Here is a 51,230-nt window from a genome sequence, read left to right as displayed (position 1 = left end):
GGTTACTAGGGAAATGAAATTTATGAGAGTGGTTATATAACCTCACCACATCTACCTAAAAAACTGATTGGTAGGAAGGTTAAGGTTGTGATTGAAGAGTTGTGTGAATAGTTTTTTATTTTTTATTTTTTTAAGATTTTGGGGTTTCAGGGTTCTCGGTTGTCAGAATTTATAATTATAAATGATGGTAATCTGATGGTATTTTCGATATAATATATAATATAACGTTTTTTGTTTTTTAATTTATTAAAATTCGAATTCGAATACAGGATATCGGACATCGCCAACATCGATGAGATGGAAGTAGTAAGGGAATAATTTTATAAATTTCACTAGATTTAAAAAGGTAGAAATAAATTTCTAATGTTACTCATCAATCCAATACACTTGGAGTTGTGTTAAAATTATTTTCCCTTCCATCTCAAGTTGTTTTAGGACTTCGTAAAGGAGGTTTAAACTAATCTCACTCTCTTCACATACCCGTTCAAGTGAGGCTAGTAGTGTTATTTTATTTCTCCTTAGGAGGGTTTTTAGGTGTTTTTTCAATTCATTCTTATCCTTGCCTTTCAACGTTTTGAAATACTCTCTCAAATCTTTTACAAACATACTAACCCTCATTGTATTGTTGTGTTTTTTATCATTTCTAAATCCCATTTTTAATTATGTTGTTGTATTTATTTATATTATAATTATGTTAATTTAAACGTTTAACTTCACATTGAACTGATGAGAATGGTGGTTGATATACCATTTTAAACCATGGCTGTTGGTATGGATTTAGTTTTGTATTTTTTAAATAACCATTTAAATCATACTGCCAATTTATAATTATAATTTAATCAACCCATTCAATAGGAATGTTGGGGTTTTGACATGGAAGTGTAAATCAAAGTATAATTAAATTTTTCCAAATTTTATTTCAATGAGTGAGAGGATATTAAAATGCTTTTTGGTTGTTATATATTAATCGGTATTTTTGCTATTTACCAACTTAACTGCTCCCTTATAAACTCCATTTTTGTAGGAGGTGATGGGAGAATGGTTGATAAGGAAAAGTTGAATTTCAAGGATGCATATAAAATTGTAAGGTTGTTCATCGATATTGCAATAACAATGATTGACATGGCTAGAAGGTATGGTGTTAATTGGTCTATTTATGACAGTTTCATCGTCATTAAACGTGGAGAAGACGATGCAAATGTAATTACATTCTTTATCCTTAAACCATATACAGATTTTGTTTTTAGTGAATGTTTTATCGATAGAGTTGAACATTTTACTATAGGCAACTATAAATATAAAAGAATAGGTGAAATTGAGATTCCAATGGAACTTGTAAAGTGTCCACCACCAATGATGGGATGGATAGAAATTGATGGTAATTTCAAAGAATATGTTAGGACAAGAGATGACTTGATATTGAAGGCTATATTAAAAGATAAATTAGATAAATTAAATTAAGTTTTTCACTAGTTTTGTAATTAAACTCTCATCCTCTCTTTGTATTTCAGCTACCTCACTTAATAACTCGCTTCTATACTTTGCCATTCTGACGCGACGTAAAAACCGTGCTAATGCCTCAAGTTCAATGTCGTCAAGCTCCATAAATTTATTTATAAACCTCTCAAACCTCCTTAGACGTCTTTGTAAAATTTTATAGTTTTGTTCCAATTCATTTAATTGTTGTTTTAACTTCTCATTCTCCTCTGATAATATTTTTGTTTTAGCCTCAATCTTTACACGTTTCTCCTCAAGTTCCTTCAATTTTGCCTCTACATCGCCAATGGTGAGGTTGTCAATTGCCTTTTTATATTCCTCCTTAAATCTCCTTATCAGTTCAGGGTTCTCAATTTCCTCAACGTCAATGGGTGCGAAATAAACGCCTTGAATCCCGCCCTTATGTCCCATAAAATACTCTACAATAATGCTTGGAATACCGCTTAGCTCACACCAGGTTTTAAAATATTTACGCAGCCCATGTGGTCTCACTTTATACCATTTACGCCCTTTCTCATTAAGGTTGAGTAATTTGAATAAACTTTGTATCCTAAAGTTTGCATGAAAAGTTGTGATTGGCTCACCTTTTCTGTTTCTTCCTCTTGAGACAATTAAATAACTCTCCTCACTTAACTTCTCATCGCTGTCAGCTCTTTGTTTTAAATAAATTAAAATATATTTTAGACATTCAGGGGTTAGAAGTGTTATGTGACCGCCAACCTTACCTTTAGTTATTTCTGTTGGAACTGTGATGATAGGTATTTCATCAATTAATTGGTATTTGTTTGGTTCTTTGAGGTATTGATAAATGTTTATCAACTTTCTATTGTTTTTCTCACCCTCAACCTCGAGTTTGATGTGTTTTAGTTTTAGTTTTATAAACGTCCCTAATCTCAAACCACTACTAGTCAAGCCTGTTATCAATATTTTATCTGATAGATGAGCAATGTTTAAGACTTTAGCTAACTCCTCTTTTCTAGCTAAACGCTCTTTCTCAACCTTTGTTATTTTTGGTTTTTCAATATGTCTCCAATCAACGTCAATATCATTGACTTCCAACCATCTCTTAATCGCTGCAAGAATGTAGTTTATTGAGGATTTAGCAACATTTCTCTCAAAGAGCAGATGGTTGATATAATCATCTATGACACCGTCAAAATCAAATCTACCATAAATTACATCATCAGGGTTAGTGTAACCTAGCCACTTACAGAAATCCTTAACCCAAAAACAATAGTATTTGATAGTATACTGACTTTGACTTCGGCGATAAAGTTTGTATGCCAGCTTTCTTAATGACACTGAGTTACCAGCAACTTTTGTAAAAAATTTGTTTAACCTTTCATCAATTTTTTGCATCATATCACCAATTATAAATTATATGAACTACAATATAAACTTTAATATTAGATTGTGAACTAAAATTAAACATTAAATATAAGGCCATAACAAAATACTCAATTTAAGGAAATATTGTACTCTTTTACTTGTTCTTGTACACTTAATTCTCGAACCCTTAATTTTTCTTCCTAATTATCGCTTGATCTCCAAAACTCACATTTTTCATTTTTCACCTTTTTCTTAAAATAATTGAAGTAAAACTGACATATATATCGTTAAATACATGACATTCATTAAATTTTCTATTGATAGAATTTAATGTACTAAGTCATTATGAAGCAGACAATAACAATCAAATATCTCTTTAAGTCTAAGGTTAGCTTGATAGAAATGAATAGTGTCAAGGAAGAGAAGAAGAGGATTAGAGAGGAGATTTGGAGAATAATGGAAGAAAAAAATATTGCTAGATTCCCTAGACCAGTTTATGGTAGAATTCCAAATTTTATTGGTGCTAAGGAAGTAGCAAGCAAATTAATGAGATTAGAATTTATTCATAGAGCAAAAGTATTTAAAGTTAACCCAGATTCACCACAGAAACCAGTTAGAGAATTAATTTTAAAGCTTGGAAAAAAATTGATAATGCCAACTCCAAGACTTAAGGGAGGATTTCTACTCATAGATCCATCAAGAATACCTCCAAGCCATATAAGTAGAGCTGCAACAATTAGAGGGGCATTTATTTACGGCTCCCCTATAAGTCTTAAAAATATTCCTAAAGTTGATGTTATAGTTATTGGCTCAGTGGCTGTCGCTAAGGATGGTAGTAGAATTGGAAAAGGTGGAGGATATAGCGAATTAGAATATGGAATACTCAGAGAAATAGAAGCAATAAGTGAAGGAACACCAGTAATAACTACTATACATGAAGTCCAATTAGTTGATAAGTTACCCCAAGAAGATCATGATGTTCCAGTAGATTATATCATAACAAATAAGAGAATAATTAAAATAGAATTTAGAAGAAAAAAGCCAAATGGCATAATATGGAGCAAAATTACTGAAGAAATGCTAAGCAAAATGCCGATATTAAGAAAGCTAAAGGAAATGAAAGCTAATTCAAGTTGATTACTTAAATTTAATTTCACCTGTATATTCAGTTGGCAAGTAACCATCATATTTCGAAATAATATCCCTAGAAGATTTAAGTAAATTAATAAAGAAGTTAACTTCAGGTTTATCAAGCTTACCTATGGGAACTATATAGTCAAACTCCTCCCAAGCCACATGAATAGTTTTAAGTTTATAGAGCTGAGCAATATATTTAAGAGATAGACATAAATCAGCTTTGCCAGTAGCCACTGTTCTAATAACATCAAAATGTGTTCTAAACTCAGTTTCAAATCCCTTAACCCTAAATGGTTCAACACCCCTCTCACACAATAAATATTCTAGAAAAACTCTAGTTCCAGAACCCCTATTTCTATTAGCAATAACTAATCCCCCACTTATTAATCCATTAAGAATTTCATCAAAACTATCTAAATCTAATCCAGGCCTCAAAACGAAAACTAATTCTCTTTGATACCCACCAATTAAAATAACTTCATTTTTCAGCATAAATCTCTCAATAAACGGGATATTATAGATTTTCTTCTCAGAATCAAAGAGATGGACTCCAGCAATATCAACCTCCCCTAAAACAATACTCGCCAATCCACCAATAGACCCAGTCCAATAAACTTTAATATCCTCTAAACCCTTCGACCTAGCTAAACCAATTAAATGCTCTAATAACGGGTCATGACTACCCATAATAACTAGCCTTGGTAAAGGCCTCTCAACAATAGGAACTACACCCAACAATTCAGCACATGGCCTAACACGTTCAATAGCATCAGAATAATATTGCAATAGCCTCTTAGCATAACTAGTTAACCTAGTACCTCCACCACCTCTACCACCACGCCTAGCCTCAATCAGCTTAACTCCAAGCATAGACTCAATCTTAAAAATTCTATCCCAAACTCGCGAATATGATAAACCTAAACTTCTACATGCAGTTAAAAGACTACCTCTCTCATCAACCAATCTCAATATTTGAGCAAGTTTAGAATCCAAAACAACATGTCCACGATAAGTAAGAAAAACTTCAACTCCTACCTTCAATTTCAATTTATCATCTAAAGAGAACATCAACTTGAACCTCCACAAATAGAAATCAACTAAATAAAAGTTAAGGTTAACGATTAAACCAGTGAGTTCAAGTCTACTTAGCCAATATTTCTTGAACCTTCTCTCTGATTAAAGATAACTTTTCATATACAAATCGGCCAGGACATTTAGTGGGTGCATAATCTCTATGCCCCCTAATATTTTCGACAGGAATATTATATTTCAAGCACAACCATACAACTAGATTTATTAGGGCTCTGAACTGTTTTTCAGTTACATTAACTTCCTCATAATTTCCTAGAAGTGAGATACCTATATTACCATAATTGTGACCTCTAACATGTGCGCCAACAGCCCATATAGGTCTACCTTCATAAATATTCCCGTACTTATCAATTATGAAATGATAACCAATATCACACCAACCTCGACTATACATGTGAAATCTCTGAATTTTCTTTATTTCATTTATGGCATCACTATAATTATTTGAAGTAGCTGTATGATGTATGGTTATAAAGTTAATGAAAGAGTTACTCTCATACTTACATCTAGGAGAAAGAGCATTCCATTCCTCACGCGAAATAATTGTTGGTTTAGTAATTTTCATTCTATAAATAGATGATATACTCGTGAATACAAGTATCGATATGAGCATAGAAATAATTATAACAGTTGATAATTGAATCCTCATCTAACAAATTATATTACTATCATAAATAAATTTACTATGGTGACACTATGGTAATCGTTGAATTAAGTGTTATACCAATTGGAGTTGGGATAAGCCTAAGCAAATATATCGCCGAAGCAGTAAAGAAACTAAAGGAATTAAATGTAAAATATCAAATAACACCTATGTGCACAATATTTGAAGCCTTAAATATAAATGAGGCATTTAAAATAATATCTCAGGTTCATGAAGCAGTATTTACTGCTGGAGCAAGAAGAGTAATAATCTCCATAAAAATTGATGACAGAAGAGATATCAAAAGAAGAATGAAAGATAAAGTGAAATCGGTAGTAGAAAAACTACAAGAGTAAAAGGATATGAAGATAAAAGTTGACCTTCACATACATTCAACATACTCTGAAGATAGTCAATTAACAATAGATGAAATTGTCAGATTTTACTTTGAAAATGGATTTAATGCAATAGCCATAACGGATCATGAAACTTTTCAAGGGGCAATTAGAGCGAGAAAACTAGTGGAAAGTCTTGGGATTGATTTAACAGTAATTCTTGGCATGGAAATAGAAACAAATGAAGGAGAGATAATAATCTTAACAGATCAAGAAATAGAGGAGATACCAAGAGTTGCTAAGAAACTAATTAGAAAAGTAAGAGAAGTGGGAGGATTAACATATGCACCACATCCATTCGATCCGAATAGAAAGAGTCTAGGAGAAAAAATATACGAACTACATGAAATCGATGCAATTGAAGTCATAAATGCCAATACAAATAAGAAATATAATTCTTTAGCATATGAAGCCATGAAGCTACTAGGTAAACCAGGATTAGCCAATAGTGACGCTCATACAATAGATGACTTAGGAACTGTATATACAATAATCGAAGTTAAAGAAAAAAACATAAAAAGTATTTTAGACTCAATAAGAAAAGGGAAAATTACTAGGAGAATTGTGAAAAAATAATTTAAATGATAATAAAGAGAAATTTACCGATAATTATTTGAGGTGATATTTAGATGAAATTTTATCCTCTAGATCTCGGTCGAGTCATATACATGCCAAATAGAAAAATATATCTCATAACAACAGTCCTACCTGAAGTCCCAAAGTCAATATCAAAAGTCGTTGAAACTCTAGGTAGGTATAATGTCGAGACAATCACTATAATGGGAAATGTCTTTATGGGTAAAGAGCTAGGACACCTAAGCTTCATTGCAGATTTAACTGAAAGTGAAATATCAATTGAAAAATTAATTGTAGAGCTACAAAATCTACCAGAAGTTCTAATCGTCGAATATGCTGAACCAGAAGAAGGATTAATTATAGATAAATATCACTTCCCAATAGTTCATGGAACTGGAAGAGCAGTAATTTTTGACATAGAAGTACTCTCATCAATGTTTGAAGAATTAAAGAAGCAATGGGGTTCAGCAGGAGAAGCATTCATCTTCTATTTAGGATATATGGGAGGTAAAAAATATGCCAAACAAGTTATTGACAAATATAAGGGATTAACCAAAAAGCAAATGGGATTAATATTTAGGGGTATAGGTCAAGCCTATGGATGGGCAATATTCGAAATAAGAGAAGAGGATGATAAGATCATCATAAAGGCAGAAGACCTTTTTGAATGTGCATCCATACAAGTAATAAAGAATAAGCCCAATAGCCAATTCTTTAGGGGATATTTAAGTGGAGTAACAAGTACATTATTTGGGAAAGAAATGATAGCGAAAGAAGTCAAATGTCTAGCTAAGGGAGACGATTACTGCGAATTCGTAATTGAGGAAAGAGAAAAAACAAAAATGAATATATCTAAGGTGTAGTGGAAAGAGGGAAGAGCAACGTCTAGCATAACTCAACAAATAATAGAGTGGGTTAGAAGTCTAGGTGGATATGGTATCTTCCTTGGGGTTATTCTAGAATCATTTATTGCACCAATACCATCGGCATTAATACCCATGGCTGCAGGATTCATCCTAATACCAGCAACCACACCATTCACTGAAGCTATAATAAAATGTTTTTATATAATAGGGTTGATAGGTGCAATAGCAGCAACTCTCGGATCCTTATTTGGATATGGAGTAGGATATCTTGGAGGAAAACCATTAATCGATAAATGGGGGAAAATACTGGGAGTAACATGGAATGAAGTTGAAAAGATAAATCGAATATTAATAGTAGAAAGTAAAGGTAAACTACTATTCTTCACTTCACGTCTAATACCAATAGTGCCATTATCACCTATATCAATAGGAGCAGGGCTAATTAGAATGGATATAAAGAAGTACTTATTGATAACATTTCTCGGAACTATACCAAGATATTTTATATTAGGGTTAATTGGATGGACACTGGGCAAAGCATATGAAAAAGTAAGTAGAAGTATAGAAATAGCAGAAACAGTCATATTCACTATAATCATAATTATTTCTTTGATTTACATAATATACAAACTAAGAAAAAGGAGACATAAAAATCGAAAGAATAATTAACTCCTTGAAAGAACAACTAGTTGTCTCTCAGCATCCACCTCAACAATCATGGCATTTTCAATCTCCAATGCTGATCCATCATCGCAAAGAATTGAAACAGTACTATTCCCATATTTAATGTTAATGGCTTCCCTATGTATTAGATTTAGTTTCCCATTCTCATTAAGATAAACCCTAAGCTTGAATTCACACATAATTTAACCCCACTGCACAAATTATCATTCAAAAATATAACTATTTCTAAAATCACTTAATTTATAACAACAAATGATTTTACACTCCCCCAAACTATAATATTCTGGTGAGAACGTGAAAATAAAAATTGAAGAGATGAGTTGGGTTGAAATAAAGGAAGCATTAGAGACTGGAAAAGAAACAGTTATAGTACCCATAGGTTCAATAGAACAACATGGTCCACATTTACCAGAAGGAACAGATACGTTCGCTGGAGACTTAATAGCAGAGAAAATAGCTTTAAAGCTTGGTAATGCACTTGTCGCACCAACCATTAGACCAGGTTGCTCTCAACATCACATGGACTTTCCAGGAACAATTACACTTACACCAGAAACATTAATGCAAGTTATAAGGGAAGTTTGCAACTCTCTTGCACATCATGGATTTAAGAATATAGTTTTACTTCCAACTCATGGTGGAAACTTTGCACCCACTGCTGCAATTGCACCTGAAATTGCAAGAGAATTAAGGAATGTTAATATTATCGCATTAACTGATCTTAGGGAGTTAATTATGAAGATGAATGAAGTAATGGCTGAATATGGAGTTAGCTTTGAAGAGGCAGGAGCACATGCAGGTGCAAGTGAAACATCCCTCATGTTAGCTTACAAGGAAAATCTAGTAAGAATGGATTTAGCTAGAAAAGGGTACACTGGAAAATATAGTACATCTCAACTATTTAGAAGGGGTTTGAAAGCATTTAGTGATATAGGAGTACTAGGCGATCCTAAGAAAGCCTCCAAAGAAGCAGGTTTGAAAATAATTGAAAAACTTGCAGAGTATTATGCAAATAAAATTAAAGGAGAAATTGAGGGATAAGTGCAGAGCTCTACTTAGTCACAACAATATACTCACAATTCACCTTTTTCATTGCTTCATCTATTAATCCAATCAATTCCTTTAACTCCTCAAAGCTTGGTTTTCTCTCCCATTCAAAGTAAAAGTCGAACTCCCCTAAAGACCATCCACTTTCACTAATAAGCTCTTCCTTAAAATCTATTGCTCTAAGCTCAGTTACTTCTTCAATTGGCCTAAACGGTGGAGTTAAAGGACGATAAAGACTCAAATAATGAAAATACTTTATTCCAGGATGTCTCTTTGCAAACTCCCTTGCAACTTCTTCAAGAGCTTCCAACGCTTCCTTTATCGGAGGGCCAAAAAGCTTAACATAGGTTTTCATATAAAACCCCATACATACTACTATTAAATACAATATATAGTCCTTTAGTTTAAATGATAATGGTGAGAAAATGAAGCTCCCCTTAGAAGGAATTAGAGTCTTAGACCTATCAAGAGTTTTAGCAGGACCATTCTGTACAATGATATTAGGAGATTTAGGAGCTGAAATAATTAAAGTAGAAAGACCAGGGATAGGTGACGATACTAGAAGCTGGGGTCCACCATTCATAGATGGTGAAAGTGCATACTTCCTATCAATTAATAGAAATAAAAAAAGCATTACAATCAATCTAAAACATCCAAAAGGAAGAGAAATAATTTACAAACTCGCAGCTATAAGTGATGTTTTAATTGAAAACTTTAGACCAGGAGTAGCAGACAGACTTGGAGTAGGATACAAAGATATAAGCAAAGTAAATCCCAAAATAATATACTGCTCAATAAGTGGCTTCGGTCAAGATGGACCATATCGAGACAAACCAGCCTATGACCTATTAATTCAAGCCATGGGAGGATTCATGGGAATAACAGGCGAGAAAGATAGACCTCCAGTCCGAATAGGAGTAGCACTCATGGATATTGGAGCAGCTATGTACGCAGCAATTGCAATACTTGCAGCATTAAGAATAAGAGAGAAAACAGGTGAAGGTCAAAGGATAGATATTTCATTACTAGACACTTCAGTTTCATGGCTTTCCTATATGGCAATGAATTATTTCGCTACAGGTAAAAATCCAGTAAGAATGGGATCAGCACATCCAAGCATAGTACCCTATCAATGCTTTATGGATAAAGATGGAAAATACTTTGCAGTTGCAGTAGGAAATGATAATCACTGGAGAAATCTATGTATAGCATTAAAGAAAAAGGAGTGGATAGAAGATCCAAAATATGCTACAAATTCCAAAAGAGTTGAAAATAGAGAAGAATTAATAGAAAATCTAAGTGAAATATTCAGAAAGAAAAGCCGAGATGAATGGCTTAAAATTCTAGAAGAAAATAAGGTTCCATGTGCTCCAGTAAATGAAATAAGTGAAGTATTATCAAATCCACAAGTTTTACATAGAAGAATGGTAACTGAAATCAACCATCCAACAATTGGAAAATTAAAGCAACTTGGAATACCAATGAAGCTATCGAAAACACCTGGCCAGATAAGGATGCCACCGCCATTACTCGGTCAACATACCTATGAAATCTTAAGAAAAATCCTTGGTTACAGTGAAGTAGAAATTGAAGAAATGAAAAGGGAAAAAATTATTTAAAATAAAGCATTACTTTGCCCTAATCTTTATCAGCACCACTACAATTACCACAATAATCACTACAACTACAAGAACATAGTGTATTGGGAGCAGTTGTGGTTGTGGAGGAGGTTGAGGAGGCTGTGGTGGTGGAGATGGAGGCTTTTCTGGTTGACGAATAGTAACACTAAATGTCTTATCTAACACATTACCTGCAAAGTCGAATGCCTTTAATCTTAAAGTGACATTATAAGTCTCTTCTGGAACTTTTATCTCATACTGATAGAAAAGGGAATCATAAACTGTTTTTATAACGTCCTTATTAACCTCAAGAACAGGGATCAAGTGTACTTGTCGCCATTCCTCCTCTCCATCGAATCTATACATTAAAGTTAAGTTCTTAGCGCCCCACTCTAAATCACGCACTAATATGTTTAACATTAAAGTTGAATTGTTAATCAACTCATAGTTAAATTCTAATTGTGGCGGAGAGATATCTTCATAAGATGCTAAAGTAACATAATAATCTTCTTTTGGAAGAATTGTAACTCTAAATCTAAAAACATAAAATTGGCCAACATTTAAAACTTCATATTTTAATGGAGATTTAGGATAAAATGAATATTGCTCTAATGGTCTATCAGATTTAACAACAAACTCTATCAGAGGGGTAATTGGAGAGGAGAGATTATTCACAATATAAATTGATGCAGCATTAGATGAACCATCATTATGAGGAGAGTAATAGTAAAATATTTTTCCAAGAGGATAAGAAGATGGATGTACAGTTGGACTTACATTTCCATTAGTAAATAGTTTTACATTGCCATTCTCATCAATTTTTATCAATCTAAAGGACCAATAGTCCCCTTCCCTTAACCCTCCACCAGCAGGAAGATTTACTTCAAAGTGATGGAAACCATTATAAACCACATAATGTTCAGTATGAATATGACCTGACATTATTAAAGTCACATTATACTCCTCAATTAATTGAAGTAGCTTCTCAGCGTTATCAAGATGATCTCTCCAACTTGAATACAAATACCTGCTAAACTTATCTATTTCCATCCATGAACCATTTATAATCGACGGGCCCCAAGAGAATAGTGGATGATGAAAAGCCAAAATCTTTACACCATCTGTAATTTTACTTAGAATTGATTCAGCCCAATTTAATTGACCAAAATTGATATAACCTTCATATGCTGTATCTAAGGCTATCAGATGGAAGGGACCTAGTCTCTCATAGTAATATAATGGTCCACCATAGACTCGATAATTAGATGCATTATCACCAGCATGATCATGATTTCCAGGAACAATATAAACAGGGAATCTAGCTATCCCCCTAAAAAGTATACTTTGAACCTGCCTCCATGCAGACGCTATAGTGTCAACGTCAACAAGATCACCAGTAACTATTAGAAGGGAAGGCCTAATCAAATTTAACTCATAAATAACCCTAGCTAAAACATCTGCACCATAAGGGAGATGAACATCAGATATATGTGCAATAAATAGTTCACGAGGCAAAGAATTTGAAACATTTACACATTTATACTGTATATATTCAACTTCACCCTCAACATCTGAAACAAAAGCTACTTTTAAATCATATAAATTTGTAGGTATATTTTCTGGGACCTTTACAGTTATGCTCCATAGCTTTTTATCACGATTATACGAAGAATTAATAACCTCAATCTCATAACTACCATACCTTGAAACAAGGAAAACTTTCCAGTCACGTGCTGATTCATCAGCTAAAATAGTTATATTCAATTTTGAACCAAGTACTCCAAGCTTCGGCTTAGAAGGTAAAGGATCGTAGATGACTTCTCTAACAGGTTTTATAGTTTCTTCATAAATTGGAACCTTTATCGCATGGGTTGAAACAATAAAGTTTAACGATATTATCATAACAAGGCAAATTAAAAGCGTAACTCTATCACGCAGATTCAAATTTCTCACCAAATAACTTTCAGTATATTACATATTTAATATTTTAAGCTGAACTGATATCACGATGGAACAATAATAGTGTACTCATATGGGATAGATATGAGTAAAGTATCACCTACCTTCAATTTAACCTCAGGATCAACATAAACTAGAATTTCATGTCCACCAACATTTAATTTAACCTCAATACGAGAACCAATAAAAACTAGCTTCTCAACTATACCTTTAAAAATATTCTTTGACTCACCAGAGGCATTAATCTCGAAATATTCAGGCCGTAAAACACATGATACTTTATCGCCTTCACTCAACCTAACTCTATTATTCGATGATAAACCATAAAGCTCAATGGAATCACATTTAACTAACACTTTATCATCAAAAATCTTAGCTACAACACCTCGAAGAACTGTGCTTTTACCCATAAATGTTGCGATAAAAAGATTTGCAGGCTTCATATAAACCTCAGTTGGTGAACCTACTTGGTATATTTTACCAAAGTTCATTATTGCAATTCTATCTGAAAGAACCATAGCCTCCTCTTGATCATGAGTAACATAAATAGTTGTTATATCTAAATTCTTCTGTAGAAGCCTTAATTCCTCCCTCATTTCAACTCGAAGTTTAGCATCAAGATTACTTAAAGGCTCATCAAGAAGTAAAACCTTAGGCTGAATAACTAAAGCTCTAGCCAGTGCAACTCTTTGTTGCTGACCTCCAGAAAGTTGATGAGGATATCTATTTTCTAAGCCTTCAAGCTTAACTAACTCTAAAACATCCTTAACTCTACGTCTAATTTCATCCTTTGAAAGCTTCCTAATCTTCAATCCATATGCAATATTGTCAAAAACCGTCATATGCGGCCATAAAGCATAATCCTGGAAAACCATACCAGTATTACGTTTATAGGGTGGAAGTAAAGTTACATCCTCATCATCAAAGAATACTCTGCCCCTATCAGGACGTTCAAAACCAGCAATAATCCTTAATGTAGTTGTCTTGCCACAACCACTAGGACCCAAAATTGTAAAGAACTCACCATCATTTATAGTGAGATGAATATCATCAGCAGCCACAACAGATCCAAAACGCTTAGTGATTCCAACCAATTTAACCATAACCATTTAATCCATCTCCTTACAAACCAAAAATAGCCACCCTCTGCCTAAGTATATTATTTGAAAAAGTAATGGCAATTAACTGAACTGAAATCAATAATAAACATAATGCAGCAGCAACACTAACAGTACCAACAGCTGCACTACCATAAATTACTTGGCTAATATAAAATGTTATAGGCCCCCTACCCTGCCTTAAAGCACCTAAAGTCACACTCGTACTAACCTCAGACATAGCATAAACAAAAGTCAGTAACCCCCCACCAATTAAATTAACCGCAATTAATGGCAAGACAATTCGTATGAAAGTGTAAAACTTGTTCGCCCCTAAATTTAATGAAGCCTCTTCAAGTGAAATGTGAACTTGCTGTAAACCAGCATAAATACTTCTAGCAGCAAATGGCATCCTCCTAATAGCATATGCTAAAATAATGAGTGGAGCTGGATCAATTAAAGGATCAAGAAATGTACCCCTAAAATTACCAGCAAAAAATAGGAAGAAACCAACAGCTAATACAATTCCAGGGATTGAAATCGGCATGGTTGCAAGCATGTCTAGCAAATCTACAAATGCAAATCGTGTTCTTGAAACTAAATAAGAAGTACTTGAACCAATGACAATGGCTATTAAGACAGCTATACTAGAATAAATTAAACTATTAACAATAGCTCTACTAACAGTAGCAGAAAACAAATCTTGAACATACTCAAATGTAATTAAAGTGGGAAAAGCACCACTAATAGCCCAATCACTTAGAGCTAAAATTATAACTCCAATTTGAGGCATACATGAAAAGAAAACTAAAATGCCTAAAAAACAATACAGAACAAGAACTTTAGGGAAAGAAATGCGCCTTAATCTAGCAGTCCACCTCCCACCCCTACTAACAGTAGCATATGATTTTAATGATACATAGCGTTTGATCAAGAAGAAACCAGTAAAAGATAGCGCCAATAAAATAACAGAAAGAGCTGCAGTTTCAGGTGAAATTGTCCCACCAAAAGCCTCAGTAAATGACTGAAAAATATAGTATGAAATAACCTTCTTTGCAAGAGGATTACCCCCATACCCTACAAATCCAATGGGAGCAGCTAAATCCTCCATACTAAAAATAAAGGTAATAGTAGCCCCAGCCATAACACCTGGAAGAGCAAGAGGGAGAGTTACAGTTCTAAATAAAGTAAAGCCCTTAGCTCCTAAATTTTCAGCTTGCTCCTCTAAGGATGGATTAATATTTACTAAAGAAGAGAAAACATTTAGATAGACAATTGGAAAGAAACTCAATGTCTGAGCAACAATAATTCCTACAAGCCCATTAATATCGATACGATAAGGAAGAATACGGAGAACGTCATAGAAAAGAATATTCAAAAAACCATTTCTAGGATGGAAAAGCTTTCCTAAAACATATGCATTTACAAATGGAGTAGCAAGCATAGGAATGACCAGGATAATTCTAAAGATATTCTTACCTGGAAAATCATATCTAGCCATTATAAAAGCAACAACAATACCAATAACAGTGCAAAACAATGTCACAAATGCAGCTACAATAATAGAATTAAGAATAATACCATAATCCAAACCCCAAATAAACATTACATCACCATAAACTTCAAATAACTTCCCACCACTAGGAGAAAAAGATACAAAATATCGATCATATAGAATAGAAGTAAACCAATAAAGAGAAAAGACTTCATTATAAATGAAAGCTCTAAGAATAATTGTTCCAAGAGGGAGAATTAAAAGAAAAACGAAAAACAATAAACTGATAGAAAACTGGGTTAAAGTAAATAAATCTAAACGTGAAAACATCCCCCTTAGAATATGTGAATATTTACTTGTAAGCTTAAATTCCAAATATATCCCCAAATGAAATGAAGAAATAAACATTAAAAAATGTTAGGGATAAATTGGTCAGCCACTGAGCTTCTCTATAATTGCCTCATACCTAGCAGTTGCAGCATCCCGCCAAATCCTAACCATTTGAAGTTTAAAGTCTGGATCAATTCGCAATTTATCATTAATTTTCTGGGCATACTCTAGAGTGAAGGAAACAGTAGTTTGAGTTAATGGATCAGTAAAGTTCAATTTTAATGGATTTGTCAACTCATCAATCAACTCAATGAATTCTCCACTACTTATCTTACCTGTCTTCTTAGCCTCAACAATAACCCTCCAAGCTTCACGTAGACGATCCTGCGCCTCAACTAAAGTTGAATGGAAATACCACATCAACGAGTTTTCATAGGAAATAGCTAGCTCATCACTAAATTCAATAGTTGTAGCATTGAGTGTTGACTCATATTGTTTCATTAAATCTTCTCTAGCTTGACCTTCAGGAGTATTAAATACCTCGGGATTAATAGGCAATCTGTTGATATTTTGATCAAGCCAAACTTTTTGGCCCTCAGGAGATAATACCCATTCTATAAAGGCTAAGGCTGCTTCAACATGCTTAGATGTTGTTAAAAGAGCTATCGGGTCACCATTAACTATAGTTCCGTCCTCTGGCAAAACATAGGTACATACAGGTGCTTGTAACTGAGCTGTATAACCGTAGAAGTCAATTGTTATACCTACACCAATATCTCCCCTTATTACAGCATCTCTAACAAGTCCCGACTGATCATAAATAGCAGCATTAGCTGCCATTAAGGTTATAATTTTCCAACCTTCAACCCAGCCGTATGCTTGAAGAATTATCTGATACATCCTAGTATTTGAAGTAGATCTAATAGCATCAGCAACACCTACACATGGACTAGGAGTACCTGCACTAAACATTTCATAGGTTTCATTGGCCAAGTCAATCCACTTAGTCGGCCATGGCAAATTGTAGGTCTCAAGGAACTTTTCATTAACAGTAAAACCGAAAGATGAAATTGCAGCTGCGACCCAGACAATATTTCCCTCCTCATCAAATCGCTTCATTGGTGAACCGCTAATCTCATCTGGCAGAGTATTTACTAGCTCCAGGATATCTCCACTTAAAGGTTTAAGCAAGCCCTCGCGCTTTAAAGTGTCAAAAAGAACTGGACCGCCACCCCATGCAACATCAACATCACCAGCAGTTTTGATAGTGTCAATCCATAATGGAGATCCAACTGGAAGCCACCAAATATCAACTATCTTATACTTCTTAGCTATAGGTGACGCCAAGAAAGCCTCTTCAGTCTTTCTAAGAATATCTTCTCCATGTCTAGTTATAACTTTCAAAGTAATTTGCTCTTGTGTAGGAGGTTGCTGTGGAGGCTGTTCAGGCGGTTTTTCTGGAGGTTGTTCTTCAATTGGTGAAGGCATAAGGAAATTGTATGCTAGAAAACCACCAATAGCGATTATAACTAAAATAACGACGAACGGAATAATCTTACTTCGATTAGACAACCATAGCACCTCAGTTATAAGCTCTGTATGATGATGAATTAAGAATAAGATATAAATATTTCCCGTTTCAGACTTCGAAATGGTGTTTTGAAATGAATTTTAGGAGATTGACACTATTCTTAATGGTTCTGGCGAGCATTACCATATTCTCACCATCATTAACACTTGCACAAAAACCAAAAATTGTTGTATTCATGAAAGGATTAATGGGAGTAGATTATCAGCTAGTAAATGCAACAAACGACTTAAACCAATATGAGTGGCATATTGTAACTGAAACATTAACAGCAGAAGACCTAGCTGGAGCAAAGGTATTAATAATAATAATGGTCGATCCAACCATGACAGTTACAGATGATGAATTAACAGTTATAAATAACTGGCTAGATGAAGGACATAAGATGATTTGGGTTTCAGGTGAAGCAGACTATGGAGGAGAAGGTCCACCCAGACAAGAAACAACAAATAAGATACTAGAAGCAATAGGTAGCAAATTAAGGATAGATCTATCAGAAGTAACAGACACTGAATCCAATGGTGGAAAACCATATAGAGTATTAGGAGTCTCAGACAATTGTGATGAAGAAGTTAAATTCCTAGTTGCAGGCGTATATAGAGCACTATTCCATGGTCCAGGTCCAGTAATAGCATATGAAAATGGGGAATACATAAAGCTAAATGAAAGGAAAGTAGAAAATGTATATAGAGTAATGTGGACAACAGAGTACGGCTCAATTGCAGAATTTAATCCACCAACCTCATACATCTACACTCCAGGTGAAGAAGGAAGATTTGTTTTGCTAGCTATAGAATTAGTTCCAGATAAAAAGAACGTCATAGTTCTAAGTGGAGATGCACCCTTTGACCACTATACTGGAATGTATAAACCAGAATTAAAAAGATATGAAAGATATGCACTTGAATATCCACAACAAGGAGCAATATTATTCTCAAACTTAATCCACTATGGAGTTAACATAGACAAACTATTTGAGTTAGTATCTTATCCAAAACAAATTAGCCAACTTCAAAGCGAATTATCAACCGCTCAAGGAAAAATAAGTGAACTTGAAGGACAAGTAGCATCACTACAATCAACAATGCCAATGTACTCAATTGGAGGAGTAATAGTAGGACTGGTAATTGGCTTTGCAATAGCCTACTTCATGAAGAAAAAATAAATTCGTCCTAAACCCCCCATTTATTTTATTGTAAACTAATTAGTTAATGGAAAAAGTTATCTAGATATTTAAAGGTCATTTCTATGTGCACGAAGCAACAATAGCCAACAACATAATTCAAATAGCAATAAAAATAGCTCAAAAAAGCAGTGCAAAAAAAGTTCACCGCATATCAATCATAATTGGAGAACTCCAACTATTAGATATTGATGCACTAAAATTTGCATTTGAAGTTCTATCCGAAAACATTCCTCTCTTAGAAAAAACAAAATTAGAAGTAAAAATCAAACCAGCCAGATTCAAATGTCTAAAATGCGGCGAAGAATGGAGCTTCACTGGTAAAGATGAAATGGAAAAAGAAAACATCAATAGAATACACTTTACACCAGACTTAATAGTTAATTATCTTAAATGTCCCAAATGTGAATTAAATGACTTTAAAATAATAAATGGAAAAGAACTTTACATAAAGGAAATTGAAATTACAAAATAAAAGACTATCTTAAACCTAAAACTTTAGCTAAATTATCAATTCCATAACCAGTCTTAGCACTAGTCGTAATTATAGGAGCTTTAGGATTAATCTTTCTAGCATCAGAAATCATTCTATCAACATTAACCTCCATAACCTTAACCAAATCATACTTGTTAATTACAAGTACATCGCAACTCATAACCGTCATAGGATGCTTAATAAACTTATCCTCACCCTCAGTCACACTAACAATGAGAATGCGCATACTAGAACCCAAATCAAAATAAATTGGGCATATTAAATTCCCAACATTCTCAATAAACAATACTTTGACACCACTAATATCGAGCTTCTCTAAAGCCCTTTTAATATGAATAGCCTCTAAATGACAAGCTCCACCAGTATTAATTTGAATACCCTTAACACCATGTCTTAAAATTCTCTCAGTATCAAGAGTAGAAGCAACATCCCCACCAATATAAGCAATTTCACTTAAATCTCCAGAATAAAGTTCAATCAATCTCTCAATCAAGGCAGTCTTCCCTGAACCGGGACTACCAAGAAACTCAAAAACACGAATCCCCCTAGAAGCAAACAATTCCCTAAGCCGAGAGGCAATTCTCTTATTAGACTCAAGAATAGGCTCATCAACTCTAACCACAACAACATTAGTCATCCAGTTCACCTCATTAGACTACCAAAAAAGAATTAATAACATTTATGAAAACTAAGATTAAGAATAAGCTGTAAATGTGAAATAAAATGCACATTAAAATTACAAGACACTGCCATAAAAGAATATTCGAAAGAGCAGGAATACTTGAAAAAATAGAAAGAGAAAGATTAATAAGAAAAATGGTGAAAGAAGGCGACATAATAGACATTCAAGGAAAAAATGTTCTAATTAAATATAACAAACACTACCTGATCATTAGGTTAACTAGTAAAGGGCCAGTAGCAATAAGCTATACCTTCAAGATTATTCCCAGAGGATTCAACCAAAGATTAACAAGTGAAAGAAAACTTAAAGAACTGGTGAAAAATAAGATAAAAAATTAGTATTTGTAGAAAACATTCATTAACATTAGCATAGAACATATTAATTTAAATAATGATTTTTATAATGTAATAATTTGATGAAGAAAGAAGTTTACTATAGAAGTGAGCATAAGTTAATGATATACATATTTGCTACAATTGGTACTGGATGTATTATAGTAGGACTTTTCCAAACATACTTAGCCATTATAGGAGTAGTTCTTGCCGCCCTGGCTTTAATTCTCTACATACCTTCAAAATTTGGTAAACCCCTAATCCAAGAAGAAATAGTAAAAATAGCTGAATCAAATGGTTCAGAAAAATTCTGGATATAGGAACAGGATATGGCTTACTTGCAATAGAGTTCGCCAAGAAAAATAGGAGTAGATATATTTGTGGAATAGATATTTCAACAAAAGCTCTAAAAAACTCACTTAAAAACGCTGAGATTGTAAAAGTAAAGAATTATGTAACTTTTATCCGTGGAGATGCGAAAAACTTACCATTCCCCAACGAAAAATTTGATATAGTTGCATTAAATCTCCTCATGAGTGTAATACCTAAAGAAAAGCAGAATAAAGTAATTGATGAAATGCTAAGGGTGTTGAGGAAAAAGGGAAAACTTATAATAAACGATGTAAAAATCGAAAAATACGTTAACTTATTAGATAGAAAATATTGAAGGAAATTAGAGTTCATATACCGGGCAGAAAAGCTAACCTGGCTTTCTTCGGAACAATGAAAATATTAATTGGGGAAGAATGAAAAGACCAGCTCTAAGATTAACAGATAAAATAAACTTAAGGAATTAATTAAAGTAAAAGCAATCTCATTAGCGATCATAGATTCCTAAAGTATTTTTGATCATATCTTTTATAAAGATAAATGGTATCAATGTTAAAAACGCACTAAAATATGTTAACATTAAAACTAAAATAAAGATAATCATTTGAAGGATTAATGTTTTTAACTTGAAACCTAATTTCTCACCACCCACTAAAGTATATATCACTCCCAAGATTATGTGAATACATATCATGATATTCAAAAACGTAATATCAACCATAACCACACCCATATAAATATTTGATCGGGAAAATTAAAATTTAAGTAAATGAAAATTAAATCATATAAATTATAAATCGAATGTGAATTACATCAAATTGATATATTGGATTTTAACCATGCAATCAACTGGAACATAGCTTACTAAGTAGACATTTCTACCAGCTCTAAGAATTTGATATCCATGCATCCTTAATTTTTCGGCATCAATAGTTATTATAGCTAGATTCTTACCATGCCTTCTAGCCACTTTTAATGCGTCTTTTAAATTATCTGTTAAATGAACATATAATCTATTCATAGACCTTAAACCCTCACTTAGAATCTTAGGGATATTAGACCTTAAAGTTCCATGATAGAGAATCTTGACATTCTTATCTTCAGGTAAGTTTAATTTAACCCTTAAACTATGACCATAGGTAGCCCGTATACGTTCATCCTTAATTTCAAATCGCTTTTTAGGACATGTTTCAGCTACAGCATAGATGTGGATTGGTGAAAGCCAGCTCCAATCATCCCTAGACAAATATTTCTTTATGCCATTAACTAGAATTTTGATGTTAACAAAGCCTTCTTCATCCAAATCAACTCGAATTAAATTAGGTTTATGACGTAGAATTAATGAGAGAAGCTTACTCAACTTCAATCTTCGATGCCCATCCAAAACTAATCTACAATACTCACCACAATGCAAATTATCCTTAGTAAATTTTCCACAAACCCTGCACTGATAAATGGACTTCAACTCAAATTAACATAACATAAATCCGATATAAACAATTAATCCAAAATAGAATAAAATAATCAAAGGCGCCAGGTTGCATGGACAAGTCAGCATAATAAAAAAGTTACTTGAACATATTAGAAATCAAATAGCTTTAAAGCTATTTTAAATGTCTCCTCAGCCTCTTCCCTTGATGCAACACCCAATGCAACACCCTCCAAGCAACTGCATTGTGAAACAAATTTTAACGCCTCCCTTGGATTTAATCTACCTCCAGCTAAGATCTTCTTACCAATTACAGGTTTACCAGCATTCTTGTAAAGGTTAATAGCCTCTTTAGGCGAAATGTCCATGAATATTCCATCCAAATTTATTGGAGCCAATATTAAGTCAAATTCAAAATCTCTCTCTAAAAACCAAGGAATGGTTTTGCCAGGAGTATGAGTAGCAATTCCAGTTAATGGAGATAGAATCTTAATTTTCTTCAATAAGTATTTAATGACCGACTCATTAAGTGTATCAGAAATTGCTCCATGAAGTAAGATCACTGTTGCATTTAAATTTTTAAGTCTCTGTAAGCTATTATTCACTTCATCTGGTAAGATGCTTCCAACTATAACAATATCATCATATGACTTCATGGCTAATTCAAGTCCAGAGACAACCCAATGATAAGGTAATAGTTGAACCCCTTTAACTCCCATATCAAATACATTAACCATTAAGTCTCTTATTTTCTCAGGCTTATTATAGAACATCAACTGATAAAGAAAAGCTCTTTCACCAAATTGACCAGCACCAATAAACGGAGAAGTTCCAAGAAGCACCCTTGGAATTTTATACCCCCTAACCTTAAAATATGAAGTCAAAATTTCACCCACTTAAAATATGGGGCATTAAAGTATTAAGTTATTTCAAAAAATATGTATAGTTTGAAGGCGGTTAGAATTGAAAGAAGAACAGTTTAGATTCATAAGAAACTATACCGAATTAATTGAAGAATCATCAAGTGAAAATCGTATAGCAAGAATTAAGGCTTTAAGCTTAATTGAGGAAGGATTGAAATCCGTAGACCCCAAAAAAGCTGTTAGAAAACATCTAAAAATTGTTGACAAAAAATTAACAGTGAATAAATATACAATTGAAATCAAAAACAATAGTAGTGTATATGTTATAGGGGCAGGTAAGGCATCTGGGAAGATGGCTGAAGCAGTTGAAAAAATATTATCAGACTACATTGAAGATGGTATTGTAATAATTCCTAGGGGAATAAAGATTAAAACAGAGAAAATTAAGATTATTGAAGGAGATCATCCGATACCATCAGAAATAAACATTAACGCCACAAAAAGGATTATTGAATTAATCGAAGAAGCTGAAGAAAACAGCTTGATAATATCATTAATTTCTGGTGGAGGATCAGCACTCCTAACATTACCAGCTGAAAAAATAACATTAAAGGACCTTTCAGAAATTACTCAGAAACTATTAATGAGTGGAGCAGATATAAAGGAGGTAAATACTGTCAGAAAACATCTCTCAAAAATTAAGGGTGGACAATTAGCTAGAAAAGCTTATCCCAGAAAAGTAATCTCACTAATCATATCAGATGTTGTTGGTGACCCAATAGATGTAATTGCTTCAGGACCCACTGCACCCGACCCAACCACATTTAAAGATGCACTTAATATTTTAAAGAAATACAATATCTGGGAAGACGCACCATCAAGTATTAAAGAAAGAATTATAAATGGAATTCTAGGTTTAATAGAAGAAACTCCAAAACAAAATGACATTATTTTTTCAAAGGTTTCAAATATAGTAATTGCAAGCAACTTAACTGCATTGAAGACCATTAAAAGTAAAGCTAAAAAAACAAGTTTAAATGCAATTATACTTTCATCCCAAATAGAAGGAGAAGCAAGAGAAGTAGGAAAAGTTTTCAGTTCAATCGTAAAGGAAGTAAAGACCTCAGGAAACCCCATTAAACCACCTGCAGCCATTATTTGTGGAGGAGAAACAACAGTTAAAGTATTAGGCAGTGGAATTGGAGGAAGAAATCAAGAATTGGCATTAAGTGCAGCAATTTCAATTACAGGGCTAAAAGGAACAGCTATAGTAGCTGTGGGTAGTGATGGAATTGATGGAATAACTGATGCTGCAGGAGCAATAGTTGACGGTGAAACAATAATCGAAGCTGAAAAGTTAGGCTTAGATGCAAATAAATACCTAACTAATAATGACTCCTATACATTCTTTAAAAAACTTGGAGGAAGCCTCATTTATACTGGAATTACCGGGACAAATGTGAATGACTTTCTTGTAGGAGTGATTGAAAGATAAAGAATATGGAATAGGATATTTAGATCTAGAAAACCCTTATCTCTTTGACTTTATCGTAAACTTCAATGGTTGCGGCTATAGGCTTCAAAACCTTCCCTTCAGGTGTTTCTTTGATTGCATATTCAAGCTTAATCCTACAGGGCATATCCTGTACGCCATGAGAGCTACTCGCTTCAATTATCTTGGCTGCAAACTCTCTCCAATACTCAGTTGAAATTTTAGGATTAGCCTTCTCCCGATTCAAGATAGCATAAAACGCTCTTTTTAATCTGAATAATGCGCCTCTACCTGAGGGAGAGATCCTAGTAACAATCTGTTGAATAGCAATTTTACCCTCAAGAGCAGCTAAAATCTTCTCTATCTGCTCATCTGAAAAACCTTCAACTTTGAGCCTTTTAATGAGTTCCTCTCTAGATTCAGACATAATATATGTCACCAAGATATATTATATTACTAACTTATTTATATTAATACATACTATGTAAAAGTGAAACTAGAAATACGAAAACGATTAGAATCTAGATAATCTTGCTATTTCCTTTTTTCTATCTTCCAACTCCATTTTAGCCTTCTCAACTAAGCTGGGATTTAAAAGCAAGTCTAAAGCAGTCATTGCAAGAATCTTAGAGCCTAAAATTAATGCTCTACGACCAGCCTCTGAACCAGCAGCCCTAGCAAATTCTATTGAATGCCCAGGAGTACCAGTAGGCACCAATGCAACTCTCACTTCGACTGAAGGAATAACTTGACTTACATTTCCAAAATCAGATGAACCTAAACTTTTTCGTCTTTTAACTTCATCAAGAGGCTCCACTTCTTCACCTAGCAAAGTAAAATTCTCCTTAACAAGACTCGTTAAAATGTCATTTGGGATCAAGTTGGCATAAGTATTAGCAGTCTTAGTAAACTTCATTGAAGCCCCAGTTTGTAATGCTGCACCTTCAGCACACTTCCTAATTTTTTCAACAACCTCCATTAAATACTCAATTGAAGCTGCCCTCGCATAAAATCTTCCAGAAGCATAATCAGGGACAATATTAGGTGCTTCACCACCCTTCTCAATTATTCCATGAACCATAGCATCCTTTTTTAAATGTTGTCTAAGTGCATTTATGGAAACGAAAGTTAATATTAACGCTTCAAGAGCATTTATCCCTTTATAAGGAGCTCCAGCAGCATGTGCAGCCTTCCCAAAAAATTCAATTCTAAATGCCTCCCTAGCTAATGAAGAATAACCAACATAGTTTGCATCACTCGGATGCATCATTAAAGCAACATCAGCTTTAGAAATTTCGTTAAGCATTAAAACTTTTCCACCAGCATTCTCCACATAACCTTCCTCAGCAGGTGTACCGAAAACAACGATCTCTCCATCTAAATCATCCATAATCTTACTTAGAGCTATGGCAGCACCAATAGCAGCAGTACCGATAAGATTATGACCACAAGCATGTCCCAATTTTGGGAGAGCATCATACTCTGCTAGAAAAGCAATTTTAGGTGTTCCAGTTCCCCTTCTAAATACAGCCTTAAAGGCAGTCGGTAAATTACAGACACCTAGCTCAACTTGAAAACCATGCTTTTTAAGTTCTTCACTTAAAAGCTTTGAAGCCATGTATTCTTGAAAACCTAACTCAGGATTTCTATAAATAGTATCACTAATCTCAATTAACCTACCTTTCAGTCCATCAATAATATTACAAACAGCTTGCTTCAAATTCAATTACAAACCCTCCAGTCAAATAAGTAGGGGATAAATATTATGAAAATGAAAACTAAAAATCTTATTGCTGAAAACTAGGTTAAAGGAGAGGTTAAAAGATAAAGAAGTGATGGAAGCTCTGCAACACTACTTATAATATAGTCAGCACCGCATGCTCGTAATTCAATTTCGCTTCGAACCCCAGTTTTCACTCCAATAAAAAGAACTCTAATCTTCTTCGCACACTCTACATCAAGAATGCTATCACCAACAACTACAACTTCACTAGGCTCGAGACCTAACATAGAAATTGCTTTTAACAAATGTTCAGAATGTGGCTTAACATTTCTAACATCATCCCTAGTAACAATTGCATCAAAAAATCTCATTAAACTAAAGCGTTCTAAAACCCTTAAGGTAGGTTTTCTTCCACATAAAGTATAGAGAGCTAATTTAAGCCCCAGACCTTTAACATATTCAAGAACAGATAAAGCACCAGGAATTAATGAAAGCCTCTCAGCAGCATTTAGCTCATACCTCTCAATGATCTCATATAAATCGGACAATATTCTTCTACGTACATTACTATCTAATTCCATTCTCTCAGCAATATAATGAAAATTCTTAACTATAGACCATATACTCGTTAATTTATAGAATGAATGTAAAGGAATGTTATTTAAACGAAGAACATTAAGTAAATCACTTCTCAATTTATTACGATCAACTGAATAATAAACCAAAGTACCATCCAAGTCAAAGACTACGCCACGAATAACCATTTTAATCTCCAATTCAAATTATAGAAAAGATTTTAAAACTTATCATGAAAACTAAAATCAAGAATATGATATTTAGCCAACTTAAAAACTGAAACTTACAAATAAAGATGTAACGGAGAGAATATAATATCTTGACTACATATCGGGCCACGATAAACTTCTAAAATGCATTAGCCACTAGATAACAAACTAGATATTCCATAAATTATTATAAGCCATTTAGCCTTATACAAAGATACACTTGAAAGCGATGTAGTGGCTTATGCATGAATAAAGTATGAAGTTAAGTTCATGATAAAGGAGATGAAAATTATTTTCATATTACTATAACAAGTCAACAAAACTGTCAGACAAATTATAAATACTGTTAAATATTGAAAAACTAATGCTCTAACATTTTCATGTACTTCTCAAGATTCTTTAAAGTTTTCTCTAAAGACTTAAGTCTCCTCTTTAAAGCCAAGGTCTTCTTAACAACTTCACCTTCATTACACTTCAATATTTCAATAACTTCCCTCATGATTCGAATTTCATCCATCATATCACTTCCAATATCCTCTCCTCTATATTTTCAAGGTCAATGCGATTTCCAATTCCAGTAGCAACGATATCACTACCTCCACCACGCCCATTAATCATACCACATATGATTTTACATAACTCCCTAGCACTCCTCCCAGTATTCATACCACATGCAACCAAAAGATGAACTCTACTTTCAGCCAAACCTAGTAAAACAATTACAGTGTCATCGGAGGACAACTTCCTAGAAACCTCCTTCAATATTTCGAAGTCACCCATAACCTTTGAAACTAAAACTTTAACACCATCTATAACTATGAATCTACTTGATAAAGCTGACAACAGCCTGTTAATGTACTCTTTCCTCATCTTCTTGACCATCTCAATCATTTCATTAACTCTACCAATTAAAGACTTTAACTCGGAGGAGACATCAGATAGATTAGCTACATTTAAAAGCTCAGCTAGCTCACTTAAAATCTCTCTATACCTTCGTCTAAGCTTCCTTGCAGCTTCACCCGCAACATAATTTAGCCTGACAACTCCATCCTGAATTCTATCCCAATTTACAATAACTATTTCTTCAACCTCAGAAGTATATTTACAATGTGTACCACCACAAGCCTCATGCTCTAAATCGCCAATACTGATAATCCTCAACAATCTGGATGTTGGAGGGCCGCCCTGATAAATTCTAAAACCATACTTCCTTTCAGCTTCACCTCTCAATAGAATTTCAGATTTAACCTCTAAATTCATTTTAATGATTTCATTAGCTAATTTCTGAATCTCCTCAACTTGACTTTCACTTAAATTCTCATAATGAGTAATATCTAAATGTGCCATTTCAACAGTTTTACTCGTACCATGCTGCCAAACATGTGATCCCAATATTCTTCTACTTGCATAATTAATTATATGTGTAGCAGTATGATGCTGCATTAACTGTTTACGCCTATCCCAGTCAATAATACAGTGAACAATTTCCCCTTCAACAACATTCAACTTATCTACTTTATGTAAAATTATATTTCCAATTTTTCTAACATCGATTACTTTACATCGACCTCTAGAAGAAATAATTATTCCACGATCAGCATCCTGACCACCACTCACTGGATAAAAGCCTGTTCTATCAAGAATTAATTCATTTCCAATAATCTTCAAAATCTTTGCATCAAACTCTTTAACACCATCATAGTATAAAATTTCAGTTGAAGGAAAACATCTTAATTTCTTTAATTCAACTTCCTCCTTAAAAGCTTTAACCTTCTTTCTATGCCTTGCTGTTACACGTGAGTAGAAGTCGGGTGGAATTTCAATTTTAATCCCTCTTTTCAAGGCTATTTCTTGAGCTAACTCAGGAGTAACACCATGAGAATCATAAAGCTCAATCAGCTTGTCAGGTGTAATCTTCTTTCCAGTTGAAATTAATGTTGAAACCATTTTAACTGCCTTCTCTCTAGTCCTAATATACCTCTTAACCTCAACTTCAACTATCCTTTTAATGTAATCAAGATTTTCATATAACTCTGGATGAATTCCTCTAAATCTCCTAGCTACGAGGTCAAAGACATAATATATATCAAATTTAAAGTTGTATCTTGAAATTAAGCTTAAAGCCCTCCTTAAAATAGCCCTTAAATTATATCCTCCACCAACATTACTTGGAATGCCACCATCAACAATAGCGAAGGCCAATGCTCTTACATGGTCAATAAGAGCATATATGGCTTGAATCGGCTCAATATTAGCTCTCAAATACTTCAAATCTACATTCAATCTTGAGGAAAGAGTATTCCACATCACTATAAAGTCGCCGATATCCTCAATATTCAAACTAGAACTAATCTTAGAGTACCTTAAAAGTAATTCTTCATCAAAATCTAGATTTGAAATTTCAATTAACTCCCGTATTTCATCACCAAAGACTGCATCATAACTAGTAGCACACCCCTGAGTTATCCAGCAGAATCTCTCTAATCCAGCACCCATATCGATAACCTTTCTATCCATAACTCTAAAGTTCCCAGGAGAACCAAAAAACTCGGTGAAAACAGCATTGCCAAGCTCCAACCCTGCAACATGATATTCAAGTGAATATCCAAAGGCACCAGCTCCAATCCAAACATCCTCAATAAAGTTTATCTCCTCAGGCCTAATACCAATAACTCTAGTTAGAAGATTATAATCCAGCTCAATGCAACGGTCCTTCCAATATCCATGTCTACCATCATAAAGTGAAGCCTGCTCAACATGACTATGACAAGTCCAATGCCTCCCAGTAATTCCAACATTATCAACATCATTAAATCTAAGCGAAGGCTGAAGCATAATTATATTATGCGCAGGAAACTCGAAATCCAACTTAGAATCAACCATACGATAAAAGTTAACTATACCAGCAATGGTGAAATTTAATGGAAACCACCTACAAACAACAGGATACCTATCAATATTGACATGATCATTCTTAGCGAAGAAATCTCTAATTAAATTCCAAGCCTCCTCGTAACTTAACCCCCTAAATCCACGGGGGCTACCAATAAACTCATACTCCCTACATGTAGAATCATTACAGACATCCTGCTCTCCAATAGACCAAAAATACTTTCCACACCGAATACATCTACGACGAGAAAAACCTAAATCAACTAGAAAATCAATCTTCCAATACTTCTCCCAATCCCTTTGAAACTCTCTAATCAATTCATCCTTATTCATACTAATCCCATAAAGAAATATCCATGAATAAAATTAAAGTTTGCCATGAAAATAAACCATAGATCTACTCTGAAGACAATAACTTCTCTTCAACTTCAATCAACCTTCTAAATCTCTCACGCCATTTGTTATAAATCCTATAGAGGGTTAAGAGCGTAAACAGTATGATAACTGCAGAGAATAACGAAACAACAGCTAAAGTAAAATCTATTAAACTTATCTGAAAAAGCTTTAAACCATATCTCTGAAGCTCCCGAAATGAGATGGCAATCACAATAATACATGAAACAATTCCAAATAGTGAGACAAACTTAATGTTTTCAAGCTCATCTAAAAGCTCCATGATAAATTCATGAACCGATTCAATTAAACCTTTATCACCCATACGAATCACCTAAAATTAGAATAAAATAATATAAGCATCTTTCTCACCACTGGTGAAACTATAATATTTTAGGGAGCACATTTTTAAGCTCATCATAAACACTCTTCCCCTTATTTGTAATCATAAATCCACCATCAACCTCCTTAACGAAACCCCTTTCAATAAGAAACATTACATGCTTAAGAAAGTCATCATAAGAAAGACTGGTCCTCCTCCATAAATGTGTACGTAGCATAGGCTCCTGCTTATATCGTAGATGCTCAAGAATTTCAAATCGAATTTGCACTGCATCCTTCTTCCTTCGGACCATAATCGCTCCGCCTTTTCTCGACTAAACTTCACTTCCATCATAACTCACTTCTCAACAAGTAAAATAGTTTATGTACGATGCATACAAAAAAGAGGGAAGCATTAAGGCTTCCAAGCCTTAAATACACCTGTACCTTGAAGTACAACCCACCCAGTACCATAAGCTAAAGCCTCTGAATCGTCACTTAAAGTTCTAATGTGAATCAGTAAGTTTGAACCCTTAACATATATCTTGCCACATCCACTGTAGATTACAGTATTCCCTCTAATCACCTTACTTCCATGACCATCAACCCTAACTGTTAAGTCAAAATCACCATAGTCCTCAATTGTAATAACACCCCTACCTCTAAGAAGAAAGGAACCTGAACCTTGAAGTATAGCTGTTCCTATACCCCTAGCATATAAAAAACCAGTTCCACCAATATTCACTGCCATAGTAGTTGTAATGTATATGCTGAAGATCAATGCAATTACTAAGGCGGATATATAAGCCATCTTCCTCTTAATCATATAAATCACCTCGACTTAAAATATTAAATAAATATTTAAATAAAATAAACGCATCATAAATATAAATTAAAAATATACACCAAAAATGAATACCAATTATAAATTCAAAATAATTCCATTCAACCTTTCAAAACTATTTAAAGCAACCTCATAATTCTTCTTAGGAACATATCCCTCAACAATAACTAAGCCCTCAAAATTACGGCTATAAAGACTTCTGAAAATCTCCTTAAAATCCAAAATACCCTCCCCAACTGGCAAGTGTAAATTGCTTCCAATAGCATCACTAACATGAACATGTTCAATATTTACATCCAACTCATCAATATATTCAACTGGATTCATAACTGTACTTGCATTGGCAATATTCAATGCTAAACCAACCCTAACCCCACATAAATTCTCAATCCCATCAATTAAGCAATTAATTTCATGTGGAGAGCTAAAGGTACAACGCTTATCATTCACCTCCATATTCTCAATGGCAATTCTAGCACCAATATCAAGAGAATAATCAACAATCTCCTCAAATGATTGTAGTGTTAAATTTTCAACCTCCTTTCTAGAAACTCTATTAGAAGAAGCCTTGCCAGGATGAAGAACTACAATCTTAGCATTAATCAACTTTGCCATAAGCAAAGTAGCCTTAGCAAACTGAATAGACAAACGTCTAATATGAGGATTTAAACTAGCTAAATTAACATCCCAATGAGCAGTATGAACAGAAACATTTAAACCCAAATCCTCAAACTTCAACCTTAAATTCTCAATTAAATTTAAATTAACACTCAAAGGATCAATAACTCTAGGCTCAGCCCACAATTCAAAGGCCTTAAAACCAATTTTATGGGCTAAATTTATAGCTCTAACCAAACCATAATCCCAAAGAACTCTATGAGAAACACCGAGAATAAAGCCACTCAAATCAATACAACTCCTACTCAACACAAAACAATTTCAAGAAACCTATAAAAATTGTCATAAAATAAGCTAGCATAACATATAATTAGGTAATTTGGCTTCAACAATAACTTGGTGAAAAATTGGGTGAAATAATACTCTCACCACCACCTAGAATAAAAGTTTTAGAGGCACTTGGATGCATTGCAGACAAGAGAATAAAAATCCTAAAGGAAAATTATGCAGAGGTTACCTCAAGCCTAGGTACAAGAAAATACAATGTATACCTAGACTTAAAGAGGGGTGTAGCCTATAGTAGTGACAATGGAACAACCTATAGAAACTATATTGGATACCCAATAATTTCATTCCTAATGATCAAAAATATCATACCATTCAACAAAATAATAGCAGAAGCATTAAAGGGAATACCATGGAAAACCCTTAATGAAAGATATAAGAAGTATGCATTAGTTGAGAGAGAGATTCTAAAGATGTTAAAGGAGAAGGGAATTAGTCGAAAGGAAGTAAATGAATACATCAAAAAGGTCATGGAAAAACTAAGAGATATGAAAATAATTAAATTAACAAGCCTTCCACTTGAAGCATACTAGACTTTTAAATTATCAAAAATTAAATGGAATAAAAAATTTTTAAAAGAAAAACTTTTTAGGTAAACCCGAAATTAAATAGATGAAAGCCATGAAAATAACTAGAAAAGAAGCAGAATACCTATTAATACTATTCAGGGAAAAGGCATTTCCAAACAAGTATATTAGTAGCATTTCAATGGCTAAAAAACTCGGCATCTCACCATCAACAGTAGTTGAGAAATTCCAAAGGTTATCTGAAAAAGGATATATAAGATATGTGAAGAGGAAGGGTGCAAGGCTAACTGATGAAGGATTGAAAATAGCTAAAAAACTAATTAGAAGACATAGAATCCTAGAAGTCCTAATTGTTAAAATTTCAGGAGTAGATGCAAACACTGCATGTTCAATGATTAAAGGTCTAGAAACAGCAATCAACGATGAACTAACCGAGCTTTTATGCGAATCCCTAGGTAAACCTAAGCAATGCCCCCATGGATATGAAATTCCGGAGGTATAAAAATGAAATGGAAGCTAATACCCATAATAATTATATTGACACTCCTTCCTACAAAAGCATCAATATCAGCTGAAAATGACAAAATAATAATTGCAACATCAATTGAAACCCTATCACTAATAGCAAGGGAAATTGGAGGAGAGAAAATTGAAGTCCACACTATCCTTCCAGAAGAAATGGAGCCACATACATTTCAACTAACACCAAGCATAATCAGCCTCGTTAGAAATTCATCACTATTAATATTAACTGGACACTTCCAATTTGAAAATGAAATTCTACAGTCAATAAATATTCCACATATAAGCATTGAAGATTACAAGAAAAATGAATTGAAACTCCTAACAATACCTGGAAATGGAATAAATCTACATGGATACTGGCTTCACCCCAAAAATGCATTAGCAATTGCAAAGACAATTAAAGAGAAATTACAGATGATTGACCCTCAAAATGGAGATTACTATGAAGAAAAATTCAATGAATTTAAAGATAAGATAAATATAATACTGAAATACATCAATGAAAGCCTAATAGAAAGCTTCGGTTTAAAATGGATTAAAGCAGTTATAGCATTCCCAGCAGCACAATATGTAGTAGATATGCTTCAAATACAAAGTGAAGCATTCCTAAGTAAGGGACATGGAATACTAGTTAGCGCAAATGAATTAGTAGAAATTGAAGAGAAACTTAGAAGCGGAGAATATAAAATAATCATTTCACCAGACATAACAGTTAAAACAAGCTTAGGAGAATACGTAACACAAATATCAAGAGAGACCGGAACACCAATAGCATACATAAAGACAATAAGTGGAAGAAACTTCTCCTCATATACTGAATTAACAATGTATAATATTGGCATAATAATTGGAGCAATAACAAATCAACAAAAATCATCATCAACTCAAACAAGCACATACACTCCATTAGAAGTAGCACTAATAATCATAGCTCTAACCCTAGCAGTAATAGCATCAATAGAGGCATGGCTATTAATGGGGAGAGTCTAGAATGGAAAATCAAATTAAAGTTGAAAATTTAACAGTAAAAATAAAAGGAAACACAATCTTAGAAGAATTAAACTTTAAAGTAGATCTACCAAAATTCACAACTATAATAGGCCCCAACGGGGCTGGAAAAACAACCCTACTAAAAACTCTAATTGGACTAATCAAACCAACAAGTGGGAATATAAGTGTTTTAGGGTTAAATCCAATAGAAGACGCATTAAAACTTAGAAGATATATTGGATATGTACCGCAAAGAGAGAGAATTGAACTCGAAATACCAGTAAAAGTTAAAAGCGTCGTCCTAATGGGAATACTATGCAAAAAGAAGCCTCCAAGAATAGTTACGAGAAAAGATGTTTTACTAGCTAGAGAAGCCCTACTAAAGGTAGGCTTAGAGGAACTATGGGATAAAAAATTCTCAGAACTCTCAGGAGGCCAGCAGCAAAGAATTCTAATTGCAAGAGCACTCGCCACAAAACCAAAACTACTCCTACTAGACGAACCATTAAGTGCAGTAGACGTTAAAAGTCAATGGGAAATACTAGAAACACTCAAGAAACTAGAGAGAAGTGAAAAAATTGGAATAATGCTAGTTACACATGACATAAATCCAATAGTAGAATATACAGATGAGGTAATCCTACTAAACAAGAGAATAATAGCGAAAGGAAGCATAACTGAAGTAATAACTGAGGAAAATCTAAAGAAAGCATATGGTCCAAATGTCAGAGTAATTACATCGGGAAACATATGTTATGCAATTACAGGTGATGTGTATGCTTGACATACTGATTAGAAATCCATTCATATTGAGGGCGATAATTGGAATAATATTAGCATCCTTCTCAGCGGCAACAATGGGATCATTTACAGTAGTTAGAGGAATATCATTTCTAACAGCTGAAATAGCACATGCAGCACTAGGTGGAGCTGCATTAGGAGTGTTTCTGCAAAGCTCAGGGATAACACCATGGATAAATCCATTCCAAATGGCAATACTATTCGCAGTGATAACCGCACTCTTCACAGGATATGCAGGTGAAAAGGGATATACCATAAAGATGGAAACAGCAATAGGCGTTGCATTTGCAATAAGCATGTCAGTAGCAGTAACTTTAATGGGCTTAATTCCATCGGAAAAAATACCTGAAGTTTGGGGCTATTTAATTGGAGACGTACTACTACTGTCAAATGAAGACATATTAATTCTAGCCATAATCACAGCATTAACAGTTATCTTAACAACAATCTTTTACAGAGAATTTTCATACATATCATTTGATGTTGAGGGAGCAGAAGCCCTAGGATTAAATGTAAAGATATATCATTACATGATGCTGATACTAGCATCACTAGCCATTGTAACTACAACTAAAACAGTTGGATCAATACTGGTATATGCATTCATGGTTGCACCAGCAGCAACAGCCCTTGAAATTGCGGATAACCTTTCAAGTATAATGGTAATATCACTTATCCTCTCAATAGTATGTGGACTAATAGGCCTAACAACATCACTGGTAGTAAATGTAGCTCCAAGCGGAATCACTGGAATAATACTATCAATCATATATCTAGCAACATTAATATCGACTAGAATTCTAAAGAAAACAAAGTAAATGGAATTGAAGCTACCTTCTGAACTTAATCTTTCTAAGCGATAACTTAGCTGTAAGTAGCTTCTCAGTTGTAAAGAGCTTAGCAGCAACATATAAGATGAGAAAGGTGAATATGCACATATAAATAATGCCATAAACTATCGTTGAGTAATCCTCTAAAATGGCAGCCTTAGCAGCTAATGTTGGATGAGTATAGGGTATAGCGTAGAGTAAAAGTTGAAGATGAAATGGCAATGAGCGAATATCAGTAAACATTTGAATAAAGGATGGTGCAAATATTAAGAAGAATAAATAGCTAACTAGAGTCTGAGCACTCCTTACATCCTCAGTTAAAGCAGAAATAGTTACAGCTAAAGCTAAAGCAGATATTAATGAGATAAATAAGGACAATCCAAGCAAGGCAAAGCCGAGAGGAGTTAAAGTTAAACCTAAAGCCTCAGAGCCGGGAAGAGAACTAAATTCCGGAAGAGAAGTGAATGATCCAATATAATAGGTATAGCCAAGCATATAAATTGAAGAGCCAATGGCAGCAACAATAACTGAACCTGCAAGCTTACTAGCTAGAATAGTCAACCGATTAACTGGCAGAGTCAATAAGGTCTCTAAAGTCTTCTCCTCCTTCTCAATAGCAACAGAAGTAGCTGCAAGCTGCATGGCAAAGACAAGTAACATCATAATAGTCATGGGCATAGTCATAGATTGAGAATTTATAACACCAATAACTGCTTGGGGAGAAACATCATACACAATACCCTTAATAACAGATTTCTGATCAGCAACAATCGGATTCAAGACAGAATCTGGATCCCTATCAGGGAAAGCCTTCTTAATAGCCTCAACAACCAATTGACTCTTCAAATATTCAACTAAAGCGACAGGAGTAGAGGAGGTACCAGCCTCAGCAAAACTTAAAGACTTAAATATAGTATATAACTCAACCTCAGACTGCCTACCCAAAGTAACATTCAAACTGAAACCATTAGGAATAACCATTAAGACTTGAAGATCCCTCCTCTGAACCTCCAATAAGGCATCATGAATAGACATAGCCCCAAGTAAAGTTATAGATGCATTAGGATTAGACTCAAGCAAGGATATTAAAGTTTGAGCCATAACCCCACCATCCAAATCCAATACAGCAACCTTAGGTTTAAGAACAGCCTCCCTCATAGCAGTAAATGATATATTCATGGCATAACCCATAACACCAAACATTAAAATTGGCATTAAAATCATACCAACAACTATCTTAGGATCCCTCAAAATCTCCTTAATCTCCTTCTCCAATAAAATCTTAAATGAATTAGGCAAGACCAGTCACCCTCGCAAATACCTCTTCAAGATTAGAAGCATTAAACTTAACCTTCAACTCATCAGGTCTACCCTCAACCAAAATTCTACCCTCATGAATAAGGGAAACCCTATCACAGAGATATTCAACCTCAAGCATGTTATGGCTGGATAGGAGAACAGTTACATCAAACTTCTCCACATACTCCCTAATAATCCTCCTAACATGAAAGGCATGAAGAACATCCAAACCAGCAGTAGGCTCATCTAAAATGGCAAGTCTAGGCTTAACCATCAATGCCCTCGAAATTAAAAGTCTACGCTTCATACCCTTACTATAAGTTTTAATCTTATCCCCAAGCCTATCACCAAGCCCAGATATCTTTGAAGCCTCCTCAACCATCCCAAGCAGCTCATCCTTATCATTTGCATAAAAGGAAGCCATAAACTCAAGATACTCCCTACCACTCAAGTTCTTATAGGCTCCAGCCTCCTCAGGAAGATAGCTAATAATCCTCCTAACCTCATCTGCATCATCAACTACATCAAAACCGAAAACCCTAACAACACCAGAGGTAGGCTTCAAAAGGGTTGCAATTATACGAAGAGTGGTGGTCTTGCCGGCACCATTAGGACCAATTAAACCATAAATCTCCCCTGAAAAAACATGAAAAGTCAAACCATCCAAAGCTTTAATCCTACCATAATACTTAACCAAATCATACACCTCAATGGCATAACCATCATCACTCAAACTGCACACCCCCAAGACAATTAAAACTGAGCAATTCATTTAACTTCGATATAAATTCACCAGGATCCCCAGGGCTGAGCATATATCTAGTTCCATCAACAGTAGTTATCAACACAAGATTATTCCTATTAGTAACATACATCCAAACCCTCCCAACTCCTCTAAGTAGAAAAAGGCCTAAGAAACCGTAAATACCACCAGAACCAAGCAACCTCAAATGCCTCCAACTCCACTTAACTCTACATGCACCATTTATTCTATCTCTAGGAATAAGAAAGCTACGCATAAACCTCCTAACAATAATGCCATTCAAAGTTATTTCATAACTTAAAGGTGAAAAGAAGAAAGGTATGATTAAAACAAGTATGGAAATAAAGACTATGGATGATGCCACTAAACAAGCAGAAAAATCTCCATCAAAAACAAATATAAAATACAATATTATAGAGTCAATTGATAAAAGCAAAATCCAAAAAAGCAGAGTTAAAATCTTAGTTAAACCATCATATTTAGCCCTTGACTTGCAGAGAAGCATTACAAAAGCATCATCACCCTTCAAAGCAGTAGAGTTGGGTGGAAATCTACAAAAACTAATCAAAGAAGAAATCATCCTTCAACCTCCAACTTCCTGAAAAATATTTCAGCTAAATCTGATGGCTCCATATCCTCAAGGCCAGATAAATCTATACCTCGCTCCTCCGCCTCATTGAATATAATTCTCCTACAATTCTCCCTTAAGGAACACTTCCTACAATTACCCCTATGTTTAAACCAAATTTGAATGCCATTACTATAGGAGAAGGTTACATATACATCAACATTTAAACCAGGACTATAACCAACAAGAAAACCCTTATCCAAATCTATACGTCTAATCTCTATCCTACTAGCCCTAGCAGTTGAAATTAATGCACGTGAAATTTTAGCCTCAACAGCCTGAAGACCCTTATGAACTGCCTGCCTAGAGATACCCAACCTTGATGCAATTTCACTAACACTTAAGCCACTCCTCTTCATCCTCCACAAGGTAAACTGCCTAGGAGTCAATATGTTTAATGACATCATGTAAACCATTGTAAGTTGACAATATATAAAAATTACTTGTCAAGCCTCTTCAATCAATGGGCGAAAAGTCCACTCATCCAAATCCTCATAGATCTGCCTCAAAATCTTAACTGCCAATTCGTTAGGCAAAAGAGAGAACAACCGAGTAATATGCTTACAAAACTGCTTTACAACGGAAACCCTAGCAAAGTCAGCGCAATCATGCATCAAAATTTTATTCTCAACATCAATAACTATAATGTAATCTCTAACCTTAGCCCTAACCATGGAAGAAGAATACTCTTCAATTGAAAATTCATCGCTAGAAATCTGGAGAGCCCTCTCAAATCTACGCTTATCAACAAATAGTTTAATAAGCTTCATAGGATCATTACTGGAAAGTAGAGTGTATAATTGGAGGCCCTTAACCCTAAGAGCTGGAGGAGGAACTAAAGCCCTACCACTCCTAAAATATTCATCAACTCTCTCCTTAACCTTAACTTGCTCAGGGGTTAATAATCCAAGCATCTCCAAAACAGTTAATGCAGACTCACATGCAAAGCCATGAAAATGATTGTTAAAATAACCATAAACAACCTTAACCCTACTTGAAACATCTCTAATCCTTGGAACCCACTCCTCAAGCTCCCCCCTCTTATACCTATAATAGTACCAGGGTCTACTTCCACGGCCATGCCACCTAGTATATGCAAAATCTGCAGTAACCTCACATAAAGGAGGAAGCAATGGCTCATCAACAATAGTATAAGCAACATTATACTTCCTAAGCAAACTAAAGGTTTCATCCCTAAGCCAAGACTCATGTCGAAACTCAATGGCAAACATATAGTCTCTAGGAAGAACCTCAAACAAATCCTCAAGCAAACCTAAATTAAATTTAAGGGATGGAGGAAGCTGGAAAAGTAATGGTCCAAGCTTACCAGAATCCCTCAATGGAGACATTAAATTTAAAAATAAATTCAAGTCATCCTCAACACCAAGCTTAAGCTTAAGCTCCTTCTTATGAGTTATAATTTTAGGAATCTTAGCAGAAAAAGTAAAACCATCAGGAGCACGCCTATTCCAAATATAAACAAGCCTAGGTGAAGGCAAACTATAAAAGGTTGAGTCAATCTCAACAGTGTTAAAAACCCTACTATAAAACTCAAACTTCCTCTTAGATGAAGGATAAAATACTCCAACCCAATCAGCATAATCCCAACCAGAAGTACCAATCCTAATCTCACCCATCCATCAAACCACCAAATCCCTTTTATCAATGTTTTATATAATAAACATCCACTTAAAAGTAGAGCTAAAGTGGGCTGTGAGCATACATGGGCTTAAACGAATTAATAAAAGAACTAGAGAAGATAATGAAAAATGATAGGATAAACAAAATTATAGATGAAAGAGTAAAAGAATTCATAGAGACAAACAAAGCTGGAAGTGAAAGATGGTTCGAAGAACTTGTCTTCTGCATCCTAACAGCAAATACAAGTGCAATTACAGGATTAAAAGCAACCAAAAAACTGAAAGAGAAAAACCTAATACTAAATGGATCATTAAGAGAAGTTGAAGAAGTATTAAGAAGGGTAGGGCACAGATACGCTAAAAGAAGAGCTGAATACATAATGCTAGCAAGAAAATATAGTTCAAACCTAAAAGAAATACTAACATCAATAGAAGGCATCTACAAGAAAAGAGAATGGCTAGCAAAAAACATTAAGGGTATTGGGATGAAGGAGGCAAGCCACTTCCTAAGAAATGTAGGATACTTCAACCTAGCAATAATAGACAGACATATAATAAAAATACTAAAAGCCTACAATCTAGTAAACCCGACACTAGATAGAAAAACAATAACCAAGAAAAAATACATTAAAATTGAGAATTTAATAAAAAGGATAGCGAGAAAAATAAATTTAAAGCCAGGAATACTAGACCTGTACTTATGGTACATGAGTACAGGAAAAATATTGAAATAAACGTTAGGCTAATAGTTTTAGAGGAAAATTGAAAATTCTAATAGGAACAGGTGGATGGAGCTATTTTAAACTCCCAAGAGAAATGGGAGACAAGTTAAAATGGTATGCAAAGGCATTCAACGTAGTAGAAGTAAACTCAACCTTCTATGAGATACCCCCAATAGAAATAGTTAAAAGCTGGAGGAAAAGAACACTCCCAAACTTTGAATTCACAATAAAATGCCACAAATCAATAACACATGAAAACAAACTAGAATTAAACAGTCAAACAAAACAAATACTAGATAAAATGATTGAAATATGCAAAACACTAGAAAGCCAACTACTAATAATACAGACACCATCAACAATCAAACCCACCAGAGAAACAATAGGGAAAATAGAAGAGATAATTGAAATAGCAAAGCAAAACAATGTAAGAATAGTATGGGAACCAAGAGGAGATGAATGGAAAACAAGCAAAGCAAGAAAACTAATAGAAAATTTGGTGGAAAAACACAGCATAGTACACTGCACAGACCTATCAAAAGAGGAGCCAGTAAAAGTAAAGGATATCCTCTACACACGACTATTCGGAAAAGGAAAACATAACCTATACCAATTCACAAAAGACGAAATAGCGAAAATATACAAACAAATAATCAAACTATCAGGAAGAACAGAGAAAGTTTACGTAATAGCACATACAAAGAAAATGTACATCGACGCAGCAAGAATCAAAAAATACATAGAAACAGGAAAAACACCAAGCCCAACAAGGAAGATAGGAGTACAAGCAACAATGGAAGTATTACTGGAAGATGCAAAATTTCCAACAACAAAACAAAAACTAATAGAAAAACAGGGATGGAAAGTAATAACATGGAGAAGGGGAGAAGAAATAAAACTAAAAGAAATACTCGAAAAAATACCAGATAAAAACTATAAAGACATTATCGAATTATGGAGGGAGATAAGCAAAATAACATAGGAACAAGACTAATTGAAATATTGGTAAACTACAATTTACCTAAAATTTAAATATTGGTTCATTGCAATATATCAATATGATTAAAAACGACCTAGAAAGATTTAATGAATGGTGGTTCACTGGAAAAATTAGAAAGGAACTCACACCACCATTCAAGAGGCATGCATTTCAAAGAGTCTTAAAAAGCTTAAAGGAAAGACAAATTCTACTAATAATAGGCCTAAGAAGAGTTGGGAAAACTACAATTCTATACCAAACCATTGAAAAATTACTAGAAAAAGTAAATCCCGAAAATATACTCTATTTCTCCTTCGATGAAGCAATATATAATGTAAAAGAGGTTTTAGAGGTCTATGAAAAATACTTCCTCAGAAAACCCTTCGAAGAAGCAGGTAGAATCTATATTTTCTTCGACGAAATCCAATATGCAGGTGACTGGAGTTCAATAGTAAAAAGCTTCTACGATTTATATCCCAACTTAAAATTCTATATTTCTGGATCATCAACAATATTGCTCTCCAAGGAAGCCCTAGAAAAATTAGCGGGAAGATTCTTCTCCCTGGAAATGAAGCCATTAACCTTCATTGAATACTTAGAAATGAGAAAAATAGATTTCGAAAAAATAAAATATTCCCCCAGAAGACTTGAAATATACTTTCAAGACTACTTGAGAAAAGCAGGCTTCCCAGAAATAGTTGGTTGGAAAGATGAAGAAAGAATACGTGAATATATTAGGAATACAGTTATAGACAGAATAATCCTAAGAGACCTACCAGTCTTCTTTAAAACAAGAGACATGCTACTCCTAGAAAACATTGTAAAAACAATTCTATCAAATCCAGGAGCAATAATCAACATAAATACACTATCAAGAAATTTAGGGAAAAGCAAAATAACCATCTCAAACTATCTAAAATTCCTAGAATCATCACTAATTATAAGATCATTATCAAACTATAGGCCAAGCATTCAAGCAGCTTCAAGAAAACTGAAGAAATACTATCCAAAAACTCCATCACTAATATTCGCATATTCAAAGGAAAACTTTGAAAGACAACTTGGCAAGGTAATTGAAACATACACTGTAAATGCATTGGAAGCGAAATACTATTATAGAAAGGGAAGAAGTGAAATAGACATAATCATAAAGAAAGACATGAAATTAATTCCAATAGAAGTAAAGGGAAAAGTTGAAGAAAAAGACATCAAAAAATTTAGGGAGAAAATAAGGAAAATCAACGCTAATAGAGGTATTATAATATCATTAAACCAGGAAATCGAAGAAGAAAACATAAAAGTTATACCAGTCTATCTGGTTGAAAAGTTAAAAATAAATTAATAAGAACTTAGAATTTCTATGGAATGGAAATAGAATATAGAGAATATATGAAAGGTGATGAAGAACATTATGCTAAAATATGGAATGAATCATTAAAAAATTACAGCTGGTATACCCAGCATCCAAAAATAACAGTCAAATATATAGAAGAAATAATAAATAGGAATATTAAAAACCCAACATACAAACTCATATTCGCAACACATAAAGGAAGACCTATCGGCTTCATAGAAGCCATAATGGAAAACAATACAACTGGAAGAATACCACCATACAGACCCTGCATCCTACCAGAATACCAAGAAATAGATATTGCATCATCACTCATAAACATTGCAACTAAACATCTAATAGGAAAAGGAGCAAAGAAAATTAAATTCACAATAAGTGGACTTGAAGATGAAATAGAAAAATACATTAAACTCTACAAAAACTTGGGATTCAAAATATGGCGTAAAGCAAAGATAATGCAGAAAAAACTAAGTCAAATACCAACCTACAAGCCATCCATTCCAATAAAAACTCTAACGGCAAAACATGTTAAATTAGAAGCATTCATAAACCTATTCATAAAATGCTTCAGGGACTCAATGGATAGAGATGCACGTGAAATAGCTTCAAACATTAGGAAAACTGAAAAATTAATAAAACAACTATATGAAATAGATGGAAAATTTAATCCAGAAAAATGGATCATTGCAACAATCAATGGAAGACATGTAGGCTTCATAATAGCAACACACCAGGAAGGTAAAGGAGTAATATCAGAAATTGGCATAATACCAGAATTTCGGCGAAAAGGTATAGGAAGCCTATTAACAGTAAAGGCGCTAAAGACATTAAGGAAGCATGGATTAAAGGAGGCAATAGTAGGAATAGACGAGCAGAATACACCAGCAATAAACCTATTCAAAAAACTAGGCTTCCAAGACACCAACCAAAAAATATATGAACTCGAATACACATGCTAGAAGGATGCAAAGATAAAATTGACATATCAGATAAATCACCACTCCTCGGAGGGAAAACTCTCCCTAACCTTATCTGGAGGATCATCAATTAACCTCCACAAACCCCTCTTAAAATCTAATAAAACTATACCAAGTAAACTTGCAACATAATCACTAATCAATACCTCACTAATATGTGGATTAACAATTACATTTACAAGTAAATTTTTATTTTCCCTATCCTCTAAAATCAACTCCAATTCCAAAGCTGACTCATAAAACGGTAAAACCACTTCTCCTCCACCAGTATCAAGTAAAGTAGAAACACTCTTCTCAGGAGGCCATAAACCCAATCTCTTAGCCAATTCAACTGGAATTACAATATCAGGAGAATCAGTTTCAAAACCACTATTAAGCAAAGCACTCGTCTCAACCATCAAATCATCTCTTTTTAATTTAACTCTAATTCTACCAGCCATAACCTCACCTAATAATCTTAATTTTCCTCATATAACCAATTCTTTTCCTTCGAGGGAAAGCTGACTTCCTAATATTCCTCAAAACTTCAAGGACCTCATCACTCAAAATCTTCACCATAAATAAAACCCCAATTATCAAAATAGCATTCCAGCTAATTTAAGTTTCCCAAATCCCTCAACCCAATAAATAAAACCAATAGGAAATTAATCCAATTAAATTTACGACACTCTAACTACGTCTCTTTAATTTAAGCTTGTATACTATAGCGCCAGTGACGGCTATTGCCAATATTGCTATTATTACTCCCGTTATGTTTATTGGAGTTATTGGCCGTTTAAACTCAAGTTCAACTACCTTAAAGGTTATTCTCATATATTCTATTTTATCTCCACCTTTGAGAGAGAACATTAATTTATTTGTAATGTCAAAACCAGTTATTCCCTTAGGTCTTGATAGACCATATGGTGGTGTTGGTTCAACTCTATAAGGAAAAGGTATTTCTGCTTTTATTAATTGGAGCTTAAAATCAGCAGTCCAAATCCAATTGCAACCAATTTTTATCCATGTGTTATGATTAGCTAGATGATGAACTATTAGAGGACCAGTAAAATTAAACAAATCGAAAACATCTAAAAGGTAAGTTTCCCCCATCCTAAAGTTAAAATAACTCCTCCTGACAGATCTATACTCCATTTTTCCAGCCTTTTTACCTACAACTAAACGTAGAACAAATTCATCACCCCCTCTAAGTGTTTTCCTGCTTATTAGGGATAATAATCCTTCATTGGGAATTAAACTCAAGAACTTATCGGTTACAACGTCTGAATTAAAAGTATTTGCCCTGGCAGTATAATTTAGTGAGTCTTCTCTTGGAGTATGTATTATTTTAGTTAATGTTTCATCAAATTTAACTTCCAGCCATTCCTCAATCTTTTCCAGTGCCATTGGAGCTTTAATTTTAGCCTCTTCCACACTAATCTCTTTCAATCTAAACCAAAGCAAACATTCAAGACGTCTACCAACATGATAAATTACACGAACCTCATCCCAAGCTAAACCCCTAATATAAGGAAGAAGAATAGGGACATCCTCCAACTCAGAAACAATAACTAAACTCACATCACCATTTTCATGAATTTTAACAATTAATTCATCAAAATACATTGTTGGTGGACGTTCAACTTCTCCAACACAAATTTGAGTGGATAAGAACACTAAAAGACATACAAGAAGTGTAGACCACTTCATAACCGCAATATATATATATACAAGTTAACTTTTTATATTTTTCGATGTAAAATGCTGAGAAAAATAATATTCTTTATCATCATCATACTGATAGTGACAGCAACAATGATTCCATTATCCATGCAGAAAAACTTCCAACCAGCACAAGAGGTAGGTTACATTAGCTACTTAAGTGGATGGCTAAAATATGATACGCATCGATCTGAAATGCATTGTGTTTATGAACAGGAGGGTTATCCAGGACTTGGTGCTGAAATCATTGAGATATATAGTTTTTCATGGGAAGATCCCAACACAAGACTGATAATATACCTACTACGTAGGGATGAATCAGAGATTACAAATGAAATGTGGGCTGGCGGAAGAGTAGATTACAGATATTTCTATACTGGGGCAGACTACACTTACTACATTAAGTTCTACTATGATAGCTATTATGGTGACGAACCAGATGAGCCAGATGTAATATATGATGGCTTATGCAATATTTTTGGGCCGGATAGTGATGTACCCTAATCTCATTTTATTTTTGTGTAAATAAATTTATGCTATCTTATTTCTTCTTTTAAAAATTTTATATATGATGTAGCTAAAAAGATTATTAATAATGATGCTATTATTGCTAGGTTTGGCCATGAGAGGGTTAAGCTTTCCATTAGGGATAGAGGCTTGAAGGGTGATCTTCTTGGGAAGATGCTGAAGGGGTCTATTGAAAATTTAGGGCTTATAATGTTTCTGCTGAAGGTGTTGTAATGTCTATATGGTGTGAATAGAGAAATTATGGTTAATACCCTTATTCTTCCTTCTACATCAGTTTCTGGGAGGAGTGAAGCAATGGAGCTTGCAATGGTGTGTATTAGGTATGTGAAGAAGATCCAGATTGATATGGAGATTAATAGTGACATTGAAGTCTTCTTGGTGACTATCGAGGTTAAGAGGCTTAAAGCCATGTAGGTTAGAATATAGATTACTGCAAAGACAAAGTATATTAGTAATCTTATTAACTCCTCTGCAGATGGAGCTATTCCTAATTGTGCTAATATAAATCCAGTCAGTAAGGTTATTGAGGTACCCAAAGTTAAGAGAATAGTTAGTAATCCACTAAGAATTTTGCCATTCAAAACTGTATCACGATAAATTGGACATGAAAGCAACAATAAAATTGATCCACTCTCAATTTCCTTACTTATAGAGTCAAATCCAAGAGCAATACCAATTAAAGGACCAAGCTGACCAATCAAATAGATAATTGATAATGAACCAGAAGTCAGTATATCTGAAAAAGTAATGGAGAAGCCACCCATAACTCTGCTTGCAGATGAAAATGCAGATAAAACAGTGAGTATGCTTAATAGGATGAAGAGAATTAAGAATCTTCGACTAGTAACCTGATCTGAAAACTCCTTTAATGCAACTGTAAGAATACTCATCTCCCCTCACCACCATAAACGACAAAGAAGACTTCCTCCAAAGTTGGAGGCTCAATCTTTAATGTCAAAATATGTTCCCCCTGACTAGTGACAATTTTTGAAATATCAAGTCTAACATCATCCCTAGCATAGATGATAAGTTGTCCATTAGATTTAACAACCCTATTAACATTATCTAGAGATTCAATCTTCCTTACAAGATTATCACTAAGACTTGTTACCTCCAAAACAATCTTAATACCCATCTTCTCCATAAAACCTTCAACCGTATCTACTGCAACAAGTCTACCCTTATTAAGAAAACCGATTCTATTACAGATCTGTCTAACTTCATGAAGCATATGACTTGAGAGAAAAATAGTGATATTAAAATTCTTATTAAGCCGTTTAATTAGAGATCTAAAATTAGCAGTTGCATATGGATCAAGTCCAGCGGTTGGCTCATCCAGAAAGATTATTTTAGGCCTTTTAATTAGAATGTTTGCCAAGGCCAATCTCTGCCTCATACCACGAGAAAAAGTTTTAACTGGAGCATTAATCCAATCAGATAGCTCAACAATATCTAAAGCCCACTTAATCCTATCATCAATTTCATCCCTAGGAATACCATTCAACTTTGCGAAGTAAGCCAAGTTATCATAGGCAGATAAATCCATGTAAAAACTAAATTTCTCAGGAATAAAACCAGCAACACGTCTAACATCTCTAGACTCCCTAACAATATCAAAACCAGCAACCCTACCCCCACCACTAGTAGGAGAAATTAAACCCAAGAGCATTAGAATAGTGGTAGTCTTACCAGAACCATTAGGGCCAAGATAACCAAACAACTCCCCCTCATAAACAGTCAAATTAAGATTATCAACAGCATAAATCTCCCTATTATCAACATAATAAATCTTAGTTAAATTATCAGTCTCAATAATAACATTCAAAGCTATCTCCTCCCAACCCGCCTAAAAATCAAAAGTACAATTACAATTGCAATTACAGCTAAACCAGCACCAATATAACCCCACTCAAGAGGCTTGGTTACTGAAACTCTTAAATCCCTAGAGGAAGAGGAAACTTGATCAGAAATAGCCTTAACAGTCAAAAAGTAATCACCAGCAGAAACAATAGTTGAAACATATAAATCCACCTTAAAATCAACCGATTCACCAGGACGAAGCAAAATAACCTTCTTAGGTTCAATTTCAACTTCCCAATCAATAGAAGGAACATCAATAGACAAATACAAATTAGTTACATTTAAAATACCATTATTTTCAACAGTAACAGTAAAACTCCTACTCTCACCAGAAGTTATACTGAAATAGGGTGAAGGAAACTCTGGAAAATAAACACGTAAACTATAACTACCAAATACATTCACAACCAAAACAATACTATCAAAAACAACTCCATCCTCACTAAAAGCAGTAATATTAAATTTGTGCTCACCAAGCTCCACGTAAGGTGAAGGAATAATCTCAACAACAGCACTTGAAGAAGCACCAGCAGGAACAAGCAAACCATGAACACGCTTACCAGCAACCCTAAAGGAAACACTCCAACCAGATGGCTTCCCAGAAACATTCAAATAGACAAGCTCATCCACAACACCAATATTATGAATCATCAAAGTAAAATATGCAAACTTACCAGCCTCAACATCAATAACAGGATAATCAACATAAAGCTTCAAACCCCTATTCAAACCAACAGCAGACTCAACCCTAACAATCAAGCTAAAATCTCTCTCAACAAACTTTGAAAAAAATTTAATAGTCAAATTATAATCACCAAGCAAAGCATCAACTGGAACATCAAACACAACTCTAAGCGAAACCACATCACCATCATTTAAAGACAAAAGCAAAACCTCATCACCACCATAAATAAAATGAACATCCCAGCTAGAAGGCAGATTCAAAACAGTAAAATTGAAGACATCACCAGGACCAAAATAACGTAAATTCAAATCAAAACCAACACTACCACCAACCTCAACAACCTTAGCAGGAACCATACAAGAAACACTCAAACTCCTAAAAACAGGCTTAACAACAGCCCTAAAACTCAAAAAACTCTCATAGGGAGGATGATCATAACCAACAAAAACACGAAAATTATAATCACCAGGCAAAGCATCAACTGGGACATCAACAATAAGCTGTAAAGAAACACGAGATTCATTCAACAATCGAACCATATCAACCTCAAAACCATCCAAAACAAACCTATAAGACCAATCATCAGGAAGACCCTCAATCCAAAAGCTTAAATCAACAAATGGAAAACGGCCAACATAACTAACATCAAAACTATAGACAAAACTCTCACCAGCAAAACCAACCCTACTCGGAGAACCACACCACAAATCAACATCAACAACACCACAAAAAACAGGAACAATTCCAGCTAAGCTAAAACAAGTAACAAAAACCAATAGCCAACAACGACTATTCATCACAGCTATCCCCCACATACTACTATGAAATTCAAATTTAAAAAGATAAATAATAAAGAAAGAATATCAGTCCCATCCAGAGGGAATCCAGCATTCGCCGTTATAAAGTACATCGCCGTAGTCTGGTTGACTTTCATAGTATGTAATGTCTACATATGTTGCTGCATCAGGAAATATATAATACTCACCGCTCCCCCATCCATTCGTATATAGGTCTATTGGCTTTAGACAGTTTTCATAGAAACTGTAATATCTTATCCATAAATTCACTGCATCTGGAGTATACCACATTTCAATTATGAAATAATGCGGATTGTATGGCTGTAGACTGTGCTGACCATAGTTTTCATAAGAGCTTTCCCCATGATTTAATGTGCCAAATAGGTCGATTGTAGCAGAAAGAGGTTTTACCTGTGTTTTTGCTAGGACTGAAACACTAGATGCTAACAAAAATATTAATGGTATAATTATTCTTTTTTTCACATTTATTCACCAGAAATAAATTATCGATATATATATATATATATATTCTTTCCTATTAACTTTTATTTGATGAATATGAAGAGTTTCATAGCATTCAAGTTTCTCTCAGTCATAATGCTAATTTACTGTATTGGTGTTATTCAAGCTTTTCCTAAATTTTCTGTTGATTGTAGTAAAATTACGATTAATGAAATTAAAGTTTGGTTTTATGAGCATATTCAAGTTCAAGTTTTGGAGAATGGAAGTATACTAGTTTGGCTTGAATCTTTAGTTTCAAATCCATTTCTTGAGATCTCAGATGTCAGTAAAGGTCTTCTTGGTTGTGGTTTAACTGTAAAGAAGAATGAACAGCCAAAAGTAACTGTGCATTATGACTTGAATAAGATTAGTAGAGAAGAAGCGGATATTTATGCTAACGAACTATGTCAGAAATGGCTCTCAGTTTTTGGGGGTGAGGGGGAGTTAGTGGATGTTAAGGAAGTATCTATTACATCACCTTTAACTGGGAAAACTTATCATTCTGTATTTTATAAATATGAAATACAGGGTTTAAGTGTTGACAGGGCGATTCATCTTTTTATGAAATATAAGCCTAAGAATGGTTTTCTAGATTTATTAAGTGTGGATAGCATTAAAGGTTCTAATATGTTTTATTTCAGCATTTTTAGAGATGAGACTGGCAATATCCGATATAAATTGGCTTATCAAGGCTATTTTCCAAGCTACTTTAAGTTCAAAACTGGTCAAGTATATGTTCTTGACGTCTTTAAATTATTTAATTTCACTGGTCCATTAAGGGTTAATGATGACTCTTTTAGTTCAACAATTTGGATATTTTTGTGGAAGCGTTCAAACTTTGATATTGCCCTCCTTGAAGCTAGAGTTCCCTCAAAAATGAGTATCAGGAAGGGTAAATTTGCAATTTCGTTTGAAAACGACCCACCATCACCATTCCTACCTGGTGAGCAGATAGATGAACTGTACATTAAATTTAAAGTTGTGGAGAGGGGTTTTAAATTACCTTCCTTTTCATCTCAAATGGTTGGGTATATAATTATT

58 protein-coding genes (1 of these 58 only partly in view) are annotated in these 51,230 nt (G+C 34.1%); 25 read left to right on the top strand and 33 right to left on the bottom strand.

The genetic code is table 11. From position 1 onward, the window contains the following. Positions 1-366 precede the first annotated feature (366 nt). A complete protein-coding gene (locus ACW8TM_RS04720; protein ID WP_491532126.1) occupies positions 367-606 on the bottom strand; it encodes a hypothetical protein in 240 nt (79 codons plus the stop codon). A 432-nt stretch (positions 607-1,038) separates the two neighbouring features. Between ACW8TM_RS04720 and ACW8TM_RS04715 the strand changes: the two genes are divergently transcribed. After that, positions 1,039-1,461: a hypothetical protein gene (locus ACW8TM_RS04715; RefSeq protein ID WP_491532125.1), complete on the top strand. Its 423-nt coding sequence runs from the start codon at positions 1,039-1,041 to the stop codon at positions 1,459-1,461. Here ACW8TM_RS04715 and ACW8TM_RS04710 read toward each other — a convergent pair. After that, the gene (locus ACW8TM_RS04710) at positions 1,453-2,856 is read right to left on the bottom strand and encodes a tyrosine-type recombinase/integrase (protein WP_491532124.1); all 1,404 of its coding nucleotides are present in this window, start codon (positions 2,854-2,856) and stop codon (positions 1,453-1,455) included. The two genes, ACW8TM_RS04715 and ACW8TM_RS04710, sit on opposite strands and share 9 nt — an antisense overlap. 372 nt (positions 2,857-3,228) lie before the next feature. Here ACW8TM_RS04710 and ACW8TM_RS04705 point away from each other — a divergent pair, with 372 nt between their 5' ends. Then, entirely contained in the window at positions 3,229-3,963 is a 735-nt protein-coding gene (locus ACW8TM_RS04705; protein ID WP_491532123.1) for a 5-formyltetrahydrofolate cyclo-ligase, read from the top strand. Here the strand turns inward: ACW8TM_RS04705 and ACW8TM_RS04700 are convergent, their stop codons facing one another. Then, positions 3,964-5,031 (bottom strand): substrate-binding domain-containing protein, encoded by a 1,068-nt coding sequence (locus ACW8TM_RS04700; protein WP_491532129.1) that lies wholly within the window; start codon positions 5,029-5,031, stop codon positions 3,964-3,966. It lies immediately after the preceding gene. Between the two features lie 73 nt (positions 5,032-5,104). Next, the gene (locus ACW8TM_RS04695) at positions 5,105-5,704 is read right to left on the bottom strand and encodes a peptidoglycan recognition protein family protein (RefSeq protein ID WP_491532122.1); all 600 of its coding nucleotides are present in this window, start codon (positions 5,702-5,704) and stop codon (positions 5,105-5,107) included. Between the two features lie 47 nt (positions 5,705-5,751). On the opposite strand from ACW8TM_RS04695, the gene ACW8TM_RS04690 reads away from it, so the two are divergent. From ACW8TM_RS04690 to ACW8TM_RS04675, 4 genes are all read left to right on the top strand, one after another. Next, on the top strand, positions 5,752-6,054 hold the full coding sequence (locus tag ACW8TM_RS04690) for an MTH1187 family thiamine-binding protein (RefSeq protein ID WP_491532121.1): 303 nt from the start codon (positions 5,752-5,754) through the stop codon (positions 6,052-6,054). Positions 6,055-6,060: 6 nt separating this feature from the next. Further along, on the top strand, positions 6,061-6,669 hold the full coding sequence (locus ACW8TM_RS04685; protein WP_491532120.1) for a PHP domain-containing protein: 609 nt from the start codon (positions 6,061-6,063) through the stop codon (positions 6,667-6,669). Between the two features lie 53 nt (positions 6,670-6,722). Then, positions 6,723-7,532 (top strand): V4R domain-containing protein, encoded by an 810-nt coding sequence (locus ACW8TM_RS04680; RefSeq protein WP_491532119.1) that lies wholly within the window; start codon positions 6,723-6,725, stop codon positions 7,530-7,532. Positions 7,533-7,667: 135 nt separating this feature from the next. After that, positions 7,668-8,204: a DedA family protein gene (locus ACW8TM_RS04675; protein ID WP_491532118.1), complete on the top strand. Its 537-nt coding sequence runs from the start codon at positions 7,668-7,670 to the stop codon at positions 8,202-8,204. Here ACW8TM_RS04675 and ACW8TM_RS04670 read toward each other — a convergent pair. Continuing rightward, a complete protein-coding gene (locus ACW8TM_RS04670) occupies positions 8,201-8,398 on the bottom strand; it encodes a hypothetical protein (RefSeq protein WP_491532117.1) in 198 nt (65 codons plus the stop codon). The genes ACW8TM_RS04675 and ACW8TM_RS04670 overlap by 4 nt on opposite strands. A 115-nt stretch (positions 8,399-8,513) precedes the next feature. Between ACW8TM_RS04670 and ACW8TM_RS04665 the strand changes: the two genes are divergently transcribed. Next, positions 8,514-9,260, top strand: coding sequence for a creatininase family protein (locus tag ACW8TM_RS04665; RefSeq protein WP_491532116.1), 747 nt, complete (start codon positions 8,514-8,516; stop codon positions 9,258-9,260). A 10-nt stretch (positions 9,261-9,270) separates the two neighbouring features. Here ACW8TM_RS04665 and ACW8TM_RS04660 read toward each other — a convergent pair whose 3' ends face one another. Next, positions 9,271-9,621 (bottom strand): hypothetical protein, encoded by a 351-nt coding sequence (locus ACW8TM_RS04660; protein ID WP_491532115.1) that lies wholly within the window; start codon positions 9,619-9,621, stop codon positions 9,271-9,273. Positions 9,622-9,691: 70 nt separating this feature from the next. Here ACW8TM_RS04660 and ACW8TM_RS04655 point away from each other — a divergent pair, with 70 nt between their 5' ends. Next, positions 9,692-10,885 (top strand): CaiB/BaiF CoA transferase family protein, encoded by a 1,194-nt coding sequence (locus ACW8TM_RS04655; RefSeq protein WP_491532114.1) that lies wholly within the window; start codon positions 9,692-9,694, stop codon positions 10,883-10,885. Positions 10,886-10,894: 9 nt separating this feature from the next. Here the strand turns inward: ACW8TM_RS04655 and ACW8TM_RS04650 are convergent, their stop codons facing one another. From ACW8TM_RS04650 to ACW8TM_RS04635, 4 genes are read right to left on the bottom strand one after another with little or no spacing between them, the layout of a single operon-like run. Further along, on the bottom strand, positions 10,895-12,829 hold the full coding sequence (locus tag ACW8TM_RS04650) for a metallophosphoesterase family protein (RefSeq protein WP_491532113.1): 1,935 nt from the start codon (positions 12,827-12,829) through the stop codon (positions 10,895-10,897). A gap of 59 nt (positions 12,830-12,888) precedes the next feature. Next, on the bottom strand, positions 12,889-13,953 hold the full coding sequence (locus ACW8TM_RS04645) for an ABC transporter ATP-binding protein (protein ID WP_491532112.1): 1,065 nt from the start codon (positions 13,951-13,953) through the stop codon (positions 12,889-12,891). Positions 13,954-13,966: 13 nt separating this feature from the next. Continuing rightward, positions 13,967-15,811 (bottom strand): ABC transporter permease, encoded by a 1,845-nt coding sequence (locus ACW8TM_RS04640; protein WP_491532111.1) that lies wholly within the window; start codon positions 15,809-15,811, stop codon positions 13,967-13,969. 57 nt (positions 15,812-15,868) lie between these two features. After that, positions 15,869-17,338, bottom strand: coding sequence for an ABC transporter substrate-binding protein (locus tag ACW8TM_RS04635; protein ID WP_491532110.1), 1,470 nt, complete (start codon positions 17,336-17,338; stop codon positions 15,869-15,871). Between the two features lie 92 nt (positions 17,339-17,430). On the opposite strand from ACW8TM_RS04635, the gene ACW8TM_RS04630 reads away from it, so the two are divergent. Together ACW8TM_RS04630 and hypA are read left to right on the top strand one after the other, a co-directional pair. Then, the gene (locus ACW8TM_RS04630; protein ID WP_491532109.1) at positions 17,431-18,519 is read left to right on the top strand and encodes a motility-associated ABC transporter substrate-binding family protein; all 1,089 of its coding nucleotides are present in this window, start codon (positions 17,431-17,433) and stop codon (positions 18,517-18,519) included. Positions 18,520-18,604: 85 nt separating this feature from the next. Beyond that, on the top strand, positions 18,605-19,012 hold the full coding sequence (gene hypA, locus ACW8TM_RS04625; protein WP_491532108.1) for a hydrogenase maturation nickel metallochaperone HypA: 408 nt from the start codon (positions 18,605-18,607) through the stop codon (positions 19,010-19,012). A 4-nt stretch (positions 19,013-19,016) separates the two neighbouring features. Here hypA and hypB read toward each other — a convergent pair whose 3' ends face one another. Then, the gene (hypB, locus tag ACW8TM_RS04620) at positions 19,017-19,670 is read right to left on the bottom strand and encodes a hydrogenase nickel incorporation protein HypB (protein ID WP_491532107.1); all 654 of its coding nucleotides are present in this window, start codon (positions 19,668-19,670) and stop codon (positions 19,017-19,019) included. A gap of 86 nt (positions 19,671-19,756) precedes the next feature. On the opposite strand from hypB, the gene ACW8TM_RS04615 reads away from it, so the two are divergent. The 3 genes from ACW8TM_RS04615 to ACW8TM_RS04605 all read left to right on the top strand — a co-directional run bounded on the left by ACW8TM_RS04615 (position 19,757) and on the right by ACW8TM_RS04605 (position 20,714). Then, on the top strand, positions 19,757-20,053 hold the full coding sequence (locus ACW8TM_RS04615) for a hypothetical protein (protein WP_491532106.1): 297 nt from the start codon (positions 19,757-19,759) through the stop codon (positions 20,051-20,053). 77 nt (positions 20,054-20,130) lie between these two features. After that, a complete protein-coding gene (locus tag ACW8TM_RS04610; RefSeq protein ID WP_491532105.1) occupies positions 20,131-20,367 on the top strand; it encodes a hypothetical protein in 237 nt (78 codons plus the stop codon). After that, positions 20,337-20,714, top strand: coding sequence for a class I SAM-dependent methyltransferase (locus ACW8TM_RS04605; RefSeq protein WP_491532128.1), 378 nt, complete (start codon positions 20,337-20,339; stop codon positions 20,712-20,714). Before ACW8TM_RS04610 ends, ACW8TM_RS04605 begins: the two co-directional genes overlap by 31 nt. Positions 20,715-21,185: 471 nt before the next feature. Here the strand turns inward: ACW8TM_RS04605 and ACW8TM_RS04600 are convergent, their stop codons facing one another. Beyond that, the gene (locus ACW8TM_RS04600) at positions 21,186-21,842 is read right to left on the bottom strand and encodes an RNA 2'-phosphotransferase (RefSeq protein ID WP_491532104.1); all 657 of its coding nucleotides are present in this window, start codon (positions 21,840-21,842) and stop codon (positions 21,186-21,188) included. Positions 21,843-21,958: 116 nt separating this feature from the next. Next, positions 21,959-22,690, bottom strand: coding sequence for an aldo-keto reductase family protein (locus tag ACW8TM_RS04595; protein WP_491532103.1), 732 nt, complete (start codon positions 22,688-22,690; stop codon positions 21,959-21,961). 79 nt (positions 22,691-22,769) lie between these two features. Between ACW8TM_RS04595 and ACW8TM_RS04590 the strand changes: the two genes are divergently transcribed. After that, positions 22,770-24,164, top strand: a complete 1,395-nt coding sequence (locus ACW8TM_RS04590; RefSeq protein ID WP_491532102.1) for a glycerate kinase type-2 family protein — start codon at positions 22,770-22,772, stop codon at positions 24,162-24,164. A gap of 25 nt (positions 24,165-24,189) precedes the next feature. Here the strand turns inward: ACW8TM_RS04590 and ACW8TM_RS04585 are convergent, their stop codons facing one another. The 9 genes from ACW8TM_RS04585 to ACW8TM_RS04545 all read right to left on the bottom strand — a co-directional run bounded on the left by ACW8TM_RS04585 (position 24,190) and on the right by ACW8TM_RS04545 (position 32,025). Continuing rightward, on the bottom strand, positions 24,190-24,588 hold the full coding sequence (locus ACW8TM_RS04585; protein ID WP_491532101.1) for a hypothetical protein: 399 nt from the start codon (positions 24,586-24,588) through the stop codon (positions 24,190-24,192). Between the two features lie 87 nt (positions 24,589-24,675). After that, complete coding sequence (locus ACW8TM_RS04580) at positions 24,676-25,887, bottom strand: M20 family metallopeptidase (protein WP_491532100.1); 1,212 nt, start codon at positions 25,885-25,887, stop codon at positions 24,676-24,678. Positions 25,888-25,961: 74 nt separating this feature from the next. After that, positions 25,962-26,648, bottom strand: coding sequence for an HAD family hydrolase (locus tag ACW8TM_RS04575; protein ID WP_491532099.1), 687 nt, complete (start codon positions 26,646-26,648; stop codon positions 25,962-25,964). Between the two features lie 382 nt (positions 26,649-27,030). Continuing rightward, positions 27,031-27,186, bottom strand: a complete 156-nt coding sequence (locus ACW8TM_RS04570; RefSeq protein ID WP_491532098.1) for a hypothetical protein — start codon at positions 27,184-27,186, stop codon at positions 27,031-27,033. Beyond that, positions 27,186-29,894 carry an alanine--tRNA ligase gene (gene alaS / locus ACW8TM_RS04565; RefSeq protein ID WP_491532097.1) on the bottom strand — a complete coding sequence of 903 codons (2,709 nt, stop codon included), beginning with the start codon at positions 29,892-29,894 and terminating at the stop codon, positions 27,186-27,188. The genes ACW8TM_RS04570 and alaS overlap by 1 nt, the downstream gene beginning before the upstream one ends. Positions 29,895-29,958: 64 nt before the next feature. After that, a complete protein-coding gene (locus ACW8TM_RS04560; protein WP_491532096.1) occupies positions 29,959-30,279 on the bottom strand; it encodes a hypothetical protein in 321 nt (106 codons plus the stop codon). 58 nt (positions 30,280-30,337) lie between these two features. Beyond that, positions 30,338-30,589, bottom strand: coding sequence for a winged helix-turn-helix domain-containing protein (locus tag ACW8TM_RS04555; protein WP_491532095.1), 252 nt, complete (start codon positions 30,587-30,589; stop codon positions 30,338-30,340). A gap of 101 nt (positions 30,590-30,690) precedes the next feature. Then, the gene (locus ACW8TM_RS04550; protein WP_491532094.1) at positions 30,691-31,101 is read right to left on the bottom strand and encodes a hypothetical protein; all 411 of its coding nucleotides are present in this window, start codon (positions 31,099-31,101) and stop codon (positions 30,691-30,693) included. A 96-nt stretch (positions 31,102-31,197) separates the two neighbouring features. Continuing rightward, positions 31,198-32,025, bottom strand: a complete 828-nt coding sequence (locus ACW8TM_RS04545) for a sugar phosphate isomerase/epimerase family protein (protein WP_491532093.1) — start codon at positions 32,023-32,025, stop codon at positions 31,198-31,200. Positions 32,026-32,144: 119 nt separating this feature from the next. Here ACW8TM_RS04545 and ACW8TM_RS04540 point away from each other — a divergent pair, with 119 nt between their 5' ends. The 5 genes from ACW8TM_RS04540 to ACW8TM_RS04520 all read left to right on the top strand — a co-directional run bounded on the left by ACW8TM_RS04540 (position 32,145) and on the right by ACW8TM_RS04520 (position 35,743). Then, positions 32,145-32,615: a hypothetical protein gene (locus ACW8TM_RS04540; protein ID WP_491532092.1), complete on the top strand. Its 471-nt coding sequence runs from the start codon at positions 32,145-32,147 to the stop codon at positions 32,613-32,615. 88 nt (positions 32,616-32,703) lie between these two features. After that, a complete protein-coding gene (locus ACW8TM_RS04535; protein ID WP_491532091.1) occupies positions 32,704-33,111 on the top strand; it encodes a metal-dependent transcriptional regulator in 408 nt (135 codons plus the stop codon). A gap of 2 nt (positions 33,112-33,113) precedes the next feature. Beyond that, positions 33,114-34,124: a metal ABC transporter substrate-binding protein gene (locus ACW8TM_RS04530; protein ID WP_491532090.1), complete on the top strand. Its 1,011-nt coding sequence runs from the start codon at positions 33,114-33,116 to the stop codon at positions 34,122-34,124. Position 34,125: 1 nt separating this feature from the next. Continuing rightward, complete coding sequence (locus ACW8TM_RS04525) at positions 34,126-34,908, top strand: metal ABC transporter ATP-binding protein (protein WP_491532089.1); 783 nt, start codon at positions 34,126-34,128, stop codon at positions 34,906-34,908. Further along, a complete protein-coding gene (locus ACW8TM_RS04520) occupies positions 34,901-35,743 on the top strand; it encodes a metal ABC transporter permease (RefSeq protein WP_491532088.1) in 843 nt (280 codons plus the stop codon). Before ACW8TM_RS04525 ends, ACW8TM_RS04520 begins: the two co-directional genes overlap by 8 nt. A 12-nt stretch (positions 35,744-35,755) precedes the next feature. On the opposite strand, the gene ACW8TM_RS04515 is transcribed toward ACW8TM_RS04520, so the two are convergent. The 5 genes from ACW8TM_RS04515 to ACW8TM_RS04495 all read right to left on the bottom strand — a co-directional run bounded on the left by ACW8TM_RS04515 (position 35,756) and on the right by ACW8TM_RS04495 (position 40,082). Then, positions 35,756-37,054: an ABC transporter permease gene (locus ACW8TM_RS04515; RefSeq protein WP_491532087.1), complete on the bottom strand. Its 1,299-nt coding sequence runs from the start codon at positions 37,052-37,054 to the stop codon at positions 35,756-35,758. Continuing rightward, the gene (locus ACW8TM_RS04510) at positions 37,047-37,826 is read right to left on the bottom strand and encodes an ABC transporter ATP-binding protein (RefSeq protein ID WP_491532086.1); all 780 of its coding nucleotides are present in this window, start codon (positions 37,824-37,826) and stop codon (positions 37,047-37,049) included. The genes ACW8TM_RS04515 and ACW8TM_RS04510 overlap by 8 nt, the downstream gene beginning before the upstream one ends. Next, on the bottom strand, positions 37,780-38,397 hold the full coding sequence (locus ACW8TM_RS04505) for a PH domain-containing protein (RefSeq protein ID WP_491532085.1): 618 nt from the start codon (positions 38,395-38,397) through the stop codon (positions 37,780-37,782). The genes ACW8TM_RS04510 and ACW8TM_RS04505 overlap by 47 nt, the downstream gene beginning before the upstream one ends. Beyond that, positions 38,394-38,804: a hypothetical protein gene (locus ACW8TM_RS04500; RefSeq protein WP_491532084.1), complete on the bottom strand. Its 411-nt coding sequence runs from the start codon at positions 38,802-38,804 to the stop codon at positions 38,394-38,396. Before ACW8TM_RS04500 ends, ACW8TM_RS04505 begins: the two co-directional genes overlap by 4 nt. A gap of 87 nt (positions 38,805-38,891) precedes the next feature. After that, on the bottom strand, positions 38,892-40,082 hold the full coding sequence (locus ACW8TM_RS04495) for a DUF72 domain-containing protein (RefSeq protein ID WP_491532083.1): 1,191 nt from the start codon (positions 40,080-40,082) through the stop codon (positions 38,892-38,894). Between the two features lie 86 nt (positions 40,083-40,168). Here ACW8TM_RS04495 and ACW8TM_RS04490 point away from each other — a divergent pair, with 86 nt between their 5' ends. The 4 genes from ACW8TM_RS04490 (at position 40,169) to ACW8TM_RS04475 (ending at position 44,099) form a co-directional block, all read left to right on the top strand. After that, complete coding sequence (locus tag ACW8TM_RS04490) at positions 40,169-40,819, top strand: N-glycosylase/DNA lyase (protein ID WP_491532082.1); 651 nt, start codon at positions 40,169-40,171, stop codon at positions 40,817-40,819. A gap of 28 nt (positions 40,820-40,847) precedes the next feature. Next, positions 40,848-41,789, top strand: coding sequence for a DUF72 domain-containing protein (locus ACW8TM_RS04485; protein WP_491532081.1), 942 nt, complete (start codon positions 40,848-40,850; stop codon positions 41,787-41,789). A 61-nt stretch (positions 41,790-41,850) separates the two neighbouring features. Continuing rightward, on the top strand, positions 41,851-43,128 hold the full coding sequence (locus ACW8TM_RS04480) for an ATP-binding protein (protein WP_491532080.1): 1,278 nt from the start codon (positions 41,851-41,853) through the stop codon (positions 43,126-43,128). A 47-nt stretch (positions 43,129-43,175) separates the two neighbouring features. After that, positions 43,176-44,099: a GNAT family N-acetyltransferase gene (locus ACW8TM_RS04475; RefSeq protein WP_491532079.1), complete on the top strand. Its 924-nt coding sequence runs from the start codon at positions 43,176-43,178 to the stop codon at positions 44,097-44,099. A gap of 35 nt (positions 44,100-44,134) precedes the next feature. Here ACW8TM_RS04475 and ACW8TM_RS04470 read toward each other — a convergent pair whose 3' ends face one another. Next, positions 44,135-44,557: a hypothetical protein gene (locus ACW8TM_RS04470; RefSeq protein ID WP_491532078.1), complete on the bottom strand. Its 423-nt coding sequence runs from the start codon at positions 44,555-44,557 to the stop codon at positions 44,135-44,137. Positions 44,558-44,786: 229 nt separating this feature from the next. Further along, entirely contained in the window at positions 44,787-45,806 is a 1,020-nt protein-coding gene (locus ACW8TM_RS04465; protein WP_491532077.1) for a hypothetical protein, read from the bottom strand. A 51-nt stretch (positions 45,807-45,857) separates the two neighbouring features. Between ACW8TM_RS04465 and ACW8TM_RS04460 the strand changes: the two genes are divergently transcribed. Beyond that, positions 45,858-46,322 carry a hypothetical protein gene (locus ACW8TM_RS04460; RefSeq protein ID WP_491532076.1) on the top strand — a complete coding sequence of 155 codons (465 nt, stop codon included), beginning with the start codon at positions 45,858-45,860 and terminating at the stop codon, positions 46,320-46,322. Between the two features lie 32 nt (positions 46,323-46,354). Here ACW8TM_RS04460 and ACW8TM_RS04455 read toward each other — a convergent pair whose 3' ends face one another. From ACW8TM_RS04455 to ACW8TM_RS04440, 4 genes are all read right to left on the bottom strand, one after another. Continuing rightward, positions 46,355-47,236, bottom strand: coding sequence for an ABC transporter permease subunit (locus ACW8TM_RS04455; RefSeq protein ID WP_491532075.1), 882 nt, complete (start codon positions 47,234-47,236; stop codon positions 46,355-46,357). After that, on the bottom strand, positions 47,233-48,171 hold the full coding sequence (locus ACW8TM_RS04450) for an ABC transporter ATP-binding protein (protein WP_491532074.1): 939 nt from the start codon (positions 48,169-48,171) through the stop codon (positions 47,233-47,235). Before ACW8TM_RS04450 ends, ACW8TM_RS04455 begins: the two co-directional genes overlap by 4 nt. A 2-nt stretch (positions 48,172-48,173) precedes the next feature. Then, the gene (locus ACW8TM_RS04445; RefSeq protein WP_491532127.1) at positions 48,174-49,688 is read right to left on the bottom strand and encodes a COG1470 family protein; all 1,515 of its coding nucleotides are present in this window, start codon (positions 49,686-49,688) and stop codon (positions 48,174-48,176) included. A gap of 66 nt (positions 49,689-49,754) precedes the next feature. Further along, positions 49,755-50,171 (bottom strand): hypothetical protein, encoded by a 417-nt coding sequence (locus ACW8TM_RS04440; RefSeq protein ID WP_491532073.1) that lies wholly within the window; start codon positions 50,169-50,171, stop codon positions 49,755-49,757. 75 nt (positions 50,172-50,246) lie between these two features. Between ACW8TM_RS04440 and ACW8TM_RS04435 the strand changes: the two genes are divergently transcribed. Next, positions 50,247-51,230: the 5' portion of a hypothetical protein gene (locus ACW8TM_RS04435; protein ID WP_491532072.1), read on the top strand. It continues 66 nt past the right edge of the window; only the first 984 of its 1,050 coding nucleotides appear in the window; its start codon is at positions 50,247-50,249; the stop codon falls past the right edge of the window.

Source organism: Candidatus Culexmicrobium sp. (assembly GCF_058356305.1).
Note: the sequence above shows the minus strand (reverse complement) of the source record. Positions and strands in the feature narration are given on the sequence as shown.

Bases quoted from the DNA above. Each gene is read 5' to 3' on its own strand.
- ACW8TM_RS04720 (WP_491532126.1), bottom strand. From the start codon at position 606: ATGTTTGTAAAAGATTTGAGAGAGTATTTCAAAACGTTGAAAGGCAAG.
- ACW8TM_RS04715 (WP_491532125.1), top strand. From the start codon at position 1,039: ATGGTTGATAAGGAAAAGTTGAATTTCAAGGATGCATATAAAATTGTA.
- ACW8TM_RS04710 (WP_491532124.1), bottom strand. From the start codon at position 2,856: ATGCAAAAAATTGATGAAAGGTTAAACAAATTTTTTACAAAAGTTGCT.
- ACW8TM_RS04705 (WP_491532123.1), top strand. From the start codon at position 3,229: ATGAATAGTGTCAAGGAAGAGAAGAAGAGGATTAGAGAGGAGATTTGG.
- ACW8TM_RS04700 (WP_491532129.1), bottom strand. From the start codon at position 5,031: ATGTTCTCTTTAGATGATAAATTGAAATTGAAGGTAGGAGTTGAAGTT.
- ACW8TM_RS04695 (WP_491532122.1), bottom strand. From the start codon at position 5,704: ATGAGGATTCAATTATCAACTGTTATAATTATTTCTATGCTCATATCG.
- ACW8TM_RS04690 (WP_491532121.1), top strand. From the start codon at position 5,752: ATGGTAATCGTTGAATTAAGTGTTATACCAATTGGAGTTGGGATAAGC.
- ACW8TM_RS04685 (WP_491532120.1), top strand. From the start codon at position 6,061: ATGAAGATAAAAGTTGACCTTCACATACATTCAACATACTCTGAAGAT.
- ACW8TM_RS04680 (WP_491532119.1), top strand. From the start codon at position 6,723: ATGAAATTTTATCCTCTAGATCTCGGTCGAGTCATATACATGCCAAAT.
- ACW8TM_RS04675 (WP_491532118.1), top strand. From the start codon at position 7,668: ATGGCTGCAGGATTCATCCTAATACCAGCAACCACACCATTCACTGAA.
- ACW8TM_RS04670 (WP_491532117.1), bottom strand. From the start codon at position 8,398: ATGTGTGAATTCAAGCTTAGGGTTTATCTTAATGAGAATGGGAAACTA.
- ACW8TM_RS04660 (WP_491532115.1), bottom strand. From the start codon at position 9,621: ATGAAAACCTATGTTAAGCTTTTTGGCCCTCCGATAAAGGAAGCGTTG.
- ACW8TM_RS04655 (WP_491532114.1), top strand. From the start codon at position 9,692: ATGAAGCTCCCCTTAGAAGGAATTAGAGTCTTAGACCTATCAAGAGTT.
- ACW8TM_RS04645 (WP_491532112.1), bottom strand. From the start codon at position 13,953: ATGGTTATGGTTAAATTGGTTGGAATCACTAAGCGTTTTGGATCTGTT.
- ACW8TM_RS04630 (WP_491532109.1), top strand. From the start codon at position 17,431: ATGAATTTTAGGAGATTGACACTATTCTTAATGGTTCTGGCGAGCATT.
- hypB (WP_491532107.1), bottom strand. From the start codon at position 19,670: ATGACTAATGTTGTTGTGGTTAGAGTTGATGAGCCTATTCTTGAGTCT.
- ACW8TM_RS04615 (WP_491532106.1), top strand. From the start codon at position 19,757: ATGCACATTAAAATTACAAGACACTGCCATAAAAGAATATTCGAAAGA.
- ACW8TM_RS04610 (WP_491532105.1), top strand. From the start codon at position 20,131: ATGAAGAAAGAAGTTTACTATAGAAGTGAGCATAAGTTAATGATATAC.
- ACW8TM_RS04585 (WP_491532101.1), bottom strand. From the start codon at position 24,588: ATGTCTGAATCTAGAGAGGAACTCATTAAAAGGCTCAAAGTTGAAGGT.
- ACW8TM_RS04575 (WP_491532099.1), bottom strand. From the start codon at position 26,648: ATGGTTATTCGTGGCGTAGTCTTTGACTTGGATGGTACTTTGGTTTAT.
- ACW8TM_RS04570 (WP_491532098.1), bottom strand. From the start codon at position 27,186: ATGGATGAAATTCGAATCATGAGGGAAGTTATTGAAATATTGAAGTGT.
- alaS (WP_491532097.1), bottom strand. From the start codon at position 29,894: ATGAATAAGGATGAATTGATTAGAGAGTTTCAAAGGGATTGGGAGAAG.
- ACW8TM_RS04560 (WP_491532096.1), bottom strand. From the start codon at position 30,279: ATGGGTGATAAAGGTTTAATTGAATCGGTTCATGAATTTATCATGGAG.
- ACW8TM_RS04555 (WP_491532095.1), bottom strand. From the start codon at position 30,589: ATGGTCCGAAGGAAGAAGGATGCAGTGCAAATTCGATTTGAAATTCTT.
- ACW8TM_RS04550 (WP_491532094.1), bottom strand. From the start codon at position 31,101: ATGATTAAGAGGAAGATGGCTTATATATCCGCCTTAGTAATTGCATTG.
- ACW8TM_RS04535 (WP_491532091.1), top strand. From the start codon at position 32,704: ATGAAAATAACTAGAAAAGAAGCAGAATACCTATTAATACTATTCAGG.
- ACW8TM_RS04530 (WP_491532090.1), top strand. From the start codon at position 33,114: ATGAAATGGAAGCTAATACCCATAATAATTATATTGACACTCCTTCCT.
- ACW8TM_RS04525 (WP_491532089.1), top strand. From the start codon at position 34,126: ATGGAAAATCAAATTAAAGTTGAAAATTTAACAGTAAAAATAAAAGGA.
- ACW8TM_RS04520 (WP_491532088.1), top strand. From the start codon at position 34,901: ATGCTTGACATACTGATTAGAAATCCATTCATATTGAGGGCGATAATT.
- ACW8TM_RS04510 (WP_491532086.1), bottom strand. From the start codon at position 37,826: ATGAATTGCTCAGTTTTAATTGTCTTGGGGGTGTGCAGTTTGAGTGAT.
- ACW8TM_RS04505 (WP_491532085.1), bottom strand. From the start codon at position 38,397: ATGATTTCTTCTTTGATTAGTTTTTGTAGATTTCCACCCAACTCTACT.
- ACW8TM_RS04500 (WP_491532084.1), bottom strand. From the start codon at position 38,804: ATGAAGAGGAGTGGCTTAAGTGTTAGTGAAATTGCATCAAGGTTGGGT.
- ACW8TM_RS04495 (WP_491532083.1), bottom strand. From the start codon at position 40,082: ATGGGTGAGATTAGGATTGGTACTTCTGGTTGGGATTATGCTGATTGG.
- ACW8TM_RS04490 (WP_491532082.1), top strand. From the start codon at position 40,169: ATGGGCTTAAACGAATTAATAAAAGAACTAGAGAAGATAATGAAAAAT.
- ACW8TM_RS04475 (WP_491532079.1), top strand. From the start codon at position 43,176: ATGAAAGGTGATGAAGAACATTATGCTAAAATATGGAATGAATCATTA.
- ACW8TM_RS04470 (WP_491532078.1), bottom strand. From the start codon at position 44,557: ATGGCTGGTAGAATTAGAGTTAAATTAAAAAGAGATGATTTGATGGTT.
- ACW8TM_RS04465 (WP_491532077.1), bottom strand. From the start codon at position 45,806: ATGAAGTGGTCTACACTTCTTGTATGTCTTTTAGTGTTCTTATCCACT.
- ACW8TM_RS04460 (WP_491532076.1), top strand. From the start codon at position 45,858: ATGCTGAGAAAAATAATATTCTTTATCATCATCATACTGATAGTGACA.
- ACW8TM_RS04455 (WP_491532075.1), bottom strand. From the start codon at position 47,236: ATGAGTATTCTTACAGTTGCATTAAAGGAGTTTTCAGATCAGGTTACT.
- ACW8TM_RS04445 (WP_491532127.1), bottom strand. From the start codon at position 49,688: ATGAATAGTCGTTGTTGGCTATTGGTTTTTGTTACTTGTTTTAGCTTA.